The 57282-nt window shown below is 72.0% G+C and carries 51 protein-coding genes (1 of these 51 only partly in view); 30 read left to right on the plus strand and 21 right to left on the minus strand.

The genetic code is table 11. The annotated features are described in order from the left end of the window. The first annotated feature begins 367 nt into the window (after positions 1–367). Both CHF16_RS34020 and CHF16_RS34025 read left to right on the plus strand, forming a co-directional pair. A complete protein-coding gene (locus CHF16_RS34020; protein ID WP_218826976.1) occupies positions 368–826 on the plus strand; it encodes a glycine-rich domain-containing protein in 459 nt (152 codons plus the stop codon). A gap of 71 nt (positions 827–897) precedes the next feature. Continuing rightward, a complete protein-coding gene (locus CHF16_RS34025) occupies positions 898–1704 on the plus strand; it encodes a phosphotransferase (RefSeq protein WP_179271832.1) in 807 nt (268 codons plus the stop codon). 40 nt (positions 1705–1744) lie between these two features. Here the strand turns inward: CHF16_RS34025 and CHF16_RS34030 are convergent, their stop codons facing one another. Genes CHF16_RS34030 through CHF16_RS34050 form a run of 5 tightly spaced genes read right to left on the minus strand, consistent with a single transcriptional unit; the run spans position 1745 to position 7290 of the window. Then, positions 1745–2707: an ABC transporter ATP-binding protein gene (locus tag CHF16_RS34030; protein WP_089330290.1), complete on the minus strand. Its 963-nt coding sequence runs from the start codon at positions 2705–2707 to the stop codon at positions 1745–1747. Beyond that, positions 2707–3681, minus strand: coding sequence for an ABC transporter ATP-binding protein (locus CHF16_RS34035; RefSeq protein WP_089330291.1), 975 nt, complete (start codon positions 3679–3681; stop codon positions 2707–2709). Before CHF16_RS34035 ends, CHF16_RS34030 begins: the two co-directional genes overlap by 1 nt. Positions 3682–3690: 9 nt before the next feature. Beyond that, positions 3691–4728: an ABC transporter permease gene (locus CHF16_RS34040; protein WP_089330292.1), complete on the minus strand. Its 1038-nt coding sequence runs from the start codon at positions 4726–4728 to the stop codon at positions 3691–3693. Further along, positions 4721–5674: an ABC transporter permease gene (locus CHF16_RS34045; protein ID WP_089330293.1), complete on the minus strand. Its 954-nt coding sequence runs from the start codon at positions 5672–5674 to the stop codon at positions 4721–4723. The genes CHF16_RS34040 and CHF16_RS34045 overlap by 8 nt, the downstream gene beginning before the upstream one ends. 11 nt (positions 5675–5685) lie before the next feature. Continuing rightward, positions 5686–7290, minus strand: a complete 1605-nt coding sequence (locus CHF16_RS34050; RefSeq protein WP_245869700.1) for an ABC transporter substrate-binding protein — start codon at positions 7288–7290, stop codon at positions 5686–5688. Positions 7291–7417: 127 nt separating this feature from the next. Here CHF16_RS34050 and CHF16_RS34055 point away from each other — a divergent pair, with 127 nt between their 5' ends. Together CHF16_RS34055 and CHF16_RS41060 are read left to right on the plus strand one after the other, a co-directional pair. Then, positions 7418–9046 carry an AMP-binding protein gene (locus tag CHF16_RS34055; RefSeq protein ID WP_245869701.1) on the plus strand — a complete coding sequence of 543 codons (1629 nt, stop codon included), beginning with the start codon at positions 7418–7420 and terminating at the stop codon, positions 9044–9046. A gap of 68 nt (positions 9047–9114) precedes the next feature. Next, the gene (locus CHF16_RS41060; protein WP_218826977.1) at positions 9115–10803 is read left to right on the plus strand and encodes a serine/threonine-protein kinase; all 1689 of its coding nucleotides are present in this window, start codon (positions 9115–9117) and stop codon (positions 10801–10803) included. Positions 10804–10944: 141 nt separating this feature from the next. Here CHF16_RS41060 and CHF16_RS34065 read toward each other — a convergent pair whose 3' ends face one another. Together CHF16_RS34065 and CHF16_RS34070 are read right to left on the minus strand one after the other, a co-directional pair. Continuing rightward, complete coding sequence (locus tag CHF16_RS34065; protein ID WP_089330294.1) at positions 10945–11883, minus strand: NADP-dependent oxidoreductase; 939 nt, start codon at positions 11881–11883, stop codon at positions 10945–10947. 71 nt (positions 11884–11954) lie between these two features. Beyond that, positions 11955–12401, minus strand: a complete 447-nt coding sequence (locus CHF16_RS34070; RefSeq protein ID WP_179271833.1) for a nuclear transport factor 2 family protein — start codon at positions 12399–12401, stop codon at positions 11955–11957. Between the two features lie 25 nt (positions 12402–12426). Between CHF16_RS34070 and CHF16_RS34075 the strand changes: the two genes are divergently transcribed. Further along, a complete protein-coding gene (locus CHF16_RS34075) occupies positions 12427–13020 on the plus strand; it encodes a TetR/AcrR family transcriptional regulator (RefSeq protein WP_179271834.1) in 594 nt (197 codons plus the stop codon). Between the two features lie 35 nt (positions 13021–13055). Here CHF16_RS34075 and CHF16_RS34080 read toward each other — a convergent pair whose 3' ends face one another. From CHF16_RS34080 to CHF16_RS34095, 4 genes are read right to left on the minus strand one after another with little or no spacing between them, the layout of a single operon-like run. Then, the gene (locus CHF16_RS34080; RefSeq protein WP_089330297.1) at positions 13056–13844 is read right to left on the minus strand and encodes an SDR family NAD(P)-dependent oxidoreductase; all 789 of its coding nucleotides are present in this window, start codon (positions 13842–13844) and stop codon (positions 13056–13058) included. Further along, complete coding sequence (locus CHF16_RS34085) at positions 13841–14653, minus strand: SDR family NAD(P)-dependent oxidoreductase (RefSeq protein WP_089330298.1); 813 nt, start codon at positions 14651–14653, stop codon at positions 13841–13843. Before CHF16_RS34085 ends, CHF16_RS34080 begins: the two co-directional genes overlap by 4 nt. A 24-nt stretch (positions 14654–14677) precedes the next feature. Continuing rightward, a complete protein-coding gene (locus CHF16_RS34090; RefSeq protein WP_089330299.1) occupies positions 14678–14917 on the minus strand; it encodes a ferredoxin in 240 nt (79 codons plus the stop codon). Beyond that, the gene (locus tag CHF16_RS34095) at positions 14914–16077 is read right to left on the minus strand and encodes a 3-ketosteroid-9-alpha-monooxygenase, oxygenase component (RefSeq protein WP_089330300.1); all 1164 of its coding nucleotides are present in this window, start codon (positions 16075–16077) and stop codon (positions 14914–14916) included. Before CHF16_RS34095 ends, CHF16_RS34090 begins: the two co-directional genes overlap by 4 nt. Before the next feature lie 147 nt (positions 16078–16224). Here CHF16_RS34095 and hsaA point away from each other — a divergent pair, with 147 nt between their 5' ends. Continuing rightward, positions 16225–17391, plus strand: a complete 1167-nt coding sequence (gene hsaA, locus CHF16_RS34100) for a 3-hydroxy-9,10-secoandrosta-1,3,5(10)-triene-9,17-dione monooxygenase oxygenase subunit (protein WP_089330301.1) — start codon at positions 16225–16227, stop codon at positions 17389–17391. A 74-nt stretch (positions 17392–17465) separates the two neighbouring features. Here hsaA and CHF16_RS34105 read toward each other — a convergent pair whose 3' ends face one another. Continuing rightward, on the minus strand, positions 17466–18635 hold the full coding sequence (locus CHF16_RS34105; RefSeq protein ID WP_218826978.1) for an alpha/beta hydrolase family protein: 1170 nt from the start codon (positions 18633–18635) through the stop codon (positions 17466–17468). 20 nt (positions 18636–18655) lie between these two features. Then, positions 18656–20167 (minus strand): FAD-dependent oxidoreductase, encoded by a 1512-nt coding sequence (locus CHF16_RS34110; RefSeq protein ID WP_089330302.1) that lies wholly within the window; start codon positions 20165–20167, stop codon positions 18656–18658. Positions 20168–20404: 237 nt separating this feature from the next. On the opposite strand from CHF16_RS34110, the gene CHF16_RS34115 reads away from it, so the two are divergent. From CHF16_RS34115 to CHF16_RS34125, 3 genes are read left to right on the plus strand one after another with little or no spacing between them, the layout of a single operon-like run. Further along, positions 20405–21112, plus strand: a complete 708-nt coding sequence (locus CHF16_RS34115) for a TetR/AcrR family transcriptional regulator (protein WP_179271835.1) — start codon at positions 20405–20407, stop codon at positions 21110–21112. A 48-nt stretch (positions 21113–21160) separates the two neighbouring features. Continuing rightward, complete coding sequence (locus CHF16_RS34120; protein ID WP_089330304.1) at positions 21161–21910, plus strand: SDR family NAD(P)-dependent oxidoreductase; 750 nt, start codon at positions 21161–21163, stop codon at positions 21908–21910. An 11-nt stretch (positions 21911–21921) separates the two neighbouring features. Then, positions 21922–22698, plus strand: coding sequence for an SDR family oxidoreductase (locus tag CHF16_RS34125; RefSeq protein WP_089330305.1), 777 nt, complete (start codon positions 21922–21924; stop codon positions 22696–22698). A gap of 140 nt (positions 22699–22838) precedes the next feature. On the opposite strand, the gene CHF16_RS34130 is transcribed toward CHF16_RS34125, so the two are convergent. Beyond that, positions 22839–23759 (minus strand): SDR family NAD(P)-dependent oxidoreductase, encoded by a 921-nt coding sequence (locus CHF16_RS34130; RefSeq protein WP_089330306.1) that lies wholly within the window; start codon positions 23757–23759, stop codon positions 22839–22841. Between the two features lie 195 nt (positions 23760–23954). Between CHF16_RS34130 and CHF16_RS34135 the strand changes: the two genes are divergently transcribed. The 5 genes from CHF16_RS34135 to CHF16_RS40620 all read left to right on the plus strand — a co-directional run bounded on the left by CHF16_RS34135 (position 23955) and on the right by CHF16_RS40620 (position 29815). Then, a complete protein-coding gene (locus CHF16_RS34135; protein ID WP_089330307.1) occupies positions 23955–25553 on the plus strand; it encodes an acyl-CoA synthetase in 1599 nt (532 codons plus the stop codon). Between the two features lie 114 nt (positions 25554–25667). Then, positions 25668–26828 (plus strand): steroid 3-ketoacyl-CoA thiolase, encoded by a 1161-nt coding sequence (locus CHF16_RS34140; protein WP_089330308.1) that lies wholly within the window; start codon positions 25668–25670, stop codon positions 26826–26828. Between the two features lie 4 nt (positions 26829–26832). After that, positions 26833–29013 carry an acyl-CoA dehydrogenase family protein gene (locus CHF16_RS34145; RefSeq protein ID WP_089330309.1) on the plus strand — a complete coding sequence of 727 codons (2181 nt, stop codon included), beginning with the start codon at positions 26833–26835 and terminating at the stop codon, positions 29011–29013. Further along, positions 29010–29621 (plus strand): PaaI family thioesterase, encoded by a 612-nt coding sequence (locus CHF16_RS34150; RefSeq protein ID WP_089330310.1) that lies wholly within the window; start codon positions 29010–29012, stop codon positions 29619–29621. Before CHF16_RS34145 ends, CHF16_RS34150 begins: the two co-directional genes overlap by 4 nt. Before the next feature lie 26 nt (positions 29622–29647). Continuing rightward, complete coding sequence (locus tag CHF16_RS40620) at positions 29648–29815, plus strand: hypothetical protein (RefSeq protein ID WP_179271836.1); 168 nt, start codon at positions 29648–29650, stop codon at positions 29813–29815. 22 nt (positions 29816–29837) lie between these two features. On the opposite strand, the gene CHF16_RS34155 is transcribed toward CHF16_RS40620, so the two are convergent. From CHF16_RS34155 to CHF16_RS34165, 3 genes are all read right to left on the minus strand, one after another. Continuing rightward, positions 29838–30761: an RNA polymerase sigma-70 factor gene (locus tag CHF16_RS34155; protein WP_089330311.1), complete on the minus strand. Its 924-nt coding sequence runs from the start codon at positions 30759–30761 to the stop codon at positions 29838–29840. Continuing rightward, entirely contained in the window at positions 30755–31579 is an 825-nt protein-coding gene (locus CHF16_RS34160; protein WP_089330312.1) for an SDR family NAD(P)-dependent oxidoreductase, read from the minus strand. Before CHF16_RS34160 ends, CHF16_RS34155 begins: the two co-directional genes overlap by 7 nt. A 121-nt stretch (positions 31580–31700) precedes the next feature. Beyond that, a complete protein-coding gene (locus tag CHF16_RS34165; RefSeq protein ID WP_089330313.1) occupies positions 31701–33179 on the minus strand; it encodes an aldehyde dehydrogenase family protein in 1479 nt (492 codons plus the stop codon). A 213-nt stretch (positions 33180–33392) separates the two neighbouring features. On the opposite strand from CHF16_RS34165, the gene CHF16_RS34170 reads away from it, so the two are divergent. After that, positions 33393–34190 carry an SDR family oxidoreductase gene (locus CHF16_RS34170; protein WP_089330314.1) on the plus strand — a complete coding sequence of 266 codons (798 nt, stop codon included), beginning with the start codon at positions 33393–33395 and terminating at the stop codon, positions 34188–34190. Positions 34191–34259: 69 nt separating this feature from the next. Here CHF16_RS34170 and CHF16_RS34175 read toward each other — a convergent pair whose 3' ends face one another. Both CHF16_RS34175 and casG read right to left on the minus strand, forming a co-directional pair. Beyond that, positions 34260–34760 carry a DUF4240 domain-containing protein gene (locus CHF16_RS34175; protein ID WP_089330315.1) on the minus strand — a complete coding sequence of 167 codons (501 nt, stop codon included), beginning with the start codon at positions 34758–34760 and terminating at the stop codon, positions 34260–34262. Positions 34761–34857: 97 nt separating this feature from the next. Beyond that, complete coding sequence (gene casG, locus CHF16_RS34180) at positions 34858–36459, minus strand: steroid-24-oyl-CoA synthetase (RefSeq protein WP_089330316.1); 1602 nt, start codon at positions 36457–36459, stop codon at positions 34858–34860. 246 nt (positions 36460–36705) lie between these two features. Between casG and CHF16_RS34185 the strand changes: the two genes are divergently transcribed. The 14 genes from CHF16_RS34185 (at position 36706) to CHF16_RS34250 (ending at position 52114) form a co-directional block, all read left to right on the plus strand. Next, on the plus strand, positions 36706–37467 hold the full coding sequence (locus tag CHF16_RS34185) for an SDR family NAD(P)-dependent oxidoreductase (protein WP_089330317.1): 762 nt from the start codon (positions 36706–36708) through the stop codon (positions 37465–37467). Between the two features lie 275 nt (positions 37468–37742). Next, entirely contained in the window at positions 37743–39155 is a 1413-nt protein-coding gene (locus CHF16_RS34190) for an ABC transporter substrate-binding protein (protein WP_089330318.1), read from the plus strand. Positions 39156–39197: 42 nt separating this feature from the next. Continuing rightward, positions 39198–41408, plus strand: a complete 2211-nt coding sequence (locus CHF16_RS34195; RefSeq protein WP_089330319.1) for an ABC transporter permease — start codon at positions 39198–39200, stop codon at positions 41406–41408. Further along, entirely contained in the window at positions 41401–42237 is an 837-nt protein-coding gene (locus tag CHF16_RS34200; protein WP_089330320.1) for an ABC transporter ATP-binding protein, read from the plus strand. Before CHF16_RS34195 ends, CHF16_RS34200 begins: the two co-directional genes overlap by 8 nt. Continuing rightward, positions 42230–43003 (plus strand): ABC transporter ATP-binding protein, encoded by a 774-nt coding sequence (locus CHF16_RS34205; protein ID WP_089330321.1) that lies wholly within the window; start codon positions 42230–42232, stop codon positions 43001–43003. Before CHF16_RS34200 ends, CHF16_RS34205 begins: the two co-directional genes overlap by 8 nt. Before the next feature lie 6 nt (positions 43004–43009). Then, positions 43010–43363, plus strand: a complete 354-nt coding sequence (locus tag CHF16_RS34210; RefSeq protein ID WP_089330322.1) for a hypothetical protein — start codon at positions 43010–43012, stop codon at positions 43361–43363. 90 nt (positions 43364–43453) lie between these two features. Beyond that, complete coding sequence (locus CHF16_RS34215; RefSeq protein WP_089330323.1) at positions 43454–44722, plus strand: NADH:flavin oxidoreductase; 1269 nt, start codon at positions 43454–43456, stop codon at positions 44720–44722. Further along, entirely contained in the window at positions 44715–46370 is a 1656-nt protein-coding gene (gene casI / locus CHF16_RS34220; protein WP_089330341.1) for a steroid-22-oyl-CoA synthetase, read from the plus strand. Before CHF16_RS34215 ends, casI begins: the two co-directional genes overlap by 8 nt. A 16-nt stretch (positions 46371–46386) precedes the next feature. Then, a complete protein-coding gene (locus CHF16_RS34225; protein WP_089330324.1) occupies positions 46387–47550 on the plus strand; it encodes an acyl-CoA dehydrogenase family protein in 1164 nt (387 codons plus the stop codon). Next, a complete protein-coding gene (locus CHF16_RS34230) occupies positions 47547–48638 on the plus strand; it encodes a bifunctional MaoC family dehydratase N-terminal/OB-fold nucleic acid binding domain-containing protein (RefSeq protein WP_089330325.1) in 1092 nt (363 codons plus the stop codon). The genes CHF16_RS34225 and CHF16_RS34230 overlap by 4 nt, the downstream gene beginning before the upstream one ends. After that, on the plus strand, positions 48638–49714 hold the full coding sequence (locus CHF16_RS34235) for an acyl-CoA dehydrogenase family protein (protein ID WP_089330326.1): 1077 nt from the start codon (positions 48638–48640) through the stop codon (positions 49712–49714). The genes CHF16_RS34230 and CHF16_RS34235 overlap by 1 nt, the downstream gene beginning before the upstream one ends. After that, a complete protein-coding gene (locus CHF16_RS34240) occupies positions 49711–50157 on the plus strand; it encodes a MaoC family dehydratase (RefSeq protein WP_089330327.1) in 447 nt (148 codons plus the stop codon). Before CHF16_RS34235 ends, CHF16_RS34240 begins: the two co-directional genes overlap by 4 nt. Further along, positions 50154–51329 carry a lipid-transfer protein gene (locus tag CHF16_RS34245; protein WP_089330328.1) on the plus strand — a complete coding sequence of 392 codons (1176 nt, stop codon included), beginning with the start codon at positions 50154–50156 and terminating at the stop codon, positions 51327–51329. Before CHF16_RS34240 ends, CHF16_RS34245 begins: the two co-directional genes overlap by 4 nt. Beyond that, positions 51326–52114 (plus strand): MaoC/PaaZ C-terminal domain-containing protein, encoded by a 789-nt coding sequence (locus tag CHF16_RS34250; RefSeq protein ID WP_089330329.1) that lies wholly within the window; start codon positions 51326–51328, stop codon positions 52112–52114. The genes CHF16_RS34245 and CHF16_RS34250 overlap by 4 nt, the downstream gene beginning before the upstream one ends. A gap of 2 nt (positions 52115–52116) precedes the next feature. On the opposite strand, the gene CHF16_RS34255 is transcribed toward CHF16_RS34250, so the two are convergent. Both CHF16_RS34255 and CHF16_RS34260 read right to left on the minus strand, forming a co-directional pair. Continuing rightward, positions 52117–53940: an ATP-dependent nuclease gene (locus CHF16_RS34255; protein WP_089330330.1), complete on the minus strand. Its 1824-nt coding sequence runs from the start codon at positions 53938–53940 to the stop codon at positions 52117–52119. Between the two features lie 27 nt (positions 53941–53967). Next, positions 53968–56064 (minus strand): UvrD-helicase domain-containing protein, encoded by a 2097-nt coding sequence (locus tag CHF16_RS34260; RefSeq protein ID WP_089330331.1) that lies wholly within the window; start codon positions 56062–56064, stop codon positions 53968–53970. A 112-nt stretch (positions 56065–56176) separates the two neighbouring features. Between CHF16_RS34260 and CHF16_RS34265 the strand changes: the two genes are divergently transcribed. Next, positions 56177–57282: the beginning of a type I restriction-modification system subunit M gene (locus CHF16_RS34265; protein WP_245869702.1), read on the plus strand. It continues 1342 nt past the right edge of the window; only the first 1106 of its 2448 coding nucleotides appear in the window; it begins with the start codon at positions 56177–56179; the stop codon falls past the right edge of the window.

Consider the following 57282-nt stretch of genomic DNA (forward strand, 5'->3'; position numbering starts at 1 on the left):
CCCGCAACTGGCCCTGGGCCGACGCCTGGCGGCAGTTGTTCACCACCCTCCACGCCCCACCCGACAGCCGCTGACCTGCCGTTATCCACCGCCCGAGCGGGCCCGACCGGAACCGAACACGTGGAAAAGCTGGGCAGACCAGCCGATCACCCCTGCCCGCGGGCGGCCGACAACTCAACCGTCCTCCCGAAAAGACCGAGAGATCGACCTCGATACACCATCGGTGGATCGAGGCTGAGTCTCTGTGCAAGCTCACGCAAGTCCCTGGCGCGTTCGGCGGACGGCTTTCTAGCGTCCTGGTCACGAGCTTCCACGTACTGGACGGCAGGAGACACGCCGTCCGCCGGTCGAGATGAGGAGTCAGTCCATGTCCGGAATGACAGCGGGGGCACCCGCGGTCGTCACCGACCCCAAGGGGTTGATCAGCCCCGATCTGTTCGGGCGGCTGGTGGCCCGGATCGTTCACGAGAAGCACGTCAGCACCGAGGAGGCCGAGCGAGTCCTGCACCAGGCATTGGGCTTCCTGATGGCGTGTGCTCTCAATCCCGGCGCCGGGCTGGCCCCGTCCAAGTCCGTGGACGTGGGATGGCACGCCTTCGTCCTCCACACCCGCGAGTACGCCGACTTCTGCCAACGCATTGCCGGCCGATTCATCCACCACGCGCCCGACGACCCGAGCGACGCTGGCAGTGGAGGAGCCTCTATCAGGGCTACCGTGGCCGCCATGGAACAGGCTGGGCTGCACGTCGACCCCGACCTGTGGGAGACGGCCGGTGACTGCAGCCAGTGTTACCAGGGCTGCCACGACTCCCCAAGGACGGAATGAGTGTGAGGAACCCTCAGTGGGAGGGGCTCCCCGGTGAGGTGCGGGCCGCCGTAGAGGAGCGGTGTGGGACGGTGCTCAAGGCCGAGGCCGCGGAGCGCGGGATCATGCCGGGGATCGCTGCGAGGCTTCAGATCGAGGGCGGCGGCAGCGTCTTCCTCAAGGGGATTGCCGCCGGGGAGCCCGCCGCCCGCCTCTATGGATGCGAGCGGGCGGCGAATCTCGCGCTCGCGCCGACCGTTCCGGCCCCTCGGATGCTGTGGTGTGCCGAGGTCGGCGGTTGGGTTCTGCTGGTCTTCGAGTTCATCGACGGTGCGAGGAACGCCGACCTCTCGCCCGGGTCTCCGGATCTGCCCGGCGTGGTCGATGCCCTTTCACGACTTGGGGGACCGGGCGGCGAACTGCCCTGCGTCTCGGTCAATCTGGATGTGCTTCGGAAGACCGCTGGTGCCCTGCTGGACAAGAACCTGCGCGGTGCCTCGTGGGGCATGTACGCGAAGGCTCTTGAGGGGTTGTCCCTGGAGTCTCTGAGGGGGGAGACGCTGCTGCATTATGACCTGCACAGTGGGAACCTCCTCGTCGTCGGCCAGAGGGTCCATGTCATCGACTGGTCGTTCGCATGTCGGGGGCAGGCTTGGATCGATGCCGCGCTGCTCGTCCCCCGGCTGATCGAGGCCGGACACAGCCCCGCGCAAGCGGAAGCCCTTGTCTCCGCACACCCTGCTTGGAGGGCGGCTCCAGCGGATGCCGTCACTGGGCTGGGAGCGCTGTGGACCATGTTCCGCGAGTACAAGGCCATGCACGGACCAGAGAAAGCACGCGGCTTTCGCGCCAAAGCGGCGCGGGCGGGTCGTGCTTGGATCGCCTACCGGATGGCGTGACGGAGGGCGCGGACGCGCGAAGGTGGATGCAGGTGTGGCGTTAGACCATGTGGCAGGCGACGTGGTGGCCGTCGGCGGTCTGGCGTAGTTTCGGCTCCTCCTTCGCGCACCGGTCGGTGGCGAGGGGGCAGCGGGTACGGAAGCGGCAGCCGCTCGGTGGGGCGATCGGGGACGGCAGTTCCGCCTGCTCCTCCTCCGCCGCGTCCTGCGGGGCGTCGGGGACCGAGGCGAGCAGCAGCCGGGTGTAGGGGTGCAGCGCCGACCCGGCCAGGGTGCCGGACGGGACGACCTCGCACACCTTCCCCAGGTACATCACCATGATGCGGTCGCTGACGTTCTTCACCACCGCGAGGTCGTGCGCGATGAAGATCATGCTGAGGCCGAGCCGCTCCCGGGTCGCCTCCAGCAGGTTGAGGATCTGCGCCTGCACCGACACGTCCAGGCTGGACACCGGCTCGTCGCAGATCAGCACCTGCGGGTCGAGCAGCAGCGCGCGGGCGATGCAGACCCGCTGGCACTGGCCGCCGGACAGCTCGTGCGGGCGGCGGTCCCAGACGGTCACCGGGTCGAGGCCGACCGCCTCCAGCGCCGCCTCGACCTTCGCCCGGTCGGGCTTGCCGCCCCACACCACCGGCCCCTCGGCGACGAGGTCGGCGACCTTGCGGCGCGGGTTCAGCGCGGCGACGGGGTTCTGCAGGATCATCTGCATCCGGCGGCGCCGCTCGCGCAGCGCGGACCGGCCGAGGCCGGTCAGCTCCGTGCCGTTCAGCCTCACCGACCCGGCGGTGGGCGGCGGGAGCTGCATCACCGCGCGGCCCGCGCTGGACTTGCCGCAGCCCGACTCCCCGAGGATGCCGAGCGTCTCGCCGTCCAGCAGGTCGAAGCTGATGCCGGAGACGGCGTGCACGGTCCGGCCGCGGCTGGCCGGGAACTCGACGACGAGGTCCTCGACGGACAGGACGCGGTCGCCCTCGCGCAGGTGGGTGGTTCCGGTGCCGGCCATCAGGCGCCTCCGATGCTGACGGGGTGGTGGCAGGCGACGGCGTGGCCGCCGTCCGCGACGAGGTCGGGGGCGGCCGCGCAGGCCGCCGTCGCGTACCGGCAGCGGGGCGCGAAGCGGCAGCCGGGCGGCGGCTCCGCCATGTTCGGCGGGGCGCCGTCGATCGCCTGGAGCGGGGAGTGCGGCGGGTCGGCCAGGCGCGGCACGGACGCCAGCAGCGCCTCGGTGTAGGGGTGGCGGGGCCCGCCGAACAGCGACCCGGCGGGGGCCAGCTCCGCGAGCCGTCCCGCGTACATGACCGCGACCCGGTCGGCGCGCCCGGCGACGACCGCGAGGTTGTGGCTGATCAGCACGATCGCCGTGCCGAGCTCGGCCTGGAGCCGGCCGAGCAGGTCGAGGATCTGCTTCTGCACGGTGACGTCCAGCGCGGTCGTCGGCTCGTCCGCGATCAGCAGCGACGGCTCGCCGGCCAGCGCGACGGCGATCACGACGCGCTGCCGCATGCCGCCGGACAGCTCGTGCGGGTACTGGCCGAGGCGGCGGCGCGGCTCGGGGATGCCGACCAGCCGCAGCAGTTCCTCGGCCCGGTCGCGGGCGGCGGCGCGCGACAGGCCCCGCATGCCCTCGGTGAGGTGCCGGCCGACCTTCTTCACGGGGTTCAGCGCGGTCGACGGGTCCTGGAAGACCATCCCGACCTCCGACCGCCACAGCCGGCGGCGCTCGGCGGCGGACAGCGCGTGGACGTCCTTTCCGGCCAGCACGACCCGGCCCGACACCGCCATGTCCGGCCCGGAGGTGTACAGGCCCATGACCGTGCGGCCGAGCACCGACTTGCCGGAGCCCGACTCGCCGACGATGCCGAACATCTCCCCGGGGCGGACGGTGAAGGACACGCCGTCCACCGCCTTGAGCGGTCCCCGGGCGGTGCGGATCTCGGTGCGCAGGTCCTCGACCGTGAGGAGGGGGCTGTCGTTCATGTCGGCTCCCTAGAGCTTCGCCTGGCGGGGGTCCCAGCGCTTGCGGGCCTTCTCGCCGATGAGGTTGAACGCGAAGACGGTCAGGAAGAGCGTGATCCCGGGCACCAGCACGATGTGCGGGTACTCGGTGAAGGCGTCGTTCTGCTCGCCCTCCGCGATCATGTTGCCCCAGGACGGCGCGGGCGGCTGGACGCCGAGGCCGAGGAAGCTCAGCGACGCCTCGGCGACGATCAGCACCGACACCATCACCATGCCGTACGACGCGAGCGGCAGCACCACGTTCGGCAGCAGCTCCCGCGTCATGATCCGCCACCGGGACGCGCCGATCGCCTCTGCCGCCGTGACGAACTCGCGCTGCGCGAACGCCAGCGTGCTCGCCCGCGCCATCCGGATCATGCTGGGGATCGCCAGCAGCGACAGCGCCACCGAGATATTGCGCAGGTTCGGCTCCAGCACCGTGCCGAGCGCGATCAGCAGGATCAGCGGCGGGACGGCGAGCAGCGCGTTCGTCAGCACCCCGACGCCCGCGTCCGTGGCCCGGCCGGTGTAGCCGGCGACGATCCCGATCGTCCCGCCGACGACCATGCCGATCGCGACCGCGCCGAGCGACACCACCAGCGACGACCGCGCCCCGTACACGACGCGGGAGAGCTGGTCGAGGCCGAAGTTGTTGGTGCCGAGCGGGTGGGAGGTGGACAGGTCCGGGACGGCCATGCCGGGCGACCCGAGGGTCTTCACGATGTCCTGGTGCTCGCCGAGCGGCAGCACCGGCGCCGCGATCGCCGCCCCGACCAGCAGGACCAGCCACACCGCGCACAGCCAGAACATGAGGTCGAAGGAGGCGCCGAACAGGTCGCGCCCGGCCGCGTTCAGCCCGGCGTAGGCGGCGACGAGGCCCGCGACGACTGCGGCGGCCTGCGTCCAGCCGTCGCCCGCGAGGACCGTCACCGACAGCCCGAACACGGCGAGCCCGGCGACGGCCAGGGCCCCGCCCCACCAGCGGCCCGCCGGCCGCGACGCGGCCGGGGCCAGGGAGATGTCAGACATGTGCCCGCCTGATTCGTGGGTCGAGCCGGCCGTAGGACAGATCGATGAGCGCGTTCACCAGCACGTAGATCAGTGCGATCACGAGCACCGCGCCCTGCACCATCGGCACGTCGCCGGCGTCCGCCGCACCGATGATCAGCGTGCCCATGCCGGGCAGCGCGAACAGGTACTCCACGATCACCGTGCTGCCGATGAGCCGGCCCAGGCTGATCCCCAGCAGCGTGATCAGCGAGAACGACGAGGGGCGCAGCGCGTCGCGGACGAGCACGTGCAGCGGGGTCATCCCCTTCGCCTTCGCCGACAGGATGAAGTCCTCCTGCAGCGTCGTGATGAGGTCGCCGCGCAGCACGCGGGTGAACGTCGCCGTCTCCATCAGCGCGATCGTCAGCGCCGGGAGGAACGCGTGGTAGAGGTTGTCGCCGAGCCCGTCGCTGAGCCGCGCCCACTCCAGCCGGGGGAACCAGCCGAGCCGCTCGGCGAACAGCGCGATCAGCAGCATGCCGGCGAGGAAGCTCGGCACCGACAGGATCCCGAACGTCCCGGCGCTGACGATCCGGTCGACGAGGCCGCCGGCCCGGTACGCCGACCACATCGCCAGCGGCACCGCGAGCAGCAGCGCCAGCAGCATCGCGAGGACCGCCAGCTCCGCGCTCACCGGCAGCGCCGCCGCGACCCGGTCGGCGACCTCGCTGTTCGGCGGGACGAACGAGGTGCCGAGGTCGCCGGTCAGCGCGTCCCCCAGCCAGGTCCCGTACCGGACGGGCAGCGGGTCGGTCAGCCCCATCGCGTCCCGCTGCGCCGCGTACTCCGCCGCCGTGTGGCCCTCGCCGAGCACCACCACCGCGGGGTCGCCCGGCATCAGGTCCACCAGCGCGAACGTGCCCATGCTGACGATCAGCAGGACCAGGACCAGCTCGATGAGCCGCCGCACCAGATCACGCGCCATCTCGGTCTCCCTCAGCCCTTGGCCAGCCAGGCGTCATCAAGCAGGACCATGCTGTTGACGGTGCCGACGACGCCGTGCACGTCGTCCGTCCAGGCGACGAGTTCGGGCTGCGGGCCGAACACCAGCGCGGGGACGTCCTCGTTCCACTGCGCCTGGACGCGGCCCATCACGGCGCGCTGCTCCTCCTGCGTCCCGGCGCTCCGCAGCTCCTCGATCAGCGCGGACATCTTCGGCGTCGTCGCCATCCCGACCGTGAGGTTGCCCTTGGCGTGCAGCGTCGCGTACATGCGGCCGAACGGGCCCGCCTCGCGCCAGCTGATGCCCCAGCCCGCCACGTCGTAGCTCTTGCGGACCGAGACCTTCGTGATCTGGTCGGCGATCGAGCGGACCAGGTCGAGTTCGACGTCGAAGCCGACGTTCTCCAGCATCGCCTTGGCGGCGAGCGCCGTCGTCCGGGACGCGGGGTCCTGGGCGTCCAGCCAGGTGACCTTGCCGTCGTAGCCGTCCGCCTTCGCCTGCTTCAGCAGCTCGCGGGCCTTGTCCGGGTCGTAGGGGAGGGGCTTCACGCCGGTGTGCCAGACCGAGAACTCGGGGAACAGCGCGTTGCTCGCGAGACCCGTCCCGGGGTAGGCGCGCCGGTAGATGACCTCGGGCTCCATCGCGTAGTGCATGGCCTTGCGGACGCGCGGGTCCGCGCCCGGATGCCCGGGGGTCGCGTTGATGACGGCGACGTTGCCGAGCGCGACCATGCTGAGGTAGCCGTGCCTGCCGGCCTTCAGCGCCTTCTGGACGACGAGCGGGTCGCGCAGGAACGCGGACTGGATGCGCCCGGTGTTCAGCGTGTCCAGCGCGGCGTTCGGGTCGTCGACGTAGACCAGCCGGATGCGGTCCAGGTGCGGCTTGCCGCCCCAGTAGCCGGCCCGCGCCTTGAGGACGGTCTCCTCCTTCGGCTTGTAGCTCTCGAAGGTGAACGCGCCCGCGCCGACCGGGGTGAACTTCCCCTTCGCGTCGGACGACTTCGCGACGATCATCCCGGGCCCGGTGGTGAGCATGTACGGGAACGTCGGCCACTTCTGGGCGAGCTTGAACACCACGGTCCGCTCGTCCGGCGTCTCCATGGCCTTGACGTTGTTCTTCCAGAGCGCCGCTTCGTCGGCGCCCTTCTTCACGTAGCGCTCGATGCTCCACTTCACGGCCTGCGCGTCGAGGGTGGTCCCGTCGCTGAACGTGACGCCGTCGCGGAGGCGGAGCGTGAACTCGGTGCCGTCGCCGTTCGCCTTCAGATCCTCGGCGAGCTGCGGATGGAGCTCCCCGGTCTTGCCGTCCCACCGCATCAGCACGTCGTAGATCGCGGCCATCTCGACGCCGCCCGTCGATCCCGCGACGATCGTCTCGGCGGGGTCGAGCAGCCCGGCCTCGGCGTAGGCCGCGAACGTCAGGGTGCCGCCGTCGGCGGGCTTGCCGCCCGCGGCGTCGCCGATCATGCCGACGGTGTACTCGGCGGGCTTCCCGGCGCCGGCGTCCCGGCCGTCGCCGCCGCTCTGCCACGCGCACGCCGACGCCATCACCGCGACGGCGAGGAGCCCGGCGGCGCGGCTCTTCCCGGAAGTCTTCACGATCCTCCTGTGCCTTTACGTCGGGCCGGAACGAGATAAACAGGACAGTCCGCATTCGGCAGCCCGCCGGTCCCGCTCAGTGGGATCTGGGTCACAGTCCGGCGTCCCCGGTGGCCACCGTGGTCGCGTGGAGCAGCAGAAGACCGCCGTCCTGGGCGACGACCGCCCAGGCCGCGAGACCGCGTTCGCGGAGCTGGTCGCGGCCCGCGCCGGAGACGACCGCACGGCCCTGAACTTCGAGGACGACTCCTGGACGTGGCGCGAGGTGGTCGCCGAGTCCCGGCGCCGCGCGGGTCTCGCCGGAGGCGTCGGCCTCCGCGGCGAGCCCGGCGGCCATGTCGGGCTGTTCCTGGAGAACGGCCCCGAGCACCTCTTCTGGCTACTCGGCCTGGCGCTCGCCGGGATCCCGGTCGTCGAGCTGAACCCGACCCGCCGGGGCGCCGAACTGGCCCGCGACATCGCCCACACCGACTGCGCGCTGCTGGTCACCGAGGCATCCCGCGCGCCGCTGCTGGACGGCCTCGCCGACACTCCGGCGCTGGCCGAAATGCCGGTGCTGAGCGTCGACGCGCCCGGCTACCGCGACCGCCTCGCCGCCGCCGAGCCCGCGCCGCTCGCCGCCGTCCCCCCGGAGACGATCTTCTCCCTGGTCTTCACCTCGGGCACGACCTCGGCCCCCAAGGCGGTCATCTGCTCGCAGGGCAGGCTCGGCCGGATCGCCGTCCAGCAGCGCGACCGCCGCTCGCTCACCCGCGACGACGTCTTCTACGTCGTCATGCCGATGTTCCACTCCAACGCCCTGATGGCCGGCATCGCGCCCGCCGTCGCGACGGGCGGCCGGATCGTGCTGCGCCGCAAGTTCTCCGCGTCGGGCTTCCTCCCGGACGTCCGCCGCCACGGCGTCACGTTCTTCAACTACGTCGGCAAGCCCCTCAACTACATCCTGGCCACCCCGGAGCGGCCGGACGACGCCGACAACCCGCTGCGCATCGCGTTCGGCAACGAGGCGAACGAGCGCGACATCGCCGAGTTCGCGCGCCGCTTCGGCTGCCGGGTGATCGACTCCTACGGGTCCAGCGAGGGGGAGATCCGGCTCAACCGCGTCCCCGGCACGCCCCCGGGCTCGCTGGGCGTCGCCGAGGCCGGCACCCTCGTCATCGACCCGGAGACCCTCCAGGAGTGCCCGCGCGCCAAGTTCGACGAGAACGGCACGCTGCTGAACGCCGACGAGGCCATCGGCGAGATCGTCGACACCAGGGGCGCGGGCAAGTTCGAGGGCTACTACAACAACCCCGAGGCGACGGCGAAGCGCGTCCGCAACGGCTGGACCTGGTCGGGCGACCTCGCCTACCGCGACGAGGACGGCTACTGGTACTTCGCCGGCCGCGACGACGAGTGGCTGCGCGTGGACGGCGAGAACTTCGCCGCCGCCCCCGTCGAGCGCCTGCTGTCCCGCTACGAGCCCTTCACCGACGTCGCCGTCTACGCCGTCCCGGACCCGCACGTGGGCGACCAGGTGATGGCCGCCGTGACGCTCGCCGAGGGCCGCACCTTCGACCCCGCGTCCTTCACCGCCTTCCTGGCGGCCCAACCGGACCTCGGCACGAAGTGGACGCCCCGCTACATCCGCCTGACGGACGCCCTGCCCCGAACCCCCACCAACAAGGTCATCAAGCGCGCGCTCCGCGAAGCGGCCTGGAACACCACCGACCCCGTCTACGAGTACCGCGACGGCACCTACGAGCTGACGGACTGACCTAAGGCACAAACCCGCCCGCGTATGAAAAAGTTCGACTTGATCAACAGCGGGCGGAGGGCGTGCGGGTGTCGAGCGAGAAACTGAAACCGCTCCAGGCGGCCGACCCGAAGAAGGTCGGCGAGTACCGGCTGCTGGCGCGGCTGGGAGCGGGCGGCATGGGCCGCGTCTACCTGGGCCGCTCGAAGGGCGGGCGGACGGTCGCGGTCAAGGTGATCCACCCCCACCTCGCCGAGGACGCGGAGTTCCGGCGGCGCTTCGAGGCGGAGGCCGCGGCGGTGCGGCGCGTCGGGGGCATCCACACCGTGCAGGTGGTGGATGCCGACACCGAGGCCGATCCGCCCTGGCTCGTGACCGAGTACATCGCGGGCCCGTCGCTGCACGAGGCCGTCACCGAGCACGGCGCGTTCTCCACAGCGGCGGTCGCGAGCCTCGGCGCGGGCCTCGCCGAGGGGCTGATGGCGATCCACGAGCGGGGCGTCGTCCACCGGGACCTCAAGCCCGGCAACGTGCTGCTCGCCCCGGACGGCCCCCGCATCATCGACTTCGGCATCGCCCGCGCGCTCGACGCCACCTCGCAGACCACCCGGACCGGCACGGTCGGCACGCCCGGGTTCATGTCGCCCGAGCAGCTCCGGGGCCGCGAGGTCGGGCCGGCCGGCGACGTGTTCTGCCTGGCCGCCGTGCTGGCGTTCGCCGCGACCGGTCGGCGGCCGTTCGGCGACGGCCCGATCGAGGCCCTCGGCTACCGCGTCGTCAACGAGGAGCCCGACCTGACCGGCGTGCCGGAGCCGCTGCTCCCGCTGGTCGCGGCCGGCCTGGCGAAGGACCCGGCCGAACGGCCCGGCCCGGACGAGTTCCTCGACCGATGCTCCGCGATCGTCCAGGTCGCGCTCGGCCAGGACGAGGACCCGTCGCTCCCGGAGCCCGTCGCCACCATGATCGCCACGCGGGTGGCGGAGACCGAGGTACTGGCGCCCCCGCCGGGCGCCGGGCCGCGGATTCCGCAGATCCCGGGGATTCCGCAGATCCCGCGGATTCAGCAGATCCCGCGGTCCGTCCGGCCGAAGCCCGCGCTGGCCGCGGCCGCGGCGGCGGTGGCGGGCGTCCTGCTGATCGCCCTCGCCGGCTGGGCCCTCGGGAACGGCGGGGAGTCGCCGACCGCCCGCGACGCCGCCGCCACGAGCGCCACGTCCCCGACCCCTCCCGCGACGCCGACGCCCGAGCCGTCCGCGACCCCGACCCCGTCCGACAGCGCCTCCACCAAGCCCGACCCCGTCCGCAAGGCGTTCGAGAAGATCTCGCGGGGCGACTGCCTGGACGTCTACGATCGCCCGTCCGGCGAGTGGAGCAGGTCCAAGCCGCGCGTGGTCGACTGCGGCCGTTCGGACGCCTACCTGAAGGTGTTCAAGGTGGTCCGCGACCATAGCGAATGCCGCAGAGGCGGGCGCGGTGAACTGGACGGCGAACTGTGGTGGAGCCATGGCGAGGATGATGACGACGAGATCGCCCTGTGCGTGCAGCGCCAGTTCCGCGTCGGCGAATGCTTCCTCGCCAACAAGGGCGCGGAGGAGAACACGGTCGCCATCAGCAACGGTGACCTGATGACCTCGTGGCCGTGCGGGAAGTCGGCCCCGGACCCCTACGAACACGTCCTCCGCATCACCGCCTACACGAATGCCTCGTCCTGCCCGCCCGGCGGCAGAAGGGTCGACTGGGAGATCCGCGGCCGCACACTCTGCACCCGCATCGTCTGACCAGATCGCATGAACCGAATGCGGCGCCGCGGGCTGGCCGCCCAGCGTGAACTGGAGGCGTCGGGCCGGTTCGGCGTGACCGGTGTCGAGGACGGCGGCTGACCCAGGAGCGCGACGCCGCCCCTGGGCCCCTGCCGCCGGTCAGGTCAGGAGGACGACCTTGCCGCGGCCGTGGCCGGTGGCGACCTCGCGGTGGGCGTCGGCCGCCCGGTCGAGCGGGAACGCCGCCCGCACGTGGATGCGGAGGCGGCCCTCGTCGTAGAAGCGGGCGGCCTCGGCGACGCGGGACGCCGAGCGCCGGTCCGGGGTCGTCCGGACGCCCAGCTCGGCGGCGCGCCCGTGGTCGACCAGCGTGATGATGCGGTCGCGGTCCTTGACGAGGGCGAGCGACACGTCGAGGGCGTGCCCGCCGGCGCCGTCGAGCGCGGCGTCGACACCGTCCGGTGCGAGCGCCCGCACGCGCTCCTCCAGGCCGTCCCCGTAGGCGACCGGTGTCGCGCCGATGGAGCGTAGGTAGTCGTGGTTGGCCTCGCTCGCGGTGCCGATGACCGCCGCCCCGGCGATGCGGGCGAGCTGCACGGCCACCGTCCCGACCGCACCCGCCGCCGCATGGACGAGCAGCGTGTCGCCCGGTCCGACCTCCATCACCTCCAGGGCGATGTGCGGGGTCATGACCGCGGCGGGGAAGCCGCCCGCCACGTCCCACGGCATGCTCGCGGGCTTGGCCGCGAGCGCCGACGCCGGGACGACCACGTACTCGGCGTAGGCGTTCAGGCGGCAGTTGCCGAGCACCTCGTCACCGGGCCGCATGCCGGCGACGTCCGAACCGGCGGCGTCCGGACCGGCGGCGTCCGGACCGACCGCGTCGACGATGCCCGCGAACTCGTTGCCGGGCACGCGCGGGAAGCCCTCCGGCGTCCCGGGCGGCGACCAGCCCTCCCGGACGGCCAGGTCGTACGGCTGCACCCCGGCGGCCCGCACCCGGACCCGCACCTCACCCGGTCCCGGCTCCGGCACCGGCAGTTCCAGCGGCTTCAGCACGTCCGGCCCGCCCGGCTCCTCGAATCCCATGGCCTTCATGGCGTCCCCTTCAGCGGTAGCAAAGCTCAGTGGTCTCAGGGACGACGCTAGAACCTCAACCAATCTTGAGGTCAAGGCATCCGGGCGCGGAGCAGGCGCGGCCAGGAGGACGGGCGGCGGAGCCCGGTCAGCAGAACGGGCAGCGGGTCGGAGTAGGAGGCGCGGGCCCGGATCGTCCCATCGGCGATGGTGAACCGGTCGCAGACCCGGAATCGGACGGGCTTGCGCCCGAGGGTCGCGGTGCAGGCGGACTCGATGAACACGGTGCCGCCCTCCACCGCGCTGTTCCGGACGGTCAGCCCCATGTCGGGGAAGAGGGCGAACAGCCGCCGGAACATGCCCTCGACCTCTCCGGGCCCGCGCGCGTCGGGGAACAGCGGCTGGGTGAAGACCGCCTCATCGTGGATGAGCGGGCGGAAATGACCGAGGAAGCCGTCCGGCTTGGGCAGCGCCCATCCCTCGGCGAACACGGCGGGGAACGCGGCCGGGAGCTGACTGGCAGTCGAAAACTGACTCATGGTCAGAAACTGTATTCTGGTCGGCATGTCCGTCAAGAGGCGTCGTGCCGAGAACCGGGAACTCACCCGGGGCGCGGTGCTCCAGGCCGCGCGGGAGCTGTTCACCGAGCGGGGCTTCGCCGCCGCCACGATCGACGACGTGGCGGAGGCGGCGCGCGTCAGCAAGGGGTCGGTGTACTACCACTTCACCGACAAGGCCCACCTGTTCGAGGCGGTGTTCACCGACGGGCAGGCCCGGCTGGTCGAGGCGGTCGCCGCCGCGGCGGCACGGCACGACGACCCGTGGGAGCGGCTCATGGCGTCCCTCGACGCCTACCTGGACGGGACGGTCGCCGACGCCGCGCACCGCTCCCTCCTCCAGCAGGCCCCTGCGGCGCTGGGCGCCGACCGGTGCCGCGAGCTGGACGCGGAACTGGGGCTGCCCGCTCTCCGCGCGCTCCTGGACGACCTCGCGGCGGCCGGCGAACTCGCCGTCGGCGCGCTCGACATGCTCACGCGGCTGCTGTTCAGCGCCCTGTGCGAGGCGGCCATGACCGCCGGCGCCGCCCCCGACCCGGCCACGGCACGGGACGAGGCGGCCGGCGTCCTCCAGGCGATCATGGCCGGACTGCGCCGTTAGGGCGCGGCGTTAGGACGCGCCGTTAGGGCGGGGCGTTAGGACGGGGCGGGGAGCATGCGCTTCATCGCCTCGTGGGCACCGAGGACCTTGCGGTCGCGGGGGAAGCCCGCGCGCTTCTGCGCCGCCTCGTAGTTGCCGCCCGCGACCCAGACCGGGCCGTCCTTGAGGTGCTCCAGGCCCTCGCGGGCGATGTCGTCGGGGTCGGCGACGTTCAGGCCCGGCATGTCCATGTTGAGGCCGGCACGTTCCATCGCCGGGGTGCGGGTCACCCCGAGGACGAGTTCGAGGACGTCCACCCCGTGCTCGCGCATCTCCAGCCACAGGCCCTCGGCGAAGACGCGGCCGAACGCCTTGACGGCGGAGTAGATGCTGATCTGCGCCTGGCCCATGTACCCGGCGAGGGAGCCGACGAGCAGCAGGCCGCCGCGGCCCCGCTCCTTCATCAGCGCGCCGAAGTGGTGGGTGAACGCGAGCTGCGCGGTGATGTTCAGGTCGATGACGTCCTGGAAGCGCTCCAGGTCGCCGGTGACGAACTCGTGGCCGTAGCTGTTCGCGCCCGCGTTGAAGATCATCAGGCCGACGTCCAGGCCGTCGGTGACCTCGCGGACCTTCGCCAGCGGGTCGGGGGAGACCAGGTCCAGCTCCACCGTGCGGACCTCCACCCCCTTCGCCCGGACCGCGGCGGCGGTCTCCGCCAGCGGGCCCGGCTTGCGGGCGATCAGCACGAGGTTCAGGCCCGCGTCGGCGAGGCGGTGTGCGAACGCGGCGCCGACCCCCTCCGAGCCGCCGGCGATGACGGCCCACGGGCCATAGGTGTCGATCATTGCTCTCCGTCCAGGTCCGGGGTCCAGGCGACGCCGTTGATGTGCGCGCCGCCGTCCGCGAACAGGGTGTTGCCGGTCAGGTAGCGGGCGTCCTCGGACGCGAGGAACACCGCCACCGGTGCGATGTCGGTCTCCGGGTCGCCGAGGCGGCCCATCGGGTTGGCGCGGTCGGCCGCGGCCTCGATCTCCGGGTGCTCGGACGCCATCCGCCGGAACGCCGCGCTCTTGGCGCCCGGGCAGATCGCGTTGACGACGACGCCGGTGGGCGCCCACTCGCGGGCGGCCGTGCGCGTCAGCGTCCGGAGGGCCTCCTTGGCCGAGTTGTACTCCAGGGTCCCCATGTGGGCGTTGACCCCGTTCAGCGAGCACATGTTGATGACGCGCCCCCACCCGCGCTCCTTCATGTGGGGGAACGCGGCCTGCATCGCCCACAGCGGGCCGTAGTAGCCCATCGCGAAGCCGCGGGCGAGCTGCTCGTCGGTCTTGGTCTCGACGCGGCTCACCGTCCCGGCGCCCCAGGCGTTGTTGACCAGGACGTCGACCGCGCCCCACGCCTCGACGGCCGCCGCGACCATGCCGTGGACCTGCGCCTTGTCGGTCACGTCCGTCCGGACGAACCGCGCCTCGGCGCCGAACTCGTCGGCCAGCTCGCGCGCGACCGCCGCGCCGGACTCGGCGTTCAGCTCCGCCACGAGGACGCGGGCGCCCTCGGCGGCGAACCGGCGCGCGACGCCGCGCCCGATGCCGTCGCCGGCGCCTGTCACGACCGCCACGCGCCCTGCCAGCCGCCCCGGAGCGGGAACGCTCACTCGAGCCCCTTCACTCGGCCGCCCTCACTCGACCACCTTCACGGCGCCGGTCAGCGCCGCCTCCTGGATGGCCGAGCGCAGCGCCGGGCACGTCTCGTGCGGGTCGTCGGCGAGGTTCACGCAGGCGGCCCGCGCGGCGGCGTTCCACTGGATGCTCGTCTGCTCCCAGCTCGCCTTGCGCACCAGCACCTCGGCGGCGCAGCGCCGGCAGGACACCGGCGTCAGCGGGCCGTCGAGGAGCCGCTCGTCCTGGCGCGTGGTCACGCCGAGGCCCCTTCGGCCTCGCGGCGCGCGAGGTTCTCCTCGACCTCCTTCTCCCAGGACTCCACCGGACGCGTCGTGTCGATCTCGAACTCGAAGCGGTCGGTCATCTCCGGGGTGACGTCGGCGACGTCCACGTAGAACTGCTGGTACCAGCGGCGCAGCTGGTAGACGGGGCCGTCCTCCTCGCACAGCAGCGGGTTGTCGATGCGGGTCTTGTTCCGCCAGATCTCGATGTCCTGCTCGAAGCCGGCGAGGATGAAGTCCGACAGCTTCTGCGCGGTCGCCTCGGCGGCCTCCGGCGGGAGCGCGTCGCTGTGCTGGACGATGATCCCCGAGTGCAGCGAGAACGAGTTCTCGTCGATCGGGTAGTGGCAGTTGATCAGCACCGAGTTCAGGTCGTACCCCTCGTAGTGGTACGTCAGCTCGTCGATCATGAACGAGGGGCCGTGGTAGGACGCCACGGAGGTGTTGCCGAGCATCCGCGGGCCGCCGCCGCTGCCGTCGCGCGCCGCGCGGGCGTCCTCGCGGGTCCGGCCCTTCATGATCTGGGTGGCCGTCTGCCCCTCGAAGATGTTCTTGAAGTACGTCGGGAACGACTTGTGGATGTAGAAGAAGTGCGCCATGTCCACGACGTTGTCGATGACCTCGCGCGCGTTGGTGTGGACGACCGTCTCCGTCCAGCGCCAGTCGGTCCAGTCGTCGCGGGTCGCGCCCTCGATCACCGGGATCGTCACGTCCGCCGGGGGCTTGTTGCCCTCCGGGTCGTTCCACACGAAGAGCAGCTTGTCCTGCTCCATCGTCGGCCACGCGGCGGTGCGCGCGCGCAGCGGGACGCGGCGCGAGTACGGGATCTTCTTGCAGCGCCCGTCGCCGCCCCACCGCCAGTCGTGGAAGGGGCAGGCGATCTCGTTGCCCTTGACGGTGCCCTGGGACAGGTCGCCGCCCATGTGCCGGCAGTAGGCGTCCAGGACGTTGGTCTTGCCGTCCTCGCCGGTGAACACGACGAGCTTCTGGCCGAACGCGTTGACCGTGTGGGGCTTGCCGTCCTTGAACTTCTCGGCGAGCCCGAGGCAGTGCCATCCCCGGGCGAAACGGCGGGCGATCGCCTCCGCCTCGATGGCGCGGACGGCGTCCGACTCGGTTGCGGTCACGTGGATCATCCCTTCGGCGATGGCTGGGTAAATCGAACGTTAGGTCGCAGGTCACCGTCCCGGCCGGCGAGTCCCGGTGGCCGGGACGCCCGCCCTCGCGGCGGCAGGGCAGCATGGTCTTCTGCAGGTGCGTTCATCGGGAAGACGGGAGCAGGGATGAGCAACGAGGTCCTGGACGCCGTGCGCGAGCTGCTGCCGGGCATCGCCGAGCGGGCCCGGTCCGTGGACGAGAAGGGGGGCATCCCCGCCGAGACGATCCGCGAGCTGACCGCCGCAGGGGTGTTCCGGATGCTGCAGCCCGCCCGGTACGGCGGCGCCGAGGGCGACCCCGTGGAGTTCTACGAGGTGGTCCGGGCGATCTCCGGCGCGTGCGGTTCGACCGGCTGGGTCGCCGCGATCCTCGGCGTGCACTCCTGGCATCTCGGCCTGTTCGCCGACGAGGCGCAGCGCGAGGTGTGGGAGGCCGGGCCTGACACCCTCGTCTCCTCCTCCTACGCCCCGATCGGCCGGCTCACCCCGGTCGACGGCGGCTACGAGCTGACCGGCCGCTGGTCGTTCTCCTCCGGCGTCGAGTTCGTGTCGTGGGCGCTGCTCGGCGCGCTCGTCGTCGGCGCGGAGGGCCGCCCCGTCGACTTCATGACGGTGCTCGTCCCGAAGCAGGACTACGAGATCCGCGAGGTCTGGGACTCGATGGGCCTGCGCGGCACCGCCAGCGACGACGTCGTGGTGGAGCGCGCGTTCGTCCCGTCCCACCGGGCCATGCGCAACTTCGAGCAGGCCCAGCTGCGCAACCCGGGCCGCAAGGTCAACACCGGCCCGCTGTACCGGATGCCGTTCGGGACGATCTTCACCAGCACCGTCGCGGCCAGCGTGATCGGCATGGCGGCGGGCTGCCACGACCACTACGTGGCGAAGATGCGCGACCGGATCCGGCTCAGCCTCGGCGGCGGCCGCTTCGTCGAGGACCCGCACGCCCAGGTCGCGGTCGCGCGCGCCGCGTCGGAGATCGACGCCGCCATCCTGCAGACCGACCGGAACGTCCGGGAGATCTACGAGTACGCGGTCCGGAACGAGAAGATCCCGATGGAGCTGCGGCTGCGCGCCCGGCGCGACCAGGTCCGCGGCACCGAGCGCGCCATCGAGGCGATCGACATCCTGTTCAAGACCGCCGGCGGCAACTCGCTGCACCGCGGCAACGTCATCGAGCGGGCCTGGCGGGACGCCCACGCGGGCAGCGTCCACGTGGCCAACGACGTCGAGCACGCCCTGTCGATGTGGGGCCGCGGCGTCTTCGGCCTCAAGGTCGAGGACAACCTCGTCTGAGCCGCGCCGCGGCCCCGCACCCCGCTCTCAGAAGGCGCTGTGTCGGCCAGGTGCTGTGTCTGCAGGTGCTTGTGTCAGCAGGTGCTGGGCGGGGTTCCGCCGTTCTGCACGTCCTGCGCGAATCGCAGGGCCGCGTCGAAGGACGCCGGGATGGCTCCCCGGTGGTCGGCGCCCTCGAACGGCCGGTAGGCGATGCTCCCGTAGCGCTCGCAGAGGTCGCCGACGACGTTCCGCGTCGCGGCGGGGGAGACCTCGCGGTCGGCGGTGCCCTGGACGACCAGCGTCGGGACCTTGATGGTCAGGCCGAGCGGCTCCTGCGCGTCGTAGTACCGCTCGAACCGGGTGAGGTCGGCGTCCGGTCGGAACACGTTGTCCAGCGGCAGGTTCGCGCTGAGCTGCTTGAGCTGGAGCAGGCACGCGTCCTTGCGGCCCGCCGCGGCGACGGCGCCGGCGTCGGGGGTCAGCAGGTCCTCGGGGACGAACGCCGGGTCGGCCGCGTTCGCCCCGTTCAGCAGGACGAACAGGAACGGCAGCGCGATCTCGGCACCGGGGTACTGCGCCTTCACGTACTGCGCGGTCTGGCTCATGGAGGAGCCGGGCGCGATCGCCACGGCCCCCTTCAGCCGGATGTCGCGGGGCGTCTGCCGTGCCGCCGCCGTGTAGAGCGTCGCCTGCCCGCCCTGGCTGTGCCCGGCGACGTACCAGTCGCGCCCGATGCGGCGGTCGGCCCTGCGGGCGGCCCGCACGATGTCGGTGACGGTGTTGGCCTCGCTGGCGCCGTTCATGTACGGGTGCCCGCCGGGGGTGCCGAGGCCCTCGTAGTCGGTCTGGACGACGGCGAACCCGTTCGCGACCCACCGGTCCAGGTACCGCTCGGTGATCGCCAGGTAGTCGTGCGCGGGGCCGTCCGCGGTGTCGGCGGACGGGGCGCACCGGTCGGCGGTGCCGGTGGTGCCGTGCGCCCAGCTCAGCACCGGCCAGCCGCCGGGCGGCGGGGTGCCCTTCGGGACGGCGACCGTGCCCGACACCGTGATCCGCTTCCCGCCGGCTCCCTCGGAGACGTAGGTGACGAACCGGTTCGCGGACGCGCTCGGCAGCGCCGCCGCGTTCGCCAGCGGGCGGCTGCTCAGCAGCGCGCCGCGCGGCCCGGGCGCGGCCTGCGCGGGGACGGCGGCGATCCCGGCCGCCGCCGCGCAGGTGACCGCGGCGACCGCGGCGCCCGCGGCCCTTCCCAAGATCCTCAAGTGCGATCCCTCCTGATGTACTAGGCGGCCCTGTCGTCGTGAACCGCCCGGATGTGCTGGACGGCGCGGTAGGCGAACGCCATCGCCGAGCCGATCGGAACGCCCGGCCCCGGGTAGACGGGGCCGGTGAACGAGGCACTGGTGTTGCCGGCGGCGTAGAGGCCGGGGATGGGGCGGCCCTCGGCGTCCAGGACGCGGGCGTCGGCGTCGGTGCGCAGCCCGCCCTTCGTCCCGAGGTCGCTCAGCACGACCTCCGCCGCGAAGTACGGGGGCCGGTCGACGGCGACCACGCACGGCTTCCCGCCGGAGAAGTACAGGTCGTAGGGGTCCTCGCCGCGGTGGAAGTCGTCGTCCGCTCCCTTGGCGGCGAAGCCGTTGAAGCGCTCGACGGTCGCGGCCAGCGCGTCGGCGGGCAGCCCGGTCTTCGCGGCGAGGTCGCCGATCGACTCCGCCTGGACCCACCGCCCGGACGCCACCTGCTCGCCGGCCGCCAGCGGCGGGACGGAGATCGCGGGCAGCCCGCCGGACCGCGCGTCGAAGATCAGATGGAACGGTCCCTCGGCGGCGGCCATCTTCCGCCCCATCTGGTCGTAGGGGAGCGACTCGTTGGCGAAGCGGCGGCCCGAGCCGTCCACGATGAGCCCGCCCCGGAACCCGAGCGTGAACGCGGGACGCCCGTCGGGGGTGAGCAGGCCGGGGCAGAACCACGCCTGGTCGAGCAGCCCGGTGGACGCGCCGATCCGCACGGCCGCCTCGATCGCGTCGCCGGTGTTCGCGCCGTCCGGGGCCATCGTCCACTCCGCGCCGCCCGGCACGCCGCGCTCCGCGCGCAGCCCGGCGGACGCCTCGAACCCGCCCGCCGCCAGCAGCACGCCCCGCGCGGCCCGGATCCGGCGCCCGCCCGCCTCGACGCCCGCGACCCGCCCGTCCTCGACGATCAGGCCGGTCAGCGGCGTCCCGGTCAGGACGGTGCCGTTACCGGTCGCGGTCAACGCCAGCAGCAGCCGCCCGATCAGCGCCCGGCCCTGCGCCAGCGGCTTCGCGGCGTGGCCCCGGCCCGCGCGGTCGCGGTCGACCGGCGGCCGCACCAGCCCGGCGCGCTCGCCGAGCCGCTCGACCGGCAGCTCCAGCGGCACGAACGACCGGCCCATGTCCATGCGGCCGGGCGCGGCGTAGTAGTCGGGGAACGCCTGGAACCGGAACTCGATCTCCGGGTCCCGCTCCAGGAAGTCCACCAGCTCGGGCGCCGTCGCCAGGAACGCCTCCCGGCGCTCCTCCTCGGCGTCCCCGAGCAGGGCCCGCAGGTAGTCGCGCGCCGCCTCCGTCGAGTCGCCGAGCCCGGCGCGCTCCTGCACCCGCGTGCCGGGCAGCCAGATCGCCGACCCGGAGTACGCGGACGTCCCGCCGAGCACCGCCGTCTTCTCCAGGACGGCCGTCCGCAGCCCCGCCCTGGCCGCGGTGTACGCCCCGGCCATCGCGCCGGCCCCGGAGCCGGCCACCACCACGTCGTACTCGTCGTCCCAGTTCCCCACGGTGACGTCCCCTCCAGCCTCGTGATCCCGGCGCGGCCACAACGTAGACGTGGCGTACGCCACGGTGGGACGGCGCGTCCCACTGACCGGTATCGGCGATCGCGGGGGAGCCCGGGAGGCTGGATATTCTTCCTTGTCAGCGGGCAGAGCCTGTCAGCACGCGCAGTCAGTGAACACAGTCAGCCGACAGGGGCGGCTTGGCGGGAGCCGGCGCACCGAAGGACCGGGGGGAGGACCGTGGCGAGGATCGCAGCGGCGAGGATGTCCGCCGAGCCCAGCTCACCCGAGCAGCACGACCGGCGGCAGCGCATCCTCCGCGCCGCGTCGCGCATCGGTGCGGAGAAGTCCCTCGAACGCGTCCAGATGCACGAGGTGGCGAAGGCGGCCGGGGTGGCGATCGGCACCCTGTACCGGTACTTCCCGTCGAAGGTGCACCTGTTCACCGCGGTGATGGCGGCGCAGGTCGACCGGCTCCGCGAGCAGGTCTCCGAGCCCGCGCCCGGCGTCGCGCCCGAGGACGCCGTCGCCGACCTGCTCGTGCAGGCCAGCCGGAACCTGATGGCGCAGCCCGTCCTGTCGGCGTCGATGCTGCACGCGTCGAACACCGCGCACGTCGCGACCGTGGCCGACACCGTCCACATCGACAGCACGTTCCGCGAGATCCTGCTGCGCGCCGTGGGCATCGACGTCCCGACCGCGCAGGACGTCACGCTCGTCCGGCTGCTGATGCAGTGCTGGTACGGGGTGCTCCAGTCGAGCCTGAACGGGCGCGCCTCCATGGCGGACGTGGAGAGCGACATCCGGCTGGCCTGCCGGCTGCTGCTCGCCCCGCGCTCGAACGCGACCGCGAGCCCGTCCGGGAGCCGGTCCGCGAACGAGCCCGAGGACGCGTCCGGCGACGCGCCCGGGAACGGCGCCTCCGGCGGCGGTGCGGCCTCCCAGTGATCGGGACGGTCCAGGCGGACCGGCCGGGGCCGCGGCTAGCGTGCCGCCATGAATCGCTATGACGGCGTGAAAGTGCTGCTCACCGGGGCGGCGTCCGGCATCGGACGGGCCACGGCGATCCGCCTCACCTCCGAGGGCGCCGCGGTCTACGCCGTGGACCTCGCCGAGAAGGGCCTCGCCGAGACGGCCGCCGCGGTCACCGGGCCCGGGACCATCACGACCCGCACCGCCGACGTGACCGACGAGCCCGCCGTGGTGGCGGCCGTCGCGGACGCGGCCGAGACCCTCGGCGGCATCGACGTCCTCATCAACGTGGCGGGCGTCCACAAGACGACGCCCATCGAGACGCTCACCGTCGCCGACCTGAACCGGCTGTTCTCCGTCAACCTCGTCGGGACCGCCCTGTTCTGCCGCGAGGCGCTCAAGCACCTCCCCGACCGCACCGGCGTGATCGTCAACACGGCCTCGCTGTCGGCGACGCAGGGCAACCCGTACATGACGGCGTACTCGGCGTCGAAGGGCGCCGTCCTGGCGTTCTCCCTCAGCCTGGCCGCCGAGCTGGCGGCGCGCCGCATCCGGGTCGTGCCGATCTCCCCGGGCGCGGTCGACACCCCGCTGACGCGTTCGCCCGACATGTTCCCGCCCGGGGTCGACCTCGACTACTTTTCCAAGATCCGGTCCTACTACGGCGCCGCGGACCCCGAGCAGATCGCCGCCGCGATCGCGTTCGCGGGGTCGTCCGACGCCGGCTACTACACCGGTGCCGACTTCCGCGTCGACGGCGGCGCCCACACCTAGGAGACAGAGACATGGCACGCACCATCGCCGTCAGCGGTTCGGCGTCCGGCATCGGCGAGTCCCTCGCCGGGATGCTCCGGGACGCCGGCGAGAACGTCATCGGCATCGACCTGCACGACGCCGACGTCCGCGCGGACCTCAGCGTCCCCGAGGGCCGGGCGAGCGCGGTCGAGCAGACGCTGGAGAAGGCCGGCGGGCGGCTCGACGCCGTCGTGGCCTGCGCGGGCGTCTCCGACTTCACGATCATGCCGGTGAAGGTCAACTTCTTCGGCGTCGTCGGGCTGCTGGAGGGCCTGCGCCCCGCGCTCGCCGCGGCCGAGGCGCCGCGCGCCGCCGTGGTCGGCTCGATCTCCGGTACCCACCCGGTGGACGACGACGTCGTCCGCCTCGCCCTGGAGGGCGACGAGCCCGGCGCGATCGCGGCGGCGACCAAGGTGGAGGAGGGCGGCTTCGGCGGCCTGCTCTACCCGTCGTCGAAGTCGGCGCTCGCGCAGTGGCTGCGCCGGGTCTGCACCACCCCCGAGTGGGCGGGCGCGGGCATCCCGCTGAACGCGATCGCGCCCGGCGTGGTGAAGACCCCGATGAGCGCCCCGCTGTTCGAGGACGAGGGCATGTTCCAGATCATGAAGGAAGCCGTGCCGATGCCGCTCAACGGCTTCGCCGGCCCCGAGGTGATCGCGTCGGCCCTGGCCTGGCTGATCTCCCCGGCCAACACCCACATGACCGGCCAGGTCATCTACGTCGACGGCGGCGCCGAGGCGACCCTGCGCGAGGCCGACCGCTTCTGAGCCCTGCCGGCCTTCTGTACCCCTGCCGGCCTTCTGTACCCCTGCCGGGTCCGGTGCGCCGGGCCCGGCCCGCCTCCGCGGGCACCGGAGTCCGCCCCGTCGCGCCTCAGGGCGGACTCCGGTGGGTCGGAGCGGCGGGATCAGTACTTGCTGGTCCCGGTGTTGTCGAGCGCGGCGACGCTGTAGGCGGCGTAGGTCCGCTGCGGGTCGCGGCCGTCGAAGTACGGCGTGACCTGCGCGCCGAACTCCTCGACGGAGAACACGCCCTCGGCGGCGGTGAACTTGTGCTCCACGGTCGGCGCGGCCATCAGCGCGACCATGTCGCCGTACACCACGAACACCTGGCCGGTGATCTTCTCGGACGCGGGGGAGGCCAGGTAGCCGACGAACGTGCCGACCCGCTCGGGCGCCATCGCGTCCAGCCCGCCGGGCGCGGTGCCCTCGGCGAACGTCGCCTCCGTCATCGCCGTCCGGGCGCGGGGGCAGATCGCGTTGGCGCGCACCCCGTACCGGCCGAGCCCGGCGGACGTCGACAGCGTCAGCGCGACGATGCCGGCCTTGGCGGCGGAGTAGTTCGGCTGGCCCGCCGACCCGAACAGGAACGCCTCCGACGCGGTGTTGATCACGCGTCCGTAGACGGGGCCGCCGGCGGCCTTGCTCGCCGCGCGCCAGTGCACGGCGGCGGCGCGGGACACCGACGCGTGCCCCTTCAGGTGGACGTGGATGACGTCGTCCCAGTCCGACTCGGACAGGTTGAACAGCATCTTGTCGCGCAGCACGCCCGCGTTGTTGACCACGACGTCCAGCGAGCCGAACGTGTCGACGGCCGCCGACACCAGCGTGTCGCCCAGCGACCAGTCGCCGACGTCGCCCTTCACCGCGAGGGCTTCGCCGCCCGCCGCCTTGATCTCGGCGACGACGTCGTCCGCCGCCGGGCCCATGTCGTTGACGACGACGTTGGCGCCCTGCGCGGCCAGCGCGAGTGCCTCGGCGCGGCCCAGCCCGGCGCCCGCGCCGGTGACGATGGCGGTGCGGCCCGCCAGGGAGAGGTCAGCGTTCATCGAAGCCTCCGGGTCGGTGTTCGGTTGGGGGCGGTGTTCGGTTGCCGGACCGGAGGCTAGTACGAATTCTACTTCTACCCGGGTTGCCGTCCCGCTGAGCGGGTAATGCAGGTGGTGTCATCGGCGCGACCTGCCGTATCCGCTGAGTGGGACTGTCGTTGCCTCCCAATGAGAACGAATTCTAGTGTGCCGCGCATGACGCTGAACCTGGCGACCCTGTTCGAGGCCGTGGCGGCCGCCGTCCCGGACCGCCTCGCCCTCGTCTGCGGCGACCGCAGGCTGACCTTCGCCGAGCTGGACGCACGCGCCGACGCCGCGGGCCGCCGGCTGCGCGCCGCGGGCATCGCGCCGGGCGAGCACGTGGGCCTGCACATGCTGAACGGCACCGAGTACGTCGAGGTGCTGCTCGGCTGCCTGAAGGCCCGCGCCGTGCCGATCAACATCAACTACCGGTACACCGACCGGGAGCTGCACTACCTCTACACCAACGCCGAGCTGACCGGCCTCGTCGTGGACGACGCCTTCGCGCCCGCGGCGGCCCGCGTCGCCGGCGACTGCCCGCTGCTGCGCGCCGTCTCCATCGTCCGGACGGGCGACACGGCAGAAAAGCCCGAGTGGCCGGCGCGGATCGGTGTCGAGGACTACTCCGCCGAGCCGGGCGAGCCCGACCCGTCCCTGCGCGAGGGCCGCAGCGCCGACGACCACTACGTCCTCTACACGGGCGGCACGACCGGGGACCCCAAGGGCGTCGTCTGGCGGCATGAGGACTTCTACTTCGCCGCGCTCAAGGGAGGGAACCCCTACGGCGAGCCGCGCCGCACCGCCGAGGAGCTCGCCGAGGCCGCGAAGGGCGGCTTCGAGCTCAGCTTCCTGCTGACGATGCCGCTCATGCACGGCGCCGCGTCCTACACGCTGCTCATGGCGCTGCTGACCGGCTGCCGGACGATCCTCATGCGGCGCTTCGACCCGATCGAGGCGCTCCGCACGATCGACCGCGAGCAGCCCATGATCGTCGCGGTGGTCGGGGACGCGATCGCGCGGCCGCTCGCCGACGCGATCCGCGCGCACGGCGCCGACTACGACCTCTCGTCGGTGAAGGTGCTCGGCTCGGGCGGCGCGATCCTGTCCCGCAGCGTCCAGGACGAGTTCGGCGAGCTGATCCCCGGCATCCACATCAACAACGGCTTCGGCGCGTCCGAGTCGGGCGTGGACGGCAACATCAGCGTCGGCGACGACGGCCTGATGCGCCTCGCCGCCGACCCCCGCGTCACCGTCGTGGACGCCGCCCTGCGCCCCGTCGCGCCCGGTTCGGACGAGGTCGGCTACGTCGCCCGCTCCGGCCACGTCCCGCTCGGCTATTACAACGACCCGGAGAAGACCGCGAAGACGTTCCCCGTGATCGACGGGAAGCGCTGGTCGATCCTGGGCGACATGGCCCGCCTGGAGGAGGACGGCACGGTCGTCGTCCTCGGCCGCGGGTCCGGCTGCATCAACACCGGCGGCGAGAAGGTCTTCCCCGAAGAGGTCGAGCAGGCGCTCAAGGCGCACCCCGCCGTGATGGACGCCCTCGTCGCCGGAGTCCCCGACGACCGCTTCGGCGAGCGCGTCGCCGCCGTGGTCGAGCTGCGCGAGGGCGCGTCCGCCACCGCCGAGGACCTGCGCGCCCACTGCCGCGGGCACCTCGCCGGCTACAAGATCCCCGCCGTGGTCACGTTCACCGACGCGGTCGTCCGCTCGCCGAGCGGGAAGGCCGACTACCGCTGGGCCAAGCGCGTCCTCACCGCGGCCCACTGACTCCCACGGCCCACTGACTCCCGGGCCCACTGACTCCCGGGCCCATTGACCCCCGGGCCCACTGGCCCCGGCCCGCCCCAGATCCGCCCGCTTCGCACCCAAGGAGATACCCCCATGCCCGAGGCCGTCATCGTCGATGCCGTCCGGACGCCGGTCGGCAAGCGCCACGGCGCCCTGTCCGGGCTGCATCCCGCGCAGCTGCTCGGGGCGGCGCAGCGCGGGCTGCTCGACCGCGCCGGCGTCGACGCCGCCACGGTCGGGCAGGTCGTCGGCGGATGCGTCACCCAGGCCGGGGAGCAGTCCAACAACGTCACCCGCAACGCCTGGCTGTACGCGGGCCTGCCCTACACGACGGCGTGCACGACCATCGACTGCGCGTGCGGCTCGTCCCAGCAGGCCGTGCACCTGGTCGCGGCGCTGATCGAGGCCGGGACGATCCACACCGGCATCGGCTGCGGCGTCGAGGCGATGAGCCGCGTGTTCCTCGGCCAGGCGCTGACCCCGGAGACCGGCAGCCCCGCCCCCGAGGGCTGGGACATCGACTACCCGGACCAGTTCACCGCCGCCGAGCGCATCGCGCGCAGGCGCGGCATCACCCGCGAGGACGCCGACGCGCTCGGCCTCGCCTCGCAGGCCAAGGCGAAGGCGGCCTGGGCGGACGACCGGTTCGCCGGGCAGATCCTCCCGGTCGAGGCGCCCGTCATGACCAAGGAGGGCCCGACCGGTGAGACCGCCGTGGTCACCCGCGACCAGGGGCTCCGCGACACGACCGCGGAGGCGCTCGCCGGGCTGAAGCCGGTGCTGCCGGACGGCATCCACACCGCGGGCAACTCGTCGCAGATCAGCGACGGCGCCGCGGCCGTGCTGCTGATGTCCGCCGACCGGGCCGCCGAGCTGGGCCTGCGCCCCCGCGCCCGGATCATCGCGTCCGGCATGGTCGGGTCCGACCCGTACTACCACTTGGACGGGCCCATCGAGTCGACCCGGCACGTGCTGGAGCGGGCGGGCATGAAGCTGTCCGACATCGACCTCGTCGAGATCAACGAGGCGTTCGCGTCGGTCGTCCTGTCCTGGGCGTCGGTGCTCGACGCGGACATGGACAGGGTCAACGTCAACGGCGGCGCCATCGCGCTCGGCCACGCGGTCGGCTCGACCGGCGCCCGCCTCATCACGCAGGCCGTGAACGAGCTGGAGCGGTCCGACGCGTCGACCGCCCTCGTCACGATGTGCGCGGGCGGCGCGCACTCCACGGCCACGATCATCGAACGGATCTGAGCAGATGACCATCGGGCTGACCGAGGAGCACCGCGACCTGCGCGACGCCGTGCGGGCCTTCACCTCCCGGCAGGTGACCCAGGTCGTGGTCCGCGCCAGTGTGGACGCCGACCGCGAGAAGGCGCCGGAGTTCTGGGCCGACCTCGCCGCGCAGGGCCTGCTCGGCCTCCACCTCCCGGAGGACGCGGGCGGCGCGGGCTACGGCATCGTCGAACTGGCGGTGGTCCTGGAGGAACTGGGGCGCGCCATGACGCCGGGCCCGTTCCTGCCGACCGTCCTGTCGAGCGCCGTCCTGCACCGCGCCGGCCACACCGACCACCTGCCGTCGCTGGCCGACGGCACGAAGACCGCCGCCCTGGGCCTGGACTCCGGAACCCTCAAGCTGACCCGCACGGCCTCCGGCGCCACCCTCACCGGCACGTCGGGCCCCATCATGGGCGCGGCCCTGGCGGACGTACTGATCGTCCCGGCGAAGGACGACGGCAGGACGACCTGGGCGGTCCTGGCCGGCACCACGGCCACCGTCGAGGAGCACCCGAGCCACGACCTGACCCGCCGCCTGGCCTCCATCGAGGTCGCCGACGCTCCGGTCACCGTCCTCGACATCGACGAGCAGGCCGTCCGCGACCTGGCGGCGGTGCTGTTCGCGGCCGAGGCGTCCGGGCTGGCGGACTGGGCGACGGCGACGGCCGCCGACTACGCCAAGGTCCGCGAGCAGTTCGGCCGCCCCATCGGCCAGTTCCAGGGCGTCAAGCACCGCTGCGCCCGGATGCTCGCGCGCGCCGAGCAGGCCCGTGCCTGCGCCTGGGACGCGGCCCGCGCCCAGGAGCCGGGCACCGACGCGGCCGAGGCGTCCCTGGCGGCCGCGGTGGCGGGAGCGACCAGCGTCGAGGCGGCGTTCCAGACCGCCAAGGACTGCATCCAGACCCTCGGTGGCATCGGGTTCACCTGGGAGCACGACGCGAGCCTCTACCTGCGCCGCACGCAGACGCTCCGCGTCCTGCTCGGTTCCACGGCCTCCTGGCGGCGCCGCGTCGCCCGGCTGACCCTCGGCGGCGTCCGCCGCGAGCTGAGCGTGGAGCTCCCGCCGGAGGCCGAGGAGATCCGCACCGGGATCCGCGCCGAGCTCGAACCCGCCAAGGTTCTCACCGGCAAGGAGCGCACCGCCTACCTGGCCGACCGCGGCTACACGTCCCCGCACCTCCCCGTCCCGTGGGGCAAGGGCGCGGACGCCGTCACCCAGCTCGTCATCGCCGAGGAGATGCGCGCCGCGGGCCTGCGCGCCCACGACATGATCATCGGCAACTGGGTGGTGCCGACGCTGATCGCGCACGGCTCGCCGGCACAGCACGAGCGGTTCCTGCCCGGCTCGCTGCGCGGCGACATCCGCTGGTGCCAGCTGTTCTCCGAGCCCGGCGCGGGCTCCGACCTCGCGGCCCTGTCGACCCGCGCGGAGAAGGTCGAGGGCGGCTGGACGATCACCGGCCAGAAGGTGTGGACGTCCATGGCCCGCGAGGCGGACTGGGGCATCCTGCTCGCCCGGACGGACCCGTCCGTCCCGAAGCACAAGGGCCTGTCGTACTTCCTGCTGGACATGAGGTCCCCGGGGATCGACATCCGCCCGCTTCGCGAGCTGACCGGCGACACCCTGTTCAACGAAGTGTTCCTCGACGGCGTCTTCATCCCCGACGACCTCCTGGTCGCCGAGCCCGGCGACGGCTGGCGGCTCGCCCGCACCACCCTCGCCAACGAGCGCGTGTCGCTGTCGAACGACTCGTCCCTCGGCAGCGGCGGCGAGGCCCTGCTCGACCTCGCCGAGGGCCTCAAGCTGGCCGACGGCGCCGACGACGAGCGGCTGACGACCCTCGGCGGGATCCTCTGCGACGCCCAGTCCAGCAGCCTGTTCGGCCTGCGCACCACGCTGCGGACCCTCGCGGGCGGACAGCCGGGCGCCGAGTCGAGCATCGGCAAGCTGATCGGCGTCGAGCACATTCAGCAGGTGTGGGAGACCGCCGTGGACTGGATCGGCCCGGAGGCGCTCACCGGCCGCGGCTCGGGAGGCATGGGCGACCCGACGTGGATGTTCCTGAACTCCCGCAACATGTCGATCGCGGGCGGCACCACCGACGTCCAGCTCAACATCATCGGCGAGCGCATCCTCGGCCTGCCCAGGGACGCCGCATGACGATCGACCTCCCGTCGGGCACCCGCCCCGCCGGAGTGGACGCGGCCGTCGAGGCGGCCCGCCGCGTCATCGACGCCCTGGTCCGCTCCGGCGACATGACGGACGCCGACATGGCGTCCGTCACCGGCCGCCTGAACGCCGTCGCCGACGACCTGGAGGCGACGGCCCCGCCCCTGCGCGACCGCCTGGTGGACATGTGGCGCGGCGACGGCATGACCCGCCACGACCCGGTCACCGGCTCGGAGAACCCGATCGCCCCGCCCGTCGCCTACGGCGCCGTCGACTCCAGCACCATCGAAGGCACGGTCACGCTGGGCCTGCCCTACCAGGGGCCGCCGTCCAGCGTCCACGGCGGAGTGTCCGCGCTCCTGCTCGACCACACCCTGGGCGTGGCGAACGGCTGGGCGGGGGAGTCGGGCGTGACGGCGGAACTGACCCTCCGCTACCACCACCTGACCCCGCTCTTCGAGCCCCTGACGGTCACCGCCCGCCAGACCTCGGTCGACGGCCGCAAGATCCGCACCACCGGCGAGATCGCGGCGGGCGGCCGGACCTGCGTCTCCGCGGAGGGACTCTTCATCGCCAAACACCCACCGCGCCCCCGATGACCGGCATCTCCGGGCATGATGGACAGATGAGCGATCACGAGCGGTCCGGGACCCCCGAAGGCCGCTGGAGCGCGCTGCCGCCGCGCGTCCAGCTGGAGGACACGGTGCCGGGCCACGAGGTCCCCCCCACCCCCCAGGCGATAGCGGAGTCGAGGCCCACGCCGATCGACGAGGCGACCCGCTACCCGATCTAGGCGACCGCCACCGATCTGGCGGTCACCCGGTCCGGTGGTCCGGCCGGTTGGCCGCGCGGAGGGCGCTCCACGCGTCCGCGACCGGGCCGACGTGCCGGAGCTTGTCCGGGTTGTTGACGGTGCGGATCGCCTGGATCCGCCCGTCGAGGACGTCGAGCGCCCACGTGGCGAGCACCTTGCCGTCCCGGTCGCGGACGATCGCGCCCGGCTGCCCGTTCACCTCCCGCTGTTCGAGCACGGCACCGGCACGCGCGAACCGCGAGACGGACCAGGCGAGCGCGTGCGCCACCTTCTCCAGGCCGATGATCCGGCTGCCGAGCTGCGGGGCCTTCCCTCCGGCGTCGCCGACCATCTGGACGTCGGCGGCCAGCAGCTCCCGGAGCCCGTCGACGTCCCCTTCCCGGAACGCGTCCAGGAACCGCGCGGCGAGTTCGGTGCGCTCGGTCCGGTCCGCGGTGAACCGGGCGCGGCCCGCGTCCATGTGGCGGCGCGCCCGGACGGCGAGCTGGCGGCAGGCGGCCTCGGAGCGTCCGACGGCCGACGCGACCTCGTCGAAGCCGAACCCGAACACGTCCCGCAGCACGAAGACCGCGCGTTCGAGCGGGCTGAGCCGTTCCAGCAGCAGCAGCGCCGCCATCGACAGCGAGTCGGCCAGTTCCGCCGAGCGCTCCGGGTCCTGGTACGGGTCGGTCAGCAGCGGCTCGGGGAACCACGGCCCCGCGTACTCCTCCCGGCGCAGCCGCGCCGAGCGGAGCACGTCGATCGAGATCCTGGTGACGACCGCCGAGAGGAACGACTTGAGGGACGCCGGCGGGGTCGGGGAGGCCGTGTAGCGCAGCCAGGTCTCCTGGACGGCGTCCTCGGCCTCGCTGACACTGCCCAGGATCCGGTAGGCGATCGAGAAGAGCAGCGGCCGCAGCTCCTCGAAGGACTCGTCCCTCACCAGGCCACCGGACCCTCTTCGGCGAAGAAGCCGGCGGTCGGGCCGTCCGCGTCCAGCGTGGCCAGGCGCACCACGGTCGCGGCGCCCTGCGCGACGCTGAGGAACCCGGTGTGGTTGTTGCTGTCGGTGTCGACGAACCCGGGCGCGACGGCGTTGACGAGGATGCCGTCCTTCCGCAGCTCGTTGGCGTAGTGCACGGTCAGCGCGTTGAGCGCCGTCTTGGACGGGGAGTACGCCGCCGACGGCAGCAGCGCCGCGAAGGGGCCGTCCGGGTCGCTGAGCAGGGTGAGCGACGCGGCATGGCTGCTGACGTTCACGACGCGCGGCGCGGGTGAGCGGCGCAGCAGCGGCAGCATCGCGTTCGTCACCGCGATCACCCCGAACACGTTCGTCTCGAACACCGCCCTGACCATGTCCAATTCGACCGTACTCGGCACCTGGTCGGTGGCGTCCTGCGGGGAGACCTGGCCGGACCCGGTGATCCCGGCGTTGTTGACCAGCACGTCGAGCCGGCCGAAACGCTGCCCGATCACGCTCGCGGCCGCCTCGATCGCGGCCGCGTCGGTGACGTCCAGCGCGACCGCGTGCACATCGCCGCCCGCCTCGCGCAGCGCGGCGGCGGCCTCCTCGCCGCGACGCGCGTCCCTGGCCCCGACGAAGACCGTCATGCCCAGCGAGGCGAGGTGTTCGGCGACCCCGCGCCCGATCCCCTTGTTGGCCCCGGTCACCAGCGCGACCCGGCCGTCCCCCTCGACCTGCTGGACCTGCTCATCCCGCTCGACCCGCTGGACCTGCTCGCCTCGCTCGACCTGCTCGTTCATGTCGTCTCGCTCCCAACGCGCTTCCGGTGAATCCGCTGTCGAGACCCGAGACGAGACAGCCGCGCCCCCTGTGACACGCCGAGCGAAAATCGAGCGAGCCGGACTCAGTACTGGAAAGGACTCAGTACTGGAAGTCGCGGGGCCGCTGCTGGAGGCTGACCCAGTGGTGGGTGGTGAACTCCTCCACGACCCAGTCGCCGCCGAACCGCCCCAGCCCGGACGCCTTCTCGCCGCCGAACGCGACATGGACGTCGTCGTTCACGGTCGTGTCGTTGATGTGGGTCATCCCCGCCTGAACCCGGAGCGCGAAGTCCAGCGCCCGGTCCCGGTCGCCGGAGTAGACGCCGCTCGACAGCCCGTACTCGGTGTCGTTCGCCAGGCGGAGGGCGTGCTCCTCGTCGTCGGCCTTGATGATGGTGGCGACCGGCCCGAAGACCTCCTCCGCCGCGGTCGCCACCGTGTTGTCGCCGAGGAGCACCTGCGGCGGGAGCACCTGCCCCGTGGGGCCGCCCGGGTCACCGCCCAGCAGGAGTTCCGCGCCGTCCTCGACGGCCCGCGACACCTTGTCGCGGATCGAGTCGAGCTGCTTGGCGTTGATGACCGGCCCGAGCTGCGTCGCGTCGTCGCGCGGGTCGCCGTAGCGCAGCGACGCCGCGGCGGAGACGAACCGGTCGACGAAGGCGTCGTGGACGGCGGCGTCCACGATGACGCGGTTGGTCGCCATGCACACCTGCCCCATGTGGAAGTAGCTCCCGTACAGGGCGCCCGCCACGGCCTGGTCGAGGTCGGCGTCGTCCAGCACCACCAGGGGGCCGTTGCCGCCCAGTTCGAGCGCGAGCCGCTTCAGCCCGGCCTTCGCGGCGATGCCCCGCCCGACCGGCGTGGACCCGGTGAAGGACACCACACGCGGGACGTCGTGCTCCACGATCGCGTCGCCGATGTCGCGGCCCCTGCCGATGAGCACGCTCAGCAGGCCCGGCGGCAGCCCCGCCTCCTCGTAGACCTTGGCGAGGAACAGTCCGCCGGTGACCGGGGTGTCGCCCGCGGGCTTCAGCACGACCGCGTTGCCCAGCGCCAGCGCGGGCGCCACGGAGCGGTTCGACAGCTGGACGGGGAAGTTCCACGGGCTGATCACCGCCACCACGCCCGCCGCCTGCCGGTAGACGCGGTTCTCCTTGCCGGGGATGTCCGAGCCGGTGCCCATGAAGGTGTTGATCCGGTCGGCCTGCTCGGCGGCCTTCTCCGTGACGGCCCGCACCAGCGCCAGTTCCATCCCGGCCCGGCCCCGCGTCGCCCCGGCCTCGCGTTGCAGCCATTCGACCAGCTCGCCCTCCCGGTCGGCGAGGATGCGCGCCGCGTTCGCCATCACCTCCGCGCGCTCGGCGGCGGGCCGCGCCGCCCAGGCCGGTTGCGCGTCGCGTGCCGCCCGGTACGCCTCGTCGAGGTCATCGGCACCGGCCAGGGGGATCTCCACCAGGACGTCCCCGGTGTAGGGGTCGGTGTCCTGGAGGGTGCCGCCCGCCCGGCCCGCCCGCCACTCGCCCGCGATGGGCATCCGGTCGAACCCCGTGTAGACGTCGAGCATCGTTCCGCCCGCCATGATGGACCTCCTCGCATGCGATCGCGCTCTGCCGGCCCGGCGCCGCCCTCACCCGGCCCGCCTGTCCGATTGCCCTTGCCCGGACGGGCCCGTCCACACCGCGCACCCGGCAAAAATCAGGCCCGCACCCAGTCGAAATCATCGCGATGTCACATATCGAGCGGCTGTGCCGTCTGCACGGGTGAACTGATCAAAAGCTCGGTTGGAGGAATCATGAGCGCACCCATCCTGGTCACCGGCGGAACGGGGACGGTCGGACGGCAGGTCGTCCCGCTGCTGCGGGCCGCCGGCGCGGATCTTCGGGTGTTCAGCCGGAAGCGGCACGAACCCGCGGACGGCATCGAGTACGTGACCGGCGACCTGTTCAAGGACGAGGGGATCGACGCCGCCCTCGACGGGATCGAGACCCTCGTGCACCTCGCGGGCGGTCAGAAGGGCGACGAGGTCGTGGCCCGGAACCTCATGCGGGCCGCGGCGATGGCGGAGGTGGAGCACGTGGTGCTGATCTCGGTCATCGGCGCCGACCGCGTCCCGCTCTCCTGGATGAAGTCGCAGGTGGAGACGGAGCAGGCCGTCGTCGACTCGGGCGTCCCGTACACGATCCTGCGCGCCGCCCAGTTCCACGACCTGGTGCTGAAGATGGTGGAGGGCATGGCCAAGCTGCCGGTCGTCCCCAACCCGGGCGGGCTGCGCTTCCAGCCGGTCGACGCGAGGGACGTCGCCGCACGGCTCGCCGAGCTGGCGCTCGGTACCCCGGCCGGCCGCGTCCCCGACCTTGCAGGCCCCAAGGTGTACGGGATGGGAGAGCTCGTCCGCGGATACCTGGAGGCGCGCGGCAAGCGGCGCCTGATGCTGCCCGTCCGCATCCCGGGGAAGGCCGGGCGAGCCTACCGCGCCGGGGACGACCTCTCCCTGGAGGGCGCCGACCGGGGCACCCGCACCTGGGAGGACTTCCTGGACGAGCGCCTGGGCAACACGGACAAGGCCCTCACCGGCACCCGAGCGGGCTGAGCGCGCCCAGCGAGACGGCACCGGTGCGCGACCGGCGGGCCCCGTCAGTGGGCCCGCCAGTGGGGCCCGTCAGTCGGGCCAGCCCGCCGCGTTCGTGCAGGACTCGCGGGAGATGCCCGACCCCGTGTCCGGGTAGTCGCCGAAGCGCTCCTTGTGCACCCCGGCGAACAGGTAGCACATCCGCTCGCACCAGGCGTCCTCGATGGCGAGGCGCGGGTCGGCGGCCACCGCGGTGTAGAACTCGCGGCCGAGCGCGACGATGAAGCCCCGCGCGTACAGGAAGCCGTCGTCGGACCCTTCCGTGACCTCGTGGACGTCGTAGCGGTCGATGTCGTGGAGCAGGCGCTCCACCACCCGGTCGAGGCCGGTCAGCTCCGCCGGGCCGAGGTCGCGGGCGAGCGAGCGGAGGTTGTCGATGAACCCGTCGAGGGCCTCGGCGACCGCCGTGAACTCGGGCATCTCGTAGCCGTCCGTGCCGGGGTCGCGGGTGGCGAGCACCGTGCGCGCCGCACCGGTGCCGAGCGGCGCCCACGCCGCCTCGACCAGATCCCAGAACCGCTGCTCGTCCACGGTCTCCTCCTCCTGCCGGTGGCACGCACCCAACCAGCCGCCCCCGACAGAACGACCGGCGCCGCCCCCGACACAGAACCGGCAGGAAGAGGAATGCTCAGGAGATCTGCTCTTCGACCTGCTTGCGGAGGACCTTCCCGGTCGCGTTGCGGGGCAGCGGCTCGGAGGTGATGTGCCAGCGGGACGGGACCTTGAAGTAGGCGAGCCGCTCCTTCGCGAACGCCGTCAGCTCGTCGGCCGTGGGCGGGGTGCCGCCGGACACGACGACCGCGGCGACCTCCTGGCCGAGGTCGGGGTGCGGGACGCCGATGACGATGCACTCCGAGACGCCCGGGTACTCGGCGAGGACGTTCTCGATCTCGATCGGGTAGACGTTCTCGCCACCGCGGATGATCAGGTCGGAGCGGCGGGTGGTGAGCCGCAGCCGCCCGTTCTCGATCGTGCCGAAGTCGCCGGTGCGCAGCCAGCGGTCCTCGTCGATGGCGGCGGCGGTGGCCTCCGGGTCCCGCCAGTAGCCGATCATGTTGAAGGCGCTGCGGGCGCAGACCTCGCCCTCGGTGCCGTCCGGGACGGGCTTGCCCTCGGCGTCGCGGATCTCCAGCTGGACGCCGACGTTGGGGGCGCCGAGCGTGCCCGGCGCCTCCGCGAGGTCCATCGGGGTGGCGACGGAGATGGCGGTGCACGACTCCGTCAGCCCGTAGCTGTCGACGAGGGCGCCGCGCGCGGGCGGGAACACGGCCTGGAGCCGCTCCTTGAACGCGGGCGACGACGGCGCCGAGGCCAGCGCGAACGCGGTCAGCGACGACAGGTCGTACTTCGACAGGTCGCCGTGCTCCATCATCCGGTGCGCCATCGTCGGGACGGCGCCCCAGTTCGTGACCTTCTCCTTCTCGACGAGGCCGAGCACCTTGTCCACGTCGAAGCCGCCCATGTGCATGACCACGGCGGTGCCGGTGGCGAGCCGCGGGACGGCCAGGTTGTGCAGGGACGCGATGTGGAACAGCGGCAGCGCGAGCAGGTAGCGGCGGTCCGAGGGGTCGATGCCGAACATGCTCATGACGGCGTCGTTGTAGCGGTGGTACTCGATCACCGAGGTCAGGTTGCGGTGCGAGTGGACGGCGCCCTTCGGCCGGCCCGAGGTGCCGCTCGTGTAGAGGATGACCGCCGGGTCGTCCTCGGCGACCTCGGGGACGTCCAGCTCGGCGCCGGGGTAGCGGCCCATCAGCGACGGGACGTCCTTCTCGATCGTCAGCACGTCCTCGGAGATCAGCGCGGCCCGCTTCTCGTCGGCGATCACGATCTTCGGGTCGGTGTGGCCGAGCGCGTACGCGATCTCGGCGGGCGCCCACCAGGCGTTGTAGCCGACGGCGACGGCGCCGGCGGCGATCGCCGCCCAGAACGACACGATCCACTCGGGGGAGTTGGCGGCGTTGATCGCGATGCGGTCGCCGGGGCGGACGCCGAGGTCGTCGCGCAGCGCCTTCGCCATGGACGCGACGGCGGCGGCGTGCTCGGCGAAGGACATCCGGCGGGACGCGGTGACAATGTAGTCGCGATCGCCGTGGGCCGCCGAGCGGGCGAGCACCTCGCCGAGGCTGCGGGCGCGGCGGGCGAACACGGGCAGCCGGGTGCCGAGCACCTCCTCCTCGCGCAGCTCGAACTCGCCGCCGGGACCGGTCAGCTTCGCGATGCCGTCCATCGAACCCCCTCCTCCTCGCCGGGATGGCCATTGTGGGCTGCGGCACACCGGCTCCACCAGGGCATTCCGCTCAGCGGGACGGTCACGGACCGTTCCAGGTCGAACTCATTCCCGCTCAGCGGGACTGGGGCTATTACGTGCGCCGCGTCACATCACCATGACCGCACCAGGACTGAGCAGACCGGACTGACCGGGCACGACCCGGGACCGGGCTGGGCGCGCAAGCAGGACTGAGCGGGAGAAACGATGGGAAGCCTCAGCGACAGGGTCGCGATCGTGACCGGAGCGGGACAGGGCGTCGGCCAGGGCATCGCCCTCGCGCTGGCGTCGGAGGGCGCGGCGGTCGCCGTGCTCGGCCGGACCGGAGCCAAGCTGGACGCGACCTGCGGGCTGATCCGGGAACGCGGCGCGAAGGCCGAGCCCTTCGTGTGCGACGTCGCGGACACCGAGGCGATCCCGGGGGTGGTGGACCAGGTCGTCGCGGCCTTCGGCGGCGTCGACATCCTGGTCAACAACGCCTACTCCGGGTCCTACGGCCCGCTGCTGGAGATGAGCGACGCGAAGTTCCAGAAGGGGTTCGTTACCGGCCCGTTCGCGGCGTTCGCGTTCATGAAGGCGTGCCACCCGCACATGAAGGCGCGCGGCGGCGGCAGCATCGTCAATCTGGTCACGTCGGCGATGGTCCGCTGGGACCCGGCGACGTACGGCGCCTATGCGGCGGCCAAGCAGGCGCTCCGCTCGCTGACCCGGACGGCCGCGGCCGAGTGGGGGCCGGACGGCATCCGCGCCAACAACATCGCCCCGCACGCCCTGTCGCCGGGGCTGAAGTGGTGGGCCGAGAACAACCCCGAGGCGGCCGAGGAGTTCCGCAGGACGATCCCGCTCGGCTACATCGGCGACTGCGAGGACGACATCGGCAAGGCGGTGGTCGCGCTCGTCCAGCCGGCGATGCGCTACCTGACCGGCGCGACCATCCCCCTGGACGGCGGCCAGGCCAACTTCGGCTGATCCAGGACCGCCCGGAACCGTCCGGAGACGTCCCACCCGCCGCGTCCCGCGCGGGTGAGCGCACGGACTCAACACCGGCAACACAGCGCCGGCAGACAGCAACACCGGCAGACAACACCACCGGCAGACAGCAACACCGGCGACTCCCTCCGGTGCCCGGCATGCCGCCGCGCGGCGGTGCCGCCGGGCCGGAGCCCCCTACCCGAGAACCACGTCCCCCGCCTGCCCGAAACACCACTAGCCGCACCGGCGGCCGGTGAAAGGAGTACGACCGTATGAAGGTCGACAAGATCGGACGCCTCGCCGCAGGCGCCCTCGCGGTTGCGCTCGTGACCGCGTCCTGTTCGAGCGAGCGTTCGGGCACCGACGGCGTGTCCGGCGGCGACTCGGGCGGCGGCGCGACCGCCGCGGCGAGCAAGACGTTCGGGACGCTGGCGTCCCCGTGCGGCCCCGGCGACGCCAAGGGCAAGACCGACCAGGGCGTCACCGACGACGCGATCACCATCGGCTTCGGCGACGACCGCGGCTTCGCGTCCGCGCCGGGCCTGTCCAAGGAGATGGGCGACGCCGTCTCCGCGATGATCGAGTGGTGCAACCAGCAGGGCGGCATCAACGGGCGCAAGATCAAGGGGAACCAGTACGACGCCGCCTACGCGCAGTCCGCGAAGGTGATGCAGGAGTCCTGCAAGCAGGACTTCATGCTCGTCGGGCAGGGCTTCGCGATGGACGAGGCCGCCGAGCAGTACCGGGTGGCGTGCAAGCTGCCGACGGTCGCCGGCTACACCGTCGGCCCGAACGCGGCGATGGGCCCGATGAAGTACGAGGCCGTCCCGTACCCGGTCGACATGATGAACATCGGCGGCCTCCGCCTGGCGGAGAAGCTGTTCCCCGACTTCAAGGACAAGACGGACCTGCTGCTGTCGACGTCCCCGGCCGTCAGCACCGGCACCAGCAAGATCGCCGGCGCGATGAAGGAGATCGGCATCAAGCCGCTGGAGTGCGGCGTCCGGCTGAACGACAAGGGCGAGAGCAGCTACATGCCGTTCGCCGAGAAGATCAAGAAGTGCGGGGCGGGCTACCTGTGGTCGTCCGACTCGCCCGACCCCGGCCAGTTCAGCCTGCTGGAGTCGATCGAGCGCGCGGGCGCCAAGCCCAAGTACGTCTTCGAGGCGACCTGGTACAGCACGATGGTGTCGAAGTGGAACACCTCCGGCGCCGGTGACAACCTGCACGTCGGCATGATCTTCCAGCCGTTCGAGAACGCGGAGAAGGTCCCGGCGGTCAAGCAGTACATGGACATCGTCAACGCCAAGCAGGGGAAGGTCGCGCTGCTCGGCATGCAGGCCACCTCCGCGTTCCTGCTGTGGGCGCAGTCCGCGCAGAAGTGCGGGTCCGACCTCACCCGGCAGTGCGTGATCAACGAGCTGGCGAAGGTGCACGAGTGGACGGGCGGCGGCCTGCACGCGCCGACGGACCCGGGCAACAACAAGCCGGCGTCGTGCTCGCTCATGGTCAAGCTCAACAAGACCAAGTACGAGCAGGTCTACCCGAAGAACGTCGGCGAGTTCGAGTGCGGCCCCGAGCTGGTCGTGAAGACCGACCCGAAGGCCTCGGGCGTGACGCTGAACGACGACCGGATCTCGACGAAGTTCCTGACCGGCGACGTCATCAAGCCCCAGTCCTCCTGATCCGAACCCGCCGGAGGCGGTGACCCACATGGCGGTGAGCAAGTGACGACGTTCCTGACCTACACGATCCTGGGGCTTGTCCTCGGGTCGGTGTACTCCATCGCGGCATCCGGGCTCGTGCTCACGTACAACACCTCGGGCATCTTCAACTTCGCCCATGGCGCGCAGGCGATGTTCGGCACGTTCCTGTACTGGCACTTCACCGAGCGGTGGGGCTGGCCGGTGTGGCTCGCGCTGATCGTCGTGATCGGGCTGGTCGGTCCCGCGATGGGCGCCGCGCTGCACGCCGCGATCATGAAGGGGCTGCGCGGCACCGCCGACGTCACGAAGATCATCGTGACGGTGGCGGTGCTGCTCGGCACCGTCTACCTGGCGCAGTGGATCTGGAATCCGGACGAGGCCCACACCGTCGGCATGTTCTTCGGCGCCGGCTCGAAGATCACCGTCGGCGGGGTGGTGATCCGCTACCACGAGATCGTCTGCCTGGTCGCCGCCGTGGCGATCGCCGCCGGGCTGCGGGTGCTGTTCACCCGCAGCCGGATCGGCGTCGTCATGCGCGGCTCCGTCGACGACCCGGACCTGCTCCGGCTGAACGGCCACGACCCCGAGCGCGCCGCGATGCTGTCGTGGGCGCTCGGCTCCACCCTCGCCGTCCTCGCCGGCGTGCTGATCGTCCCGATCAGCGGCGGCGGCCTGGACGCGAACGCGCTGACCCTGCTGGTGATCGACGCGTTCGCGGCGGCGATGTTCGGCCGGCTGCGCAGCATCCCCCGCACGTTCGCGGGGGCGATGGTGCTCGGCCTGGCCGCCAACTACGTGCTCGCCTACCTGCCGTCGGCGGGCACGTTCACCGGCAACCTGCGCGTCTCGCTGCCGATGATCATCCTGTTCGTGGTGCTGGTGGTGCTGCCCCAGGACCGGCTGCGCGGGGCCGCGATCCGGACCCGCGAGCGGTACCGGGTGCCGACCGTCCGGGGCGCGGCCGTGTGGGCCCTCGTGCTCGTCGCGGTCGTCTACCTCTACAGCCTGCTGCTGTCGGACGGCGCGGTGACCACGTTCGCGCTCGGCATGACGTTCGCGATCATCGCGCTGTCGCTGACCGTCCTCACCGGCTACGCGGGCGAGCTGAACCTCGCGCCGCTGGCGTTCGGCGCGGTCGGGACGGTGGTCGCGTTCCACGCCGGGGTGGTGGGCACCGGCCTGGACGCCCGCATGAACGTCCAGGGCGTGCTGCTCGGCGTCGCGGCGGCGGCGATCGTCGGCGGGCTCGTCGCGCTGCCGGCGCTGCGCCTGCGCGGCCTCTACCTGGCGCTCGCCACGATGGCGTTCGGCGAGTTCCTGTCGAACATGGTGCTGCGCGACACCACGCAGCACGAGCTGTTCGGCGTGAAGTTCACCCTGTTCCCCGACGGGTCGCTGATCGTCCCGCCGCTGAAGGCCGGCCCCCTCGACCTGCGGGACGGGACCACCTCGCTGATGACGGCGACCGTGCTGTTCGCGCTGATCGCGGTCGGGCTCGCCGCGCTGCGCAACAGCGGCTACGGGCGGCGGCTCGCGGCGATGAAGGACAGCCCGGCCGCGTCGGCGATGCTCGGGCAGAACCTGGTCCGGCTGAAGCTGAGCGTCTTCATGATCTCCGCGGCGATCGCGGGGCTCGGCGGCGTGCTCATGTCGTCCGCGACCGGCACCGTCGCGCAGGAGAACTTCTCCTTCGTCGGCAGCCTCGCGCTGCTGATGCTCGTCGTGGTCGCCGGCATCGGCTACCTCAGCGGCGCGCTGCTCGGCGGGCTGATGGCGGGCGTCGGCTCGGCCGTGCTGGTGTCGACGTTCGGCGACCTGGCCCTGGAGAACGAGGGCATGGCGACGATCTACACCGCGCTCGGCCACCTCGTCCTCGTCGGGACGGCGCTGGTCGGGATGGGCGTCGGCCGCAACCCGAGCGGGTTCGTCCACGACATCATCGACGGCTACCGCGCCATGCGGGACGCCAAGCCCGTCCTGTACGGGGCGGGGGCGTTCGGCGCGGTCCTCTACGTCCTCGCGCTCACCGGCGTCATCGGGACGTGGCTGTTCGCGATCATCGCGCTCTGCGCCGCCATGCTGCTGCCGGTCTTCGGCCGCATGTACCTGGACGAGGGGCGCCGCAACCGTCCGACGCCGCTGGAACTCCTCGGTGTGGACGAGCCCTACACCGACGAACTGCGCGCGCGCATCGACCGCGAACTCGGCCTGAAGGGAGGGGTCCATGCCTGACAAGAAGCCCGCGCCTGACAAGAAGCCCGCGCCTGACAAGAAGCCCGTGCCCGACAAGAAGCCCGTGCCTGCCAAGACATCACAGCCGACACCGGCGCTGCTGGAGACGCGCGACATCACCGTCCGGTTCGGCGGCAACACCGCCGTCGACGGTGTCGGCCTGACGATGGCCGGCGGCCAGATCACCGGGCTGATCGGCCCGAACGGCGCCGGCAAGACGACGATGTTCAACACCATCACGGGCCTGCAGAAGCCCGCGTCCGGCCAGGTGCTCCTGGACGGGGACGACATCACCAGGCTGTCCCCGGCCAAGCGCGCGCGGCGCGGCATGGCGCGGACGTTCCAGCGCCTGGAGCTGTTCCTGTCGCTCTCGGTGCGCGACAACGTCCGCGTGGCGGGCGACATCCTGCGCAGCCACAGCCGCAAGCGCTTCGACCTGGACGAGCAGACCGACAGGGTCCTCGAACGGACCGGGCTCACCGACATCGCCGACCGCGACGTGTCGGACATCCCGATCGGACGGGCCCGGGTCGTGGAGGTGGCGCGCGCGCTCATGACCTCACCGCGCGTCCTGCTGCTGGACGAGCCCGCCTCCGGGCAGACCGAGCGCGAGACGGAGGCGTTCGCCGAGATGCTGACCGGGCTCGCCGCCGAGGGCCTCGCGATCTGCCTGGTCGAGCACGACCTGCCGCTCGTGATGAAGCTGTGCGCCACGATCCACGTCCTCGACTACGGCGCGCTGATCGCGTCCGGTACCCCGGCGGAGATCAAGGAGTCGCCGGAGGTCATCGCCGCCTACATCGGCACGGAGGAGGCGTCCCATGCCTGAGTCGAAGCTCGCCCGAGGAGCACCCGCCGCGCCCGCCGCGGGCGGCGCGGCGGAGGCGGCCGGCGGGCCCGAGCCGCTGCTCGAACTGTCCGGCGTCCGCGCGGGCTACGGCGCGATCGAGGTGCTGCACGGCGTCGACCTGGCGCTGAAGCCCGGGTCGCTGCTGGCGCTGCTCGGCCCGAACGGCGGCGGCAAGTCCACCACGATGCGGGTGTGCGCGGGCCTGCACCCCGTGACCGCCGGGGAGCTGCGGTACGCGGGACGCACGGTGAACGGCATCTCCGCGCAGGACGCGGCCCGCCTCGGCGTCTGCTCGATCCCCGAGGGCCGCGGGATCTTCCCGAACCTGACGGTGAGGGAGAACCTGTGGGCCGCCACCGGCACCGGCGCCCGGCTGGAGGACCTGGAGGAGAAGGCGTACGCCCGCTTCCCGATCCTCGGCGAGCGGCGCCGCCAGCTCGCCGGATCCATGTCCGGCGGCGAGCAGCAGATGCTCGCGCTGTCGCGGGCGCTCGGCACCGATCCGGCGGTGCTGCTGCTCGACGAACTGTCCATGGGCCTCGCGCCCATGATCGTCACCCGGATGTACGAGACGGTCGCCGAGCTGGTCGAGGGCGGCCTGTCGGTGCTGGTCGCCGAGCAGTTCGCCCGCGCCGTCCTGCCGATCGCCGACACCGCCGCGCTGATGCTGCACGGGCGCGTGGTGGCGGCCGGGCCGCCCGACGAGATCGAAGACCGGCTGTCCAGCGACTACCTGGGAGGTTGACCCCGAATGCTCACTGAGGAACGACGCAAGCAGTTCAAGGACGACGTGGCCGGCCAGAGGCTGAAGACCGACCAGTCCCGCTTCGACGGCGCCTTCCGGATCGTCGGCGCCCTGGCGATGGTCGCGGGCGTCGTCGGCGCCTTCATCGCCTACAACGTCTCGCTGACCAAGGACGACATGCGGGACGTGGGCTCGCTGCAGACCCTCGCCATCGGGTTCCTGGCGGTGACCGTCCTCGGCGCGGCCCTGTACCTGGCCGCCGCCGTGACCCGCGTCCTGCGGCTGTGGCTGCTGCGGCAGCTCATGGAGCAGCAGGCGCAGGCCGACCAGATCGCCGCCGCGCTGCGCGACAAGGGATAGCTGCGGCGGGTCGACGCTCCCAGTCAGCGGGATGTCCGGAGTGCCCGGACATCCCGCTGATTACCGTCTAGTTCGGATGGAGGACTCTGAATGAACGACGCCAGTCACCCGCGGTCGGACGACCCAGGGCGGCCCGGGGACGCCGCACCGCGGCCCGGGGACGCCGCACCGGTGCCCGACGTGTTCGCCCCGGCGAAGCTTGGCCCGGTCACGCTGCGGAACCGCACGATCAAGGCGGCGACCTACGAGGGCCTGACCAAGGACGGCCAGGTCACCGACGCGCTGATCGACTTCCACGTCCGGCACGCGCGCGGCGGCGTCGGGATGACCACCGTCGCGTACTGCGCGGTCGCTCCGGAGGGCCGCACCGACCGCCGCCAGATCCACTGGCGGGACGAGGCGATGCCCGGCCTCCGCAAGCTGACCGATGCCGTGCACGCCGAGGGCGCCGCCGTCCAGGCGCAGATCGGTCACGCGGGCCCGGTCGCCAACCCCAAGAGCAACAAGCTCCCCGCGCTCGCGCCGAGCCGCCACTTCCACCTGACGACGCAGACCGTCGCGAAGGCCGCCACGCACGGCGACATCGCCCGGGTCGTCGAGGCGCACGCGCGGGCCGGCCGGATGGCGATCGAGGCGGGGTTCGACTCCATCGAGATCCACATGGGGCACAACTACCTGACCAGCTCGTTCCTCAGCCCCAAGGTCAACCACCGCAAGGACGAGTACGGCGGGTCGCTGGAGAACCGGGCCCGGCTGGCGCGCGACATCGGCCGCGCCGTCCGCGACGCCGTCGGCGACCGCATCGCCGTCACCGCGAAGCTGAACATGGACGACGGCGTGCCCGGCGGCTTCTGGATCGACGAGGCCATCCAGGTCGCGCGGTGGCTGGAGGAGGACGGCTCGGTCGACGCCCTCCAGATGACCGCGGGCAGCTCCCTGCTCAACCCGATGTACCTGTTCAAGGGCGACGCGCCGCTGCGCGAGTTCGCGTCCGTCATGAAGCAGCCGACCAAGCTCGGCATCCAGCTCATCGGCAAGCACTTCCTGAAGTCCTACCCCTACGAGGACCTCTACCTGCTGCGCGACGCCCGGCAGATCCGCGCGGCGGTGAAGCTGCCGATGATCCTGCTCGGCGGGGTCACCGACAAGGCCGGCATGGACACCGCGATGGCGGAGGGCTTCGAGTTCGTGGCGATGGCCCGCGCCCTGCTGCGCGAACCCGACCTGATCAACCGGATCCAGGCCGAGCCCGCGACCGAGTCGCTGTGCATCCACTGCAACAAGTGCATGACCGCGATCTACGGCGGCACGCACTGCGTCCTGTCCACCGAGCCCGCCTGGGGTGCCGCAGGTGCGTGACGAGACGATCGCGGCGATGCTGCTGGACCGGGTCGGCGACCCCCGGCACGGCCTGCGCAGCCGCGAGCGGACATGGACCTGGGACGAGGTCGTCCAGGAGAGCGCCGCGCGCGCGTCCCTGGCCCGGGAGCTGCGCCGGGACGGCCCCTTCCACATCGGGGTGCTGCTGGAGAACGTGCCGGAGTACGTCCTGTGGCTGGGCGCCGCCGCGCTCGGCGGCGCGACGATCGTCGGCATCAACTCCACCCGGACCGGCTCCTACCTGGAGCAGGAGGTCCGGCACACCGACCTCCAGCTCCTCATCACCGACCAGGCCGGGCTGAAGCTCCTCGACGGCCTCGACATCGGCGTTCCCCGCGACCGGTTCCTCCTCATCGACGACGAGGACTACCCGGCGAAGGTCGAGGCCCACGCCTGCGAACCCTGGGTGGACGAGTCCGTCACCCCCGAGACGCAGATGCTGCTGCTGTTCACGTCCGGGACCACGGGCGCGTCGAAGGCGGCGCGCTGCTCCCAAGGACGCCTCGCCGAGCTGGGACGCAACAACAGCGCCAAGTACGACATCAAGCGCGACGACATCAGCTACTGCTCGATGCCACTGTTCCACGGCAACGCGCTGATGGCGCTGTGGGCGCCCTCGCTCGCGGTCGGCGCGACCGTCGTCCTCGCGCCGAAGTTCTCCGCGTCCGGGTTCCTGCCGGACGTCCGGTACTACGGCGCGACGTTCTTCAACTACGTCGGCAAGGCCATCGGCTACATCCTCGCCACGCCGGAGCGGCCCGACGACCGCGACAACACCCTCACCCACGGGTTCGGCACCGAGGCGTCCCCCGAGGACAAGGCCGAGTTCCTGCGCCGGTTCGGCGCGCGGCTCGTCGAGGGCTACGGCTCCAGCGAGAGCGCCGGCATGATCAAGCGGGACCCGGCCGCGCCGCCGACCGCGTTCGGCCGCCCCGCCCACGACGGCGTCCGCATCGTGAACCCCGAAACCCGCGAGACGTGCGCGCGCGCCGTCCTGGACGAGCACGGCCGCGTCACCAACGCCGAGGCCGCCGTCGGCGAGATCGTCGACGTGCACGGCGCCGCGAAGTTCGAGGGCTACTACAAGAACCCGGAGGCCGACGCCGAACGCGTCCGGCACGGCTGGTACTGGACGGGCGACCTCGGCTACATCGACGCCGACGGGTTCCTGTACTTCGGCGGCCGGTCCGGCGACTGGATCCGGGTCGACTCGGAGAACATCTCCGCGCTGCTCACCCAGAACGTCGTCCGCCGCCACCCGAAGATCGTGGACGCGGTCGCGTTCGGCGTCCCCGACCCGCGCTCCGGCGACCAGGTGATGGCCGCCATCGAGATCCCCGAGGGCGTCGCGTTCGAGGACCTCGACCTGCCCGCGTTCCTCGCCGCGCAGGACGACCTCGGCACCAAGGGCGCCCCGCGGTTCGTCCGCGTCTCGCACGCGCTGCCGACGACGGGCTCCGGCAAGCTCAAGAAGAAGGAGCTGCAACTCGACGGCTGGCGCACCACCGACCCCGTCTACTGGTGGCCCGGCCGGGGCGCCCCCGAGTACGTGCCGATGACCGAGGCCGACAAGGCCGCGCTCCGGGACGAGTTCGTCGCCGCCGGACGCGCGCGCTTCCTCCCGTAACCGAGAAAGGGCAGGTATGGATCTGCGTGAGTCCGACGCGCATCGTGCGCTGCGCGCGGAACTGAGGGCGTACTTCGCGGGCCTGCTGCCCGAGGACGTGCGCCGCCGCGCCGGCGAGCAGGGCGTCGGCGGCGACCGGTTCCGCGAGATCGTCAAGATGCTCGGCAACGACGGCTGGCTCGGCTACGGCTGGCCCGAGGAGTACGGCGGGCAGGGCAGGTCGATCGCCGAGCAGTACGTGTTCTTCGACGAGGTGCAGCGGGCCGGGCTGCCGTTCCCGTTCGTCACCGTGAACACGGTCGGCCCGACCCTGATGCGCTTCGGGACGGACGAGCAGAAGAAGAAGTACCTGCCCGGCATCCTGTCGGGCGACATCGTCTTCGCGATCGGCTACACCGAACCCGACGCCGGCACCGACCTCGCCTCGCTGCGCACCAGGGCCGTCCTGGACGGCGACCAGTTCGTCATCGACGGCAGCAAGGTGTTCACCAGCGGCGCCAACACCGCCGACCACATCTGGCTCGCCGCCCGGACGAACCCGGACGCGCCGAAGCACAAGGGCATCTCGATCCTGATCGTCCCGACCGACGCGGACGGGTTCTCCTGGAGCCCGATCCCGACCGTCGGCGGCATGGTCGTCACCTCCACCTACTACAACGGCGTGCGGGTGCCCGCGTCGTCGGTCGTCGGGGACGTCGACGGCGGCTGGTCCCTGATCACCACCCAGCTGAACCACGAGCGCATCGGCCTCGCCGCGCTCGGCGGCCGGATGATCCGGCTGTGGGAGGACGTCCGGGACTGGGCCCGCGAGAACGGCGTGATCGACCTGCCGTGGGTGCGCGCCGACCTCGCCCGCACGTACGCGCGGCTGGAGGCGATGCGGCTGATGAACTGGAAGATGACCATGGCGGTCGAGGCCGGGGAGCTCACCGGCGCGCAGGCCGGAGCCACCAAGACGTACGGGACGGAGACGCACATCTTCGTCCAGCGGACGCTGACCGGGATCCTCGGCGCGGCCGGCCGCATCCGCCCCGAGTCGCCGGGCGCCGTGCTGCACGGGCAGATCGAGCAGCTGTCCCGGCAGGGGATCGTCAACACGTTCGGCGGCGGCGTCAACGAGGTGCTCCGCGACATGGTCGCCGTCCAGGGCCTGGGCCTGCCGAGGGTGAAGCGGTCATGAGCGACGAGAGCATGAACGACGAGGCCGTGAACGACGAGGCCGTGAACGACGAGGCCCAGAAGGACTATGAGAAGAGGCTGCAAGCCTGGGTCGGCCGCGAACTGCTGACCCGGCGCTTCGGCCAGGACCCGGTGAACGTCCCCATGATCCGGCACTGGGTCGAGGCGATGGCGGACGACAACCCCGTCTACCTGGACGAGGACGCGGCCCGCGAGACCGGCCGCGACGGCGTCGTGGCGCCCGCGTCGATGGTGCAGGCGTGGACGATGCGCGGCTACGCGGCGTCCGTCCGCCCCGACTCCGAGCGGACGGGCTCCGACGAGCTGACGGCGCTGCTCGCCGAGGGCGGCTACACCTCCGTCGTCGCCACCGACTCGGAGTTCGAGTTCGTCCGGGAGCTGGTCCCGGGCGACCGCGTCAGCGTCGAGGAGGTCGTCCAGGCGATCTCCCCGGAGAAGAAGACGGCGCTCGGCACCGGCCGGTTCATCACCACCCTGCGGACCTACCGCGACGCATCCGGCGAGGTCGTCGCGACGCAGGGCTGGCGCCTGCTGCGCTTCCGCCCCCCGGAGAAGGCGGCGGCAAAGCCCGGGGAGGAGTCGAAGCCCGGGGAGGAGTCGAAGCCCGCGGAGGAGTCGAAGCCCGCGGAGGCCGCGGATGCCACGGAGAAGAAGGCGCTGCGCCCCCGCCCCGCGATCAACCCCGACAACGCGTTCTGGTTCGAGGCGGCGCGCGAGCACCGGCTCGTCATCCAGCGCTGCGCCGACTGCAAGTCGCTGCGGCACCCGCCCGGCCCGTGCTGCCCGCAGTGCGGCTCGTTCGAATGGGACACCGTCGAGGCGCAGGGCACCGGCCACGTCTACAGCTACGTGGTCAACCACCACCCGCGCCACCCGGCGTTCGAGTACCCGCTCGTCGTCGCGGTGATCGAGCTGGCCGAGGGCACCCGGCTGATCGCGAACATGACCGGGGTCGCGCCGCGGGACGTCGAGGTCGGCATGCCCGTCGTCCTCGACTGGATCGACCCGGACCCCGACCTGTCCCTGCCGGCGTTCCGCCCGGCCGACGCAGACGCGAAGGAGCGCTGATGGACTTCACCCTGGGGGAGGAACTGGAGGCCGTCCGGGACCTGGCCCGGCAGATCTTCACCGACCGGGCGACGCAGGCGCGGCTCAAGGCCGCCGAGGCGTCCGAGCGCGGGCTCGATGAGGGCCTGTGGGCGGAGCTCGGCGAGACGGGTCTGCTCGGCATCGCGCTTCCCGAGGACGCGGGCGGGGCCGGGCTCGGCGCCGTCGGCCTCGCGGTCCTGCTGGAGGAGCAGGGCCGCGCGGTCGCGCCCGTCCCGGTCTGGCCGTCCGTCGTCGCCGCGCTGACGCTGGCCGCGCACGGATCGACGGCGCAGCAGGAGCTCCTGCCGCCCGTGCTGGACGGATCCGCACGGCTCACGGTCGCGCTGGAGGAGTTCGGCCCGTCGGACCCGGCGGCGCCGCGCTGCTCCGCCGTCCAGGACGGCGACGGATGGCTGCTGACCGGCACGAAGGCGGTCGTCCCCACCCCGTTCGGGACGAGCCACGTGCTGGTGTCGGCGTCCGGGCCGGACGGCCCCGGGCTGTTCCTGGTCGAGACGTCCGCCGCCGGGGCGTCCTGGGAGGCGACCGAGACCACCACGCACGACAAGGCCGGACACCTCACCCTCGACGGCGTCCGGGCGCAGGCCCTCGGGGAGGGCGCGCTCCCGGAGGCGCTGCGGCTCGCCCGCGTCTCCCTCGCCGCCCTCCAGGTCGGCGTGGCCGACGGCGCGCTGCGCAGGGCCGCCGACTACCTGTCCGGACGGGAGCAGTTCGGCCGCCCGCTCGCCACGTTCCAGGCCGCACAGCACCAGCTCGCCGACTGCTACATCGAGATCGACGCGCTCCGCGTCTGCCTCTGGCACGCGGTCTCGCTGATCGCCGCCGGGGAGGACGCCGAGACCGCCGTCCTGGTCGCCAAGTGGTGGTCGGACGAGGGCGGGCTGAACGTCGTCCACCGCGTCCAGCACCTGCACGGCGGCATCGGCGTGGACGTCGACTACCCGGTGCACCGCCACTTCCTGTGGGGCAAGCAGCTCGCCGGAACCCTCGGCGGCGCCTCCGCCGACCTGGACCTGCTGGGAGCGGCCCTGTGAGTCGAGACAAGGCGGGGCGCGCCTACGCCGACGTCGAGGTGGGGGAGGAGCTCCCGGAGCTGCGCATCCCGCTGACCCGCACGATGATCGTCGCGACCGCGATCGCGAGCCGCGACTACCAGGACGTCCACCACGACCCGTCGCTCGCGGTCGAGCGCGGCTCCAAGGACGTCTTCATGAACATCCTCACCACGAACGGGCTCGTCGACCGGTACGTCACCGGCTGGGCCGGGCCCGCCGCCGTGGTCAAGGCCATCAAGATCCGCCTCGGCGCGCCGAACTACCCGGGCGACACGATGGTCCTGACCGGCACCGTCACCGGCAAGGAGCCCGACGGCCGGGTCGAGATCAAGGTGCGCGGCGTCAACGCGATCGGACCGCACGTCACCGGCACCGTCGTGGTGCGGCTGCCCGTCGTCCAGCTGGAAGGGAGCGGGGCATGAGCGTGCTGCCCGGAGCGGCCGCGATCGCCGGGATCGGCGCCACCGAGTTCTCCAAGGAGTCCGGCCGCAGCGAACTGCGGCTCGCCTGCGAGGCCGTGCTCGCCGCGATCGTCGACGCCGGCCTCCAGCCGTCCGACGTGGACGGCATGGTGACGTTCACCGCCGACACCAGCTCCGAGATCCACATCGCCCGCAACCTCGGCATCGGCGAGCTGAAGTTCTTCTCCCGCATCGGGCACGGCGGCGGCGCCGCCTGCGGCACCGTCCAGCAGGCCGCGATGGCCGTCGCGACCGGCGTCGCCGACGTCGTCGTCTGCTACCGCGCGTTCAACGAGCGCTCGGGCACCCGCTACGGCCTCGGCCAGGCCAACCGGCCGATGGACGTCAGCGCCGACAGCGCCGCGTACGCGTGGATGAACCCGTTCGGCCTGTCGACCCCCGCCCAGTGGGTCGCGATGTTCGCCCGCCGCTACATGTACGAGTACGGCGCGACCAGCGAGGACTTCGGCCGCGTCGCCGTCGTCGACCGCGCGCACGCCGCGAAGAACCCCGCCGCGTGGTTCCACGGCCGCCCGATCACCCTGGAGGACCACCAGGCGTCCCGCTGGATCGCCGAACCGCTCCGCCTCCTCGACTGCTGCCAGGAGAGCGACGGCGGCCAGGCCCTCGTGATCGTCTCCGCCGAGCGAGCCCGCGACCTCCCGCACCGCCCCGCCGTGATCTGGGGCGCCGCGCAGGGATCCGGCAACGACCAGCACATGATGACGAGCTACTACCGCTCCGAGATCACCGGCATCCCGGAGATGGGCCTGGTGGGACGCCAGCTGTACGCGCAGTCGCGGATCACCCCCGCCGACGTCCAGGCCGCGATCCTGTACGACCACTTCACGCCGCTGGTGCTCCCGCAGCTCGAAGAACTCGGCTTCTGCGCCAAGGGCGAGGCCAAGGACTTCATCGCGGACGGCAACCTGGAACTCGGCGGCCGGCTCCCGTTCAACACCCACGGCGGCCAGCTCGGCGAGGCGTACATCCACGGGATGAACGGCATCGCCGAGGGCGTCCGCCTGGTACGCGGGACATCGGTGAACCAGCCGGGCGACGTCCACAACGTCCTGGTCACCGCCGGAACCGGCGTCCCGACCAGCGGCCTGATCCTGGGAGCCGACGCGTGAGCGAGTGGAAGGGCAAGGACCTCGGCACCCAGACCATCGCCTACGACGAGCCCCAGGCCATCCTCTACGCGCTGGCCGTCGGCGCGGACGCCGCCGACCTCGACCTCGTCTTCGAGGAGAGGCTGCGCGTCCTCCCGACGTTCGCGCTGACCCTCGCCCAGTGGGCACCGGACGCCCTCGGCTCGGCGGGCGCCTTCGACATCCGGACCGCCGTCCACGGCACCCAGCGCCTCCGCGTCCTGAAGGACCTGCCGCGCTCGGGCGCCGTGGAGATGAGCGCCCGCGTCGCCGAAGTCTGGGACAAGGGTTCGGCCGCGGTCTTCGAAGTGGCCGTGGAGAGCGAATACTTCGAGGCGACATGGTCGCTGTTCGCCCCGGGCTGCGGAGGCTTCGGCGGCGACCGAGGCCCGTCCGCCCGCAAGCGCCCAGAAACGTCCCCAGACATTTCGCTGACCGTGCCGACGGCCACGAACCAGGCCGCCCTGTACCGCCTCCTGGGCGACCGCCACCACCTGCACATCGACCCGGAGGCGGCGAAGACGGCCGGGATGCCGCGCCCCATCATGCACGGCCTGTGCACACTGGCGGCGATCACACTCCCACTGGCATCGTCCCTGGGCGCCCACCCTGCCGACCTCCGCGAACTGGAGGGCCGCTTCGCCGCCCCTGTCTTCCCAGGCGACACCCTCCGCGTGGACACCTGGAAGGACGGCGAAGCAACCCTCTTCGAAGCATCAGTAGACGAAAAACCAGTCATCTCAGCAGCCCAAGCCCGCTTTGCCTGAGTTCACTTCCTGCCGGCGGCGCGGCAGGCACATTCCGTGTAGGGGAAGGCGGCGACGGCACTGGCGAGATTCACCGTGGGCGGAGGTAACCGCGGTTCGATGAGAGCGCCCTGGAACTCGGGGACCGCCCGGTGGGCCGCGGGGTCGATGCCGTCGAAAAGATCTGCCAGCAGGGCCAGCAGTGCGCTGACCCGGCCGGGAATCGGCGACGCCGCGTCGCCGTACGCGGCGGTGAGCGCCGCCGCGATGTTGGCGGCCTTCCAGGGGCCGTCCTTCTCCTCGGTGATGCCGAGCCAGTGCTCGATCGTTCCGGTGAGCCGGACGGCACCGGTGAAGGCGGAGCCTGCCTCGTTGGCACACGCGGCCAGCGCGGCAAGGGCCGCGTCGTCCTGGCAACGCCGCTGCCGGAGCTGGCTGGTGTCGCTACTGGGCATCGCGGCGTCCTCGTCCCACAGCACCACGTGCGGGATGCCGAACAGGGACAGTGTGGCCGACGCCCGGTGCAACTCGAACTTCCCGAACGCGTCCAGCACGCCGACGTTGGGGCCGAGCCCCGTGAGCCGGCCCTGCCTGGCGAGCCAGTCGAAGAAGAGCATGTCACTCGGCCCCTCGACCACGATGACCCGGTCGGCGAAGAAGGCCGAGGCACGGCGCGCGTCCAGGTCGTAAAGGACGCGCTGCCGTTCCTCGTCGGCGGGGGTGAGCCGAGGGCGCTTGAAACAGGACCGCGAACCCACCGCGTAGGCGGATCGGACATGGATGTCCTCCAGGGCGGTGTTCACCCTCTCGGGCGTGGGCGACACGGCGTGGATCCACTGCACCGGCCGCTGCACCCGGACGATCCCCTCCGGGGACGCCTCCGCCGCCGCGAGCATCGTCGGGTCGTGCGTCGAGATGGTCACCGCGGTGTTGCCGGACCTGACGAGTTCGTGCAGGTTGTGTGCGAGCCGGGTCACCTGCGCCGGATGCAGGAACGCCTCGGGTTCCTCGAAGAGGACCCAGCGGAAGGCGTTCTTCTCGCTCTTCGCGTCACTCGCACGGATCTTCGCCGCCGCCTGGATCAACGCGGCGATCAGGGCCCGCTGGACTCCGGACCCCTGGGTCTCCAGAGGACGCCGGGTACCGCCCTGCTGGACGTGCAGTTCGATGAGATGCCGCAGGATGAGCTCGTTCGTCAGTTCCCCGACGTTCACCTTCACGGAGAGACCCCACGGGGAGAGAGCGTCGTCGAGATCGCTCTCCAGCGTGGTGATCGGGCCTTGCGCCAGTGCCGTCTCCAGCGCGCTCAGCCCGCCGCGGGCGGCCAGCAGGGCCCCGTCGGTGAACCGGTCCGAGAACGCCAGCAGCAGGATGTCCCGCAGGGGCGACGCGGGGTCGGACGTCGAGGTGTGCTCGGCCGTCCGCGTGAGAGCGGGCACGTAGACGCACTGCCCGAGCTTGCTCGCCGTGGTCCAGCCCGTCGGCTGCGGATCGCCGCCGCCGGGCGGCATCAGGTAGAACGCGCCCGCCTTGCCGCCGACCCCGTCCGTGAGGTACCTGCGGATGCGCAGGGTCTGCGCCTCTTCGGGCGTCTGGAAGATCTCCTTGGCCTCGTCGGCGCCGACCGCGTAGTCGATCTCGACCCAAGACTCCGCCTCGGCCTCCTCGTCCCAGGGACGGTCCCGGTCGCCGTCCCATTCGAGGGCGCCGTAGAAGAGGCGCACGGCGTCCAGAAGCGTGGTCTTCCCCGCGTTGTTCGGGCCGATGAGGGCGGTGAAGGCGCGCAGGTGAATCTCCACGTCCACGGCACCACGAACGTTGTGCACGGCGACGCGTTGAGGACGCATGGGCGTGGCTCCTCCAGATCGGCGTGGTCAGCGCGGCAGGAACGGGCTGGGTGGCCCTGAGTAGGACGCGTACAGGCGGTCGCGGGCACGGGTGCAGGCGACATAAAGGACGCAGCGTTCCCGTTGCAGGCTCTCCCGATGCGACGCCTTGTCGACCTCCGGTGGCACCAGCGCCTTCGGGTGCGGGACGAGCCCCTCCTGGACGCCGACGACCGCGACGCATTGGAACTCCAGCCCCTTGAGGCTGTGCATCGCACCGATGCGCACATGTCTGCCCGGACCGGTCGGCGGCTCGGTCTGGATGCCCAGCGACCCGAGCCGGGACGCGACGTCCTTCACCTTGGTGTTGACCCGGGCGGTCACGGCGATCGCGCCCGGCTCCACGCCGTCGGCCAGCCATGACCGGACCTGCCTGACTGCGGCCTCGCGCTCCTCGTCCCAACTGGGGAATCTTCGGACGATGGGCCGCCGCCCGTGCATGGGGGATTCGTAGCCGTCCAGGCTGTCGGGCCAGTCGTCCAACTCGTCGGCGGGGGCGAGGCCGAGCACCCGGACCGCCCAATCCAGGATCTCCTGGGTGGTGCGGTAGCTGACGGTGAGCCGCTGCGTTCGCCCCACGATGTGGACGCCCGTGTCCCGCATCGACACGCGATGCTGCCAGATGCGCTGGTGCGGGTCGCCGACGAGGAACAGGTCGTCGGGGCCTACCGGGACAGCGGCGCGCAGCAGCCGCCACTGCGCGGGATGGAGATCCTGGGCCTCGTCCACGATCACGTGGCGGTAAGGCGGCTCACCGCTCTCCCGCAGGATCCCGGCGGCCTCGTCGGCGATCTGGAGGAACGACCGCAGACCGTCGGCGCGCAGCCGATCCCGCAGCGCCTCGATCGCCGCCCACACCGCCGGCCGCTTGGACGGGTGGAGTGACTCGCCCCGTCCCGTGCGCCGTGCCGCCTCGTAGGTGGGGTAGTCGGTGATGTTCTGGGCGAGCAGCACGCCCTCCCACTCGTCGACCAGGAACTTGCCGGAACGGTCGGGGTGCAGGTTCAGGCGGTCCGCGAACTGGCACAGCTCCGGGTAGCCGATGACGTCGGCGGATCGGCCGAGCCGTTCGCGCAGGCTGCGCGCCGCGAGCTGGTCGGTGGTGAGCACCTCGATACGTTCGCGTTCGCGCGGGTCCTCGATGAGCTGGTCGAGCTGGCGCCCCAGTTCGGCGGTCAGCGGCTTGCTGTAGGTGGTCATCAGGATCGGGACGCCGTCGCCGTACCGGCGTGCGAGGTGAGCCGCCCGGTGCAGGGCCGTCACGGTCTTCCCAGTTCCGGCACCGCCGGTGATCATGACCGAGCCGGGATAGGAGTCCCGGTAGGCGATTCGGCGCTGGGAGGGGTGCAGGAAGATCCGCCACAGTGCGAAAGGCGGCCGCAGGATCTTGGCGAGTTCCTCGGGACCGTCGACCAGCGCGACCTGGGCGGGCGTCCGCTCGATCGCGGCGGGCAGGTCGTCGGGCTCGACCGCTTTCGGACGTTCGGCGTCGACGAGGTTCTTCGCGATCGCGTCCCAGGTCTCCTCGGGGGTCATCCCGGACGCGAGGGCCACGAGTGCGTCGTACTGGAGTTCCGGAAGCAGGTGCTGGAGCGCGTCCAGGTGCGCCTCGCGGGTGAGCAGCCGGACGATCGGCAGTACCTGGTCGTCAATGCCGAGCCAGCGGAGTTGGGAGTCTTTCACGTGGTCGAACAGCCGGGGAGCGGGGGCGGCGCCGGCGACCGTCTCCAGCGTTTCCGACATGGTCCGAAGCTGCTTCTCGTCCCGGACCTCCAGCACGCCGAGTACCTGATTCACGGTGAACCGGCGGCTCGTCGCGTAGGCGATCGCGTCGTCGTGCGGCAGTACCCGTAACAGGCAGTAGATGTCGCCGTCCTCGGGGGCGAGGACGACCCCGCGCCAGAACCGGTCGATCCGGATCGTCCGGATGCGGGGGTCGGCGCCACCGTGCAGCTTCTCAAGGTGCAGGCTGGCGTGCGTGTGGTGAGCGAACTTGTCTATCGCGTCCTGGACCGCCCGCCGGACGGGCTTCTCCAGGCTCGCGTACTCGGCGAGGAACTCCTTCGCGATCGCCAGTTGCGGCACGGACGCTCCTCCGACGGACCAAGCGGGATTCTCATGCTAGGCCCCGCAGAGCGTCCGTGCAGGGCGGTATGTTTGTCGCTCCCGAAGCCGCACGATGAGTTGGGGGCCGTCCGTGGCGAAGCTGACCTTGCCGCAGCTGGAAGCGCACCTGTTCGGGGCGGCCGACATCCTGCGCGGCAAGATGGACGCCTCGGAGTTCAAGGAGTACATCTTCGGGATGCTGTTCCTGAAACGGTGCTCTGACCAGTTCGACACCATCCGGGAACGGATCATCGAGGAGCAGCTCGCCGCCGGCCGGACGCGGGCGCAGGCCGAGGAACTGGCCGATAATCAGGTGTTCTACAGCGGCGGCGACTTCTTCGTCCCGAAGATCGCCCGGTGGAAGTACATCGTCGACGAGTCGGGCAAGAAGGCCGTCGCGGATCTGCTGAACAAGGCTCTCGCCGCACTCGAAGAAGCCAACGGCGAGGCGTTGCAGGGCGTTGTCGGGCACATCGACTTCAATCGCAAGGTCGGCAAGACCACGCTGTCGAACCAGAACCTCCAGAAGCTGGTCAGGCATTTCTCCCGGCACCGGCTGCGCAACGACGACTTCGAGTTCCCGGACCTCCTTGGCGCGGCCTACGAGTACCTCATCGGGGAGTTCGCGGACTCGGCGGGGAAGAAGGGCGGCGAGTTCTACACGCCTCGCTCCGTTGTCCGCATGATGGCGCGGCTCGTCGATCCGCACGCGGGCATGCGCGTCTACGACCCGTGCTCGGGCTCCGGCGGCATGTTGATCATGGCGAAGGAGTACGTCGCGGAGAACGGCGAGGACGCGAGCAACCTGGCCCTGTACGGGCAGGAGGCCAACGGCGGCACCTGGGCGATCTCCAAGATGAACATGATCCTCCACGGGATCGTCAACGCCGAACTGGAGAATGACGACACCCTCGCCAACCCCATGCACTACGACGAGGCCGGCCGGCTCCTCACCTACGACCGCGTCCTCACCAACCCGCCCTTCTCACAGAATTACGAGAGGGCCGGGATGAAACACGAGGACCGGTTCGAATACGGCTGGGCGCCGGAGACCGGCAAGAAGGCGGACTGGATGTTCGCCCAGCACGTCCTGGCGGTGCTGCGCCCGGACGGCGTCGGCGCGACGGTCATGCCGCACGGCGTCCTCTTCCGGGGCGGCGAGGAAGGGAAGATCCGCAAGGCGGTCATCGAGGCCGA

Origin of the sequence: Actinomadura meyerae, from assembly GCF_900188445.1 — a bacterium.
Classification (GTDB): domain Bacteria; phylum Actinomycetota; class Actinomycetes; order Streptosporangiales; family Streptosporangiaceae; genus Spirillospora; species Spirillospora meyerae.

Bases quoted from the DNA above. Each gene is read 5' to 3' on its own strand.
- casG (WP_089330316.1), bottom strand. From the start codon at position 36,459: ATGGACGGCATCGCGAAGCTGACCGGTCCCGGCGGCGAGTTCGAGCTG.
- CHF16_RS34255 (WP_089330330.1), bottom strand. From the start codon at position 53,940: ATGCGTCCTCAACGCGTCGCCGTGCACAACGTTCGTGGTGCCGTGGAC.
- CHF16_RS34095 (WP_089330300.1), bottom strand. From the start codon at position 16,077: ATGATCCACGTGACCGCAACCGAGTCGGACGCCGTCCGCGCCATCGAG.
- CHF16_RS34020 (WP_218826976.1), top strand. From the start codon at position 368: ATGTCCGGAATGACAGCGGGGGCACCCGCGGTCGTCACCGACCCCAAG.
- CHF16_RS34045 (WP_089330293.1), bottom strand. From the start codon at position 5,674: ATGGCGCGTGATCTGGTGCGGCGGCTCATCGAGCTGGTCCTGGTCCTG.
- CHF16_RS34035 (WP_089330291.1), bottom strand. From the start codon at position 3,681: ATGAACGACAGCCCCCTCCTCACGGTCGAGGACCTGCGCACCGAGATC.
- CHF16_RS34215 (WP_089330323.1), top strand. From the start codon at position 43,454: ATGAACGACGCCAGTCACCCGCGGTCGGACGACCCAGGGCGGCCCGGG.
- CHF16_RS34245 (WP_089330328.1), top strand. From the start codon at position 50,154: ATGAGCGTGCTGCCCGGAGCGGCCGCGATCGCCGGGATCGGCGCCACC.
- CHF16_RS34135 (WP_089330307.1), top strand. From the start codon at position 23,955: ATGACGCTGAACCTGGCGACCCTGTTCGAGGCCGTGGCGGCCGCCGTC.
- CHF16_RS34190 (WP_089330318.1), top strand. From the start codon at position 37,743: ATGAAGGTCGACAAGATCGGACGCCTCGCCGCAGGCGCCCTCGCGGTT.
- hsaA (WP_089330301.1), top strand. From the start codon at position 16,225: ATGAGCAACGAGGTCCTGGACGCCGTGCGCGAGCTGCTGCCGGGCATC.
- CHF16_RS34230 (WP_089330325.1), top strand. From the start codon at position 47,547: ATGAGCGACGAGAGCATGAACGACGAGGCCGTGAACGACGAGGCCGTG.
- CHF16_RS34235 (WP_089330326.1), top strand. From the start codon at position 48,638: ATGGACTTCACCCTGGGGGAGGAACTGGAGGCCGTCCGGGACCTGGCC.
- CHF16_RS34225 (WP_089330324.1), top strand. From the start codon at position 46,387: ATGGATCTGCGTGAGTCCGACGCGCATCGTGCGCTGCGCGCGGAACTG.
- CHF16_RS34130 (WP_089330306.1), bottom strand. From the start codon at position 23,759: ATGAACGCTGACCTCTCCCTGGCGGGCCGCACCGCCATCGTCACCGGC.
- CHF16_RS34080 (WP_089330297.1), bottom strand. From the start codon at position 13,844: ATGATCGACACCTATGGCCCGTGGGCCGTCATCGCCGGCGGCTCGGAG.
- CHF16_RS34070 (WP_179271833.1), bottom strand. From the start codon at position 12,401: ATGAGTCAGTTTTCGACTGCCAGTCAGCTCCCGGCCGCGTTCCCCGCC.
- CHF16_RS34040 (WP_089330292.1), bottom strand. From the start codon at position 4,728: ATGTCTGACATCTCCCTGGCCCCGGCCGCGTCGCGGCCGGCGGGCCGC.
- CHF16_RS34140 (WP_089330308.1), top strand. From the start codon at position 25,668: ATGCCCGAGGCCGTCATCGTCGATGCCGTCCGGACGCCGGTCGGCAAG.
- CHF16_RS34160 (WP_089330312.1), bottom strand. From the start codon at position 31,579: ATGAACGAGCAGGTCGAGCGAGGCGAGCAGGTCCAGCGGGTCGAGCGG.
- CHF16_RS34125 (WP_089330305.1), top strand. From the start codon at position 21,922: ATGGCACGCACCATCGCCGTCAGCGGTTCGGCGTCCGGCATCGGCGAG.
- CHF16_RS34200 (WP_089330320.1), top strand. From the start codon at position 41,401: ATGCCTGACAAGAAGCCCGCGCCTGACAAGAAGCCCGCGCCTGACAAG.
- CHF16_RS34150 (WP_089330310.1), top strand. From the start codon at position 29,010: ATGACGATCGACCTCCCGTCGGGCACCCGCCCCGCCGGAGTGGACGCG.
- CHF16_RS34185 (WP_089330317.1), top strand. From the start codon at position 36,706: ATGGGAAGCCTCAGCGACAGGGTCGCGATCGTGACCGGAGCGGGACAG.
- CHF16_RS34120 (WP_089330304.1), top strand. From the start codon at position 21,161: ATGAATCGCTATGACGGCGTGAAAGTGCTGCTCACCGGGGCGGCGTCC.
- CHF16_RS34145 (WP_089330309.1), top strand. From the start codon at position 26,833: ATGACCATCGGGCTGACCGAGGAGCACCGCGACCTGCGCGACGCCGTG.
- CHF16_RS34065 (WP_089330294.1), bottom strand. From the start codon at position 11,883: ATGAAGGCCATGGGATTCGAGGAGCCGGGCGGGCCGGACGTGCTGAAG.
- CHF16_RS34210 (WP_089330322.1), top strand. From the start codon at position 43,010: ATGCTCACTGAGGAACGACGCAAGCAGTTCAAGGACGACGTGGCCGGC.
- CHF16_RS34170 (WP_089330314.1), top strand. From the start codon at position 33,393: ATGAGCGCACCCATCCTGGTCACCGGCGGAACGGGGACGGTCGGACGG.
- CHF16_RS34205 (WP_089330321.1), top strand. From the start codon at position 42,230: ATGCCTGAGTCGAAGCTCGCCCGAGGAGCACCCGCCGCGCCCGCCGCG.
- CHF16_RS34030 (WP_089330290.1), bottom strand. From the start codon at position 2,707: ATGGCCGGCACCGGAACCACCCACCTGCGCGAGGGCGACCGCGTCCTG.
- CHF16_RS34075 (WP_179271834.1), top strand. From the start codon at position 12,427: ATGTCCGTCAAGAGGCGTCGTGCCGAGAACCGGGAACTCACCCGGGGC.
- CHF16_RS40620 (WP_179271836.1), top strand. From the start codon at position 29,648: ATGAGCGATCACGAGCGGTCCGGGACCCCCGAAGGCCGCTGGAGCGCG.
- CHF16_RS34165 (WP_089330313.1), bottom strand. From the start codon at position 33,179: ATGGCGGGCGGAACGATGCTCGACGTCTACACGGGGTTCGACCGGATG.